Source organism: Streptomyces sp. SAJ15 (assembly GCF_007595705.1).
Classification (GTDB): domain Bacteria; phylum Actinomycetota; class Actinomycetes; order Streptomycetales; family Streptomycetaceae; genus Streptomyces.
On record NZ_NISY01000012.1, the window covers coordinates 57,672 to 110,704 of the forward strand.

Annotated in this window: 62 protein-coding genes and 1 pseudogene (1 of these 63 only partly in view); 14 read left to right on the forward strand and 49 right to left on the reverse strand. The window is 68.6% G+C overall.

The window, feature by feature from the left end; translation table 11 throughout:
- Nucleotides 1-38: 38 nt before the first annotated feature.
- On the reverse strand, nt 39-434 hold the full coding sequence (locus CD790_RS25420) for a DUF5997 family protein (protein ID WP_144385669.1): 396 nt from the start codon (nt 432-434) through the stop codon (nt 39-41).
- A gap of 57 nt (nt 435-491) precedes the next feature.
- On the opposite strand from CD790_RS25420, the gene CD790_RS25425 reads away from it, so the two are divergent.
- The gene (locus CD790_RS25425; RefSeq protein ID WP_144385670.1) at nt 492-1,328 is read left to right on the forward strand and encodes a LysR family substrate-binding domain-containing protein; all 837 of its coding nucleotides are present in this window, start codon (nt 492-494) and stop codon (nt 1,326-1,328) included.
- A 110-nt stretch (nt 1,329-1,438) separates the two neighbouring features.
- Here the strand turns inward: CD790_RS25425 and CD790_RS25430 are convergent, their stop codons facing one another.
- Complete coding sequence (locus CD790_RS25430) at nt 1,439-1,891, reverse strand: DUF4442 domain-containing protein (RefSeq protein ID WP_144385671.1); 453 nt, start codon at nt 1,889-1,891, stop codon at nt 1,439-1,441.
- 150 nt (nt 1,892-2,041) lie between these two features.
- Between CD790_RS25430 and CD790_RS25435 the strand changes: the two genes are divergently transcribed.
- Nucleotides 2,042-3,268 carry a hypothetical protein gene (locus CD790_RS25435; RefSeq protein WP_144385672.1) on the forward strand — a complete coding sequence of 409 codons (1,227 nt, stop codon included), beginning with the start codon at nt 2,042-2,044 and terminating at the stop codon, nt 3,266-3,268.
- A 10-nt stretch (nt 3,269-3,278) separates the two neighbouring features.
- Nucleotides 3,279-4,760: an MFS transporter gene (locus CD790_RS25440; protein ID WP_260867874.1), complete on the forward strand. Its 1,482-nt coding sequence runs from the start codon at nt 3,279-3,281 to the stop codon at nt 4,758-4,760.
- A 49-nt stretch (nt 4,761-4,809) separates the two neighbouring features.
- Here the strand turns inward: CD790_RS25440 and CD790_RS25445 are convergent, their stop codons facing one another.
- Together CD790_RS25445 and tuf are read right to left on the reverse strand one after the other, a co-directional pair.
- Nucleotides 4,810-5,655 (reverse strand): spermidine synthase, encoded by an 846-nt coding sequence (locus tag CD790_RS25445; RefSeq protein WP_144385673.1) that lies wholly within the window; start codon nt 5,653-5,655, stop codon nt 4,810-4,812.
- A gap of 90 nt (nt 5,656-5,745) precedes the next feature.
- Nucleotides 5,746-6,921 carry an elongation factor Tu gene (gene tuf / locus CD790_RS25450; RefSeq protein WP_144385674.1) on the reverse strand — a complete coding sequence of 392 codons (1,176 nt, stop codon included), beginning with the start codon at nt 6,919-6,921 and terminating at the stop codon, nt 5,746-5,748.
- A gap of 406 nt (nt 6,922-7,327) precedes the next feature.
- On the opposite strand from tuf, the gene CD790_RS25460 reads away from it, so the two are divergent.
- Entirely contained in the window at nt 7,328-8,032 is a 705-nt protein-coding gene (locus CD790_RS25460; protein WP_144385676.1) for a TVP38/TMEM64 family protein, read from the forward strand.
- Nucleotides 8,033-8,103: 71 nt separating this feature from the next.
- Here CD790_RS25460 and CD790_RS25465 read toward each other — a convergent pair whose 3' ends face one another.
- Nucleotides 8,104-8,625 carry a helix-turn-helix domain-containing protein gene (locus tag CD790_RS25465; RefSeq protein ID WP_144385677.1) on the reverse strand — a complete coding sequence of 174 codons (522 nt, stop codon included), beginning with the start codon at nt 8,623-8,625 and terminating at the stop codon, nt 8,104-8,106.
- A 92-nt stretch (nt 8,626-8,717) separates the two neighbouring features.
- Between CD790_RS25465 and CD790_RS25470 the strand changes: the two genes are divergently transcribed.
- The 5 genes from CD790_RS25470 to CD790_RS25490 all read left to right on the forward strand — a co-directional run bounded on the left by CD790_RS25470 (nt 8,718) and on the right by CD790_RS25490 (nt 12,149).
- Entirely contained in the window at nt 8,718-9,491 is a 774-nt protein-coding gene (locus CD790_RS25470; protein ID WP_144385678.1) for a methyltransferase domain-containing protein, read from the forward strand.
- Nucleotides 9,492-9,683: 192 nt separating this feature from the next.
- Complete coding sequence (locus tag CD790_RS25475) at nt 9,684-10,559, forward strand: undecaprenyl-diphosphate phosphatase (RefSeq protein ID WP_144385679.1); 876 nt, start codon at nt 9,684-9,686, stop codon at nt 10,557-10,559.
- A 365-nt stretch (nt 10,560-10,924) separates the two neighbouring features.
- Nucleotides 10,925-11,566, forward strand: coding sequence for a GntR family transcriptional regulator (locus CD790_RS25480; protein ID WP_144385680.1), 642 nt, complete (start codon nt 10,925-10,927; stop codon nt 11,564-11,566).
- A 163-nt stretch (nt 11,567-11,729) separates the two neighbouring features.
- A complete protein-coding gene (locus CD790_RS25485; protein ID WP_144385681.1) occupies nt 11,730-11,912 on the forward strand; it encodes a hypothetical protein in 183 nt (60 codons plus the stop codon).
- Between the two features lie 9 nt (nt 11,913-11,921).
- Nucleotides 11,922-12,149: a hypothetical protein gene (locus CD790_RS25490; RefSeq protein WP_260867875.1), complete on the forward strand. Its 228-nt coding sequence runs from the start codon at nt 11,922-11,924 to the stop codon at nt 12,147-12,149.
- A 517-nt stretch (nt 12,150-12,666) separates the two neighbouring features.
- Here CD790_RS25490 and CD790_RS25495 read toward each other — a convergent pair.
- Complete coding sequence (locus CD790_RS25495) at nt 12,667-12,975, reverse strand: hypothetical protein (RefSeq protein WP_186319226.1); 309 nt, start codon at nt 12,973-12,975, stop codon at nt 12,667-12,669.
- Nucleotides 12,976-13,217: 242 nt separating this feature from the next.
- Nucleotides 13,218-13,547 (reverse strand): DUF6233 domain-containing protein, encoded by a 330-nt coding sequence (locus tag CD790_RS25500; protein ID WP_260867876.1) that lies wholly within the window; start codon nt 13,545-13,547, stop codon nt 13,218-13,220.
- Nucleotides 13,548-13,819: 272 nt separating this feature from the next.
- On the opposite strand from CD790_RS25500, the gene CD790_RS25505 reads away from it, so the two are divergent.
- Nucleotides 13,820-14,743: a Ku protein gene (locus CD790_RS25505; RefSeq protein ID WP_144385683.1), complete on the forward strand. Its 924-nt coding sequence runs from the start codon at nt 13,820-13,822 to the stop codon at nt 14,741-14,743.
- 350 nt (nt 14,744-15,093) lie between these two features.
- Here the strand turns inward: CD790_RS25505 and CD790_RS25510 are convergent, their stop codons facing one another.
- The 3 genes from CD790_RS25510 to CD790_RS25520 all read right to left on the reverse strand — a co-directional run bounded on the left by CD790_RS25510 (nt 15,094) and on the right by CD790_RS25520 (nt 17,884).
- Nucleotides 15,094-16,116: a tyrosine-type recombinase/integrase gene (locus tag CD790_RS25510; RefSeq protein ID WP_144385684.1), complete on the reverse strand. Its 1,023-nt coding sequence runs from the start codon at nt 16,114-16,116 to the stop codon at nt 15,094-15,096.
- Between the two features lie 332 nt (nt 16,117-16,448).
- On the reverse strand, nt 16,449-17,252 hold the full coding sequence (locus CD790_RS25515) for a hypothetical protein (RefSeq protein WP_260867877.1): 804 nt from the start codon (nt 17,250-17,252) through the stop codon (nt 16,449-16,451).
- Nucleotides 17,249-17,884 carry a hypothetical protein gene (locus tag CD790_RS25520; RefSeq protein ID WP_144385685.1) on the reverse strand — a complete coding sequence of 212 codons (636 nt, stop codon included), beginning with the start codon at nt 17,882-17,884 and terminating at the stop codon, nt 17,249-17,251. Before CD790_RS25520 ends, CD790_RS25515 begins: the two co-directional genes overlap by 4 nt.
- 82 nt (nt 17,885-17,966) lie before the next feature.
- Here CD790_RS25520 and CD790_RS25525 point away from each other — a divergent pair, with 82 nt between their 5' ends.
- A complete protein-coding gene (locus tag CD790_RS25525) occupies nt 17,967-18,191 on the forward strand; it encodes a prevent-host-death family protein (RefSeq protein WP_144385686.1) in 225 nt (74 codons plus the stop codon).
- 166 nt (nt 18,192-18,357) lie between these two features.
- On the opposite strand, the gene CD790_RS25530 is transcribed toward CD790_RS25525, so the two are convergent.
- Together CD790_RS25530 and CD790_RS25535 are read right to left on the reverse strand one after the other, a co-directional pair.
- Nucleotides 18,358-18,774: a DUF6292 family protein gene (locus CD790_RS25530; RefSeq protein ID WP_144385687.1), complete on the reverse strand. Its 417-nt coding sequence runs from the start codon at nt 18,772-18,774 to the stop codon at nt 18,358-18,360.
- A 73-nt stretch (nt 18,775-18,847) separates the two neighbouring features.
- Nucleotides 18,848-19,357, reverse strand: a complete 510-nt coding sequence (locus tag CD790_RS25535) for a hypothetical protein (RefSeq protein WP_144385688.1) — start codon at nt 19,355-19,357, stop codon at nt 18,848-18,850.
- An 84-nt stretch (nt 19,358-19,441) separates the two neighbouring features.
- Between CD790_RS25535 and CD790_RS25540 the strand changes: the two genes are divergently transcribed.
- From CD790_RS25540 to CD790_RS25550, 3 genes are all read left to right on the forward strand, one after another.
- Entirely contained in the window at nt 19,442-19,741 is a 300-nt protein-coding gene (locus CD790_RS25540) for a sigma-70 family RNA polymerase sigma factor (RefSeq protein WP_186319227.1), read from the forward strand.
- A gap of 131 nt (nt 19,742-19,872) precedes the next feature.
- Entirely contained in the window at nt 19,873-20,496 is a 624-nt protein-coding gene (locus tag CD790_RS25545) for a hypothetical protein (protein ID WP_144385689.1), read from the forward strand.
- 133 nt (nt 20,497-20,629) lie between these two features.
- Nucleotides 20,630-21,226 carry a hypothetical protein gene (locus CD790_RS25550; protein WP_144385690.1) on the forward strand — a complete coding sequence of 199 codons (597 nt, stop codon included), beginning with the start codon at nt 20,630-20,632 and terminating at the stop codon, nt 21,224-21,226.
- Nucleotides 21,227-21,785: 559 nt separating this feature from the next.
- Here the strand turns inward: CD790_RS25550 and CD790_RS25555 are convergent.
- From CD790_RS25555 to CD790_RS25740, 37 genes and pseudogenes are all read right to left on the reverse strand, one after another.
- Entirely contained in the window at nt 21,786-22,145 is a 360-nt protein-coding gene (locus tag CD790_RS25555) for a hypothetical protein (RefSeq protein ID WP_144385691.1), read from the reverse strand.
- Nucleotides 22,142-22,588: a hypothetical protein gene (locus CD790_RS25560; RefSeq protein WP_144385692.1), complete on the reverse strand. Its 447-nt coding sequence runs from the start codon at nt 22,586-22,588 to the stop codon at nt 22,142-22,144. The genes CD790_RS25555 and CD790_RS25560 overlap by 4 nt, the downstream gene beginning before the upstream one ends.
- Nucleotides 22,588-22,953 (reverse strand): hypothetical protein, encoded by a 366-nt coding sequence (locus CD790_RS25565; protein WP_144385693.1) that lies wholly within the window; start codon nt 22,951-22,953, stop codon nt 22,588-22,590. The genes CD790_RS25560 and CD790_RS25565 overlap by 1 nt, the downstream gene beginning before the upstream one ends.
- 8 nt (nt 22,954-22,961) lie before the next feature.
- The gene (locus tag CD790_RS25570; protein ID WP_144385694.1) at nt 22,962-23,909 is read right to left on the reverse strand and encodes an N-acetylmuramoyl-L-alanine amidase; all 948 of its coding nucleotides are present in this window, start codon (nt 23,907-23,909) and stop codon (nt 22,962-22,964) included.
- Between the two features lie 59 nt (nt 23,910-23,968).
- Nucleotides 23,969-24,601 (reverse strand): hypothetical protein, encoded by a 633-nt coding sequence (locus CD790_RS25575; protein ID WP_144385695.1) that lies wholly within the window; start codon nt 24,599-24,601, stop codon nt 23,969-23,971.
- Nucleotides 24,601-24,810 carry a hypothetical protein gene (locus tag CD790_RS25580; protein WP_144385696.1) on the reverse strand — a complete coding sequence of 70 codons (210 nt, stop codon included), beginning with the start codon at nt 24,808-24,810 and terminating at the stop codon, nt 24,601-24,603. The genes CD790_RS25575 and CD790_RS25580 overlap by 1 nt, the downstream gene beginning before the upstream one ends.
- Before the next feature lie 8 nt (nt 24,811-24,818).
- Entirely contained in the window at nt 24,819-25,499 is a 681-nt protein-coding gene (locus CD790_RS25585; protein ID WP_144385697.1) for a hypothetical protein, read from the reverse strand.
- Nucleotides 25,496-26,587 carry a DUF5047 domain-containing protein gene (locus CD790_RS25590; RefSeq protein ID WP_144385698.1) on the reverse strand — a complete coding sequence of 364 codons (1,092 nt, stop codon included), beginning with the start codon at nt 26,585-26,587 and terminating at the stop codon, nt 25,496-25,498. The genes CD790_RS25585 and CD790_RS25590 overlap by 4 nt, the downstream gene beginning before the upstream one ends.
- Nucleotides 26,588-26,590: 3 nt before the next feature.
- Nucleotides 26,591-28,828 (reverse strand): hypothetical protein, encoded by a 2,238-nt coding sequence (locus tag CD790_RS25595; RefSeq protein WP_144385699.1) that lies wholly within the window; start codon nt 28,826-28,828, stop codon nt 26,591-26,593.
- Complete coding sequence (locus CD790_RS25600) at nt 28,828-34,098, reverse strand: hypothetical protein (protein ID WP_144385700.1); 5,271 nt, start codon at nt 34,096-34,098, stop codon at nt 28,828-28,830. The genes CD790_RS25595 and CD790_RS25600 overlap by 1 nt, the downstream gene beginning before the upstream one ends.
- A 21-nt stretch (nt 34,099-34,119) precedes the next feature.
- Nucleotides 34,120-34,449, reverse strand: a complete 330-nt coding sequence (locus CD790_RS25605) for a hypothetical protein (RefSeq protein WP_260867878.1) — start codon at nt 34,447-34,449, stop codon at nt 34,120-34,122.
- Nucleotides 34,450-34,523: 74 nt separating this feature from the next.
- Nucleotides 34,524-34,874, reverse strand: a complete 351-nt coding sequence (locus CD790_RS25610) for a hypothetical protein (protein ID WP_144385701.1) — start codon at nt 34,872-34,874, stop codon at nt 34,524-34,526.
- A gap of 92 nt (nt 34,875-34,966) precedes the next feature.
- Nucleotides 34,967-35,551, reverse strand: coding sequence for a phage tail protein (locus CD790_RS25615; protein WP_144385702.1), 585 nt, complete (start codon nt 35,549-35,551; stop codon nt 34,967-34,969).
- An 80-nt stretch (nt 35,552-35,631) separates the two neighbouring features.
- Nucleotides 35,632-36,012: a hypothetical protein gene (locus tag CD790_RS25620; RefSeq protein WP_260867879.1), complete on the reverse strand. Its 381-nt coding sequence runs from the start codon at nt 36,010-36,012 to the stop codon at nt 35,632-35,634.
- Between the two features lie 17 nt (nt 36,013-36,029).
- Complete coding sequence (locus tag CD790_RS25625) at nt 36,030-36,287, reverse strand: HK97 gp10 family phage protein (protein ID WP_260867880.1); 258 nt, start codon at nt 36,285-36,287, stop codon at nt 36,030-36,032.
- 442 nt (nt 36,288-36,729) lie between these two features.
- Entirely contained in the window at nt 36,730-37,146 is a 417-nt protein-coding gene (locus CD790_RS25635; RefSeq protein ID WP_144385705.1) for a hypothetical protein, read from the reverse strand.
- Between the two features lie 8 nt (nt 37,147-37,154).
- On the reverse strand, nt 37,155-38,075 hold the full coding sequence (locus tag CD790_RS25640) for a glycosyltransferase family 4 protein (RefSeq protein WP_313956535.1): 921 nt from the start codon (nt 38,073-38,075) through the stop codon (nt 37,155-37,157).
- Between the two features lie 119 nt (nt 38,076-38,194).
- Nucleotides 38,195-39,151: a phage major capsid protein gene (locus CD790_RS25645; protein WP_144385707.1), complete on the reverse strand. Its 957-nt coding sequence runs from the start codon at nt 39,149-39,151 to the stop codon at nt 38,195-38,197.
- 21 nt (nt 39,152-39,172) lie between these two features.
- Complete coding sequence (locus CD790_RS25650) at nt 39,173-39,829, reverse strand: hypothetical protein (RefSeq protein WP_144385708.1); 657 nt, start codon at nt 39,827-39,829, stop codon at nt 39,173-39,175.
- A 70-nt stretch (nt 39,830-39,899) separates the two neighbouring features.
- Nucleotides 39,900-40,721, reverse strand: a complete 822-nt coding sequence (locus CD790_RS25655; RefSeq protein WP_144385709.1) for a hypothetical protein — start codon at nt 40,719-40,721, stop codon at nt 39,900-39,902.
- Entirely contained in the window at nt 40,702-42,171 is a 1,470-nt protein-coding gene (locus tag CD790_RS25660) for a phage portal protein (RefSeq protein WP_144385710.1), read from the reverse strand. The genes CD790_RS25655 and CD790_RS25660 overlap by 20 nt, the downstream gene beginning before the upstream one ends.
- Nucleotides 42,168-44,483 carry a hypothetical protein gene (locus CD790_RS25665; protein WP_186319229.1) on the reverse strand — a complete coding sequence of 772 codons (2,316 nt, stop codon included), beginning with the start codon at nt 44,481-44,483 and terminating at the stop codon, nt 42,168-42,170. The genes CD790_RS25660 and CD790_RS25665 overlap by 4 nt, the downstream gene beginning before the upstream one ends.
- A 123-nt stretch (nt 44,484-44,606) precedes the next feature.
- Nucleotides 44,607-44,831 (reverse strand): hypothetical protein, encoded by a 225-nt coding sequence (locus CD790_RS25670; protein ID WP_144385712.1) that lies wholly within the window; start codon nt 44,829-44,831, stop codon nt 44,607-44,609.
- 2 nt (nt 44,832-44,833) lie between these two features.
- Nucleotides 44,834-45,187: a hypothetical protein gene (locus tag CD790_RS25675; protein ID WP_260867881.1), complete on the reverse strand. Its 354-nt coding sequence runs from the start codon at nt 45,185-45,187 to the stop codon at nt 44,834-44,836.
- 147 nt (nt 45,188-45,334) lie between these two features.
- Nucleotides 45,335-45,970, reverse strand: a complete 636-nt coding sequence (locus CD790_RS25680; RefSeq protein WP_144385714.1) for a bifunctional DNA primase/polymerase — start codon at nt 45,968-45,970, stop codon at nt 45,335-45,337.
- 219 nt (nt 45,971-46,189) lie between these two features.
- Nucleotides 46,190-46,537 (reverse strand): hypothetical protein, encoded by a 348-nt coding sequence (locus tag CD790_RS25685; RefSeq protein WP_144385715.1) that lies wholly within the window; start codon nt 46,535-46,537, stop codon nt 46,190-46,192.
- A pseudogene (locus CD790_RS36995) lies at nt 46,513-46,635 on the reverse strand (HNH endonuclease); the annotation flags it as partial. The gene CD790_RS25685 and the pseudogene CD790_RS36995, both read right to left, overlap by 25 nt.
- A gap of 366 nt (nt 46,636-47,001) precedes the next feature.
- Nucleotides 47,002-47,286 (reverse strand): CGNR zinc finger domain-containing protein, encoded by a 285-nt coding sequence (locus tag CD790_RS37000; RefSeq protein WP_144385716.1) that lies wholly within the window; start codon nt 47,284-47,286, stop codon nt 47,002-47,004.
- Nucleotides 47,287-47,623: 337 nt separating this feature from the next.
- The gene (locus CD790_RS25705) at nt 47,624-47,824 is read right to left on the reverse strand and encodes a hypothetical protein (RefSeq protein WP_144385718.1); all 201 of its coding nucleotides are present in this window, start codon (nt 47,822-47,824) and stop codon (nt 47,624-47,626) included.
- Between the two features lie 4 nt (nt 47,825-47,828).
- Nucleotides 47,829-48,140, reverse strand: coding sequence for an HNH endonuclease (locus CD790_RS25710; RefSeq protein WP_144385719.1), 312 nt, complete (start codon nt 48,138-48,140; stop codon nt 47,829-47,831).
- Entirely contained in the window at nt 48,137-48,373 is a 237-nt protein-coding gene (locus CD790_RS25715; RefSeq protein WP_144385720.1) for a hypothetical protein, read from the reverse strand. The genes CD790_RS25710 and CD790_RS25715 overlap by 4 nt, the downstream gene beginning before the upstream one ends.
- Nucleotides 48,366-48,728: a hypothetical protein gene (locus tag CD790_RS25720; protein WP_144385721.1), complete on the reverse strand. Its 363-nt coding sequence runs from the start codon at nt 48,726-48,728 to the stop codon at nt 48,366-48,368. The genes CD790_RS25715 and CD790_RS25720 overlap by 8 nt, the downstream gene beginning before the upstream one ends.
- Before the next feature lie 26 nt (nt 48,729-48,754).
- On the reverse strand, nt 48,755-49,621 hold the full coding sequence (locus CD790_RS25725; protein WP_186319230.1) for an NAD-dependent epimerase/dehydratase family protein: 867 nt from the start codon (nt 49,619-49,621) through the stop codon (nt 48,755-48,757).
- Complete coding sequence (locus CD790_RS34830) at nt 49,621-50,328, reverse strand: glycosyltransferase family A protein (protein WP_186319231.1); 708 nt, start codon at nt 50,326-50,328, stop codon at nt 49,621-49,623. The genes CD790_RS25725 and CD790_RS34830 overlap by 1 nt, the downstream gene beginning before the upstream one ends.
- Before the next feature lie 117 nt (nt 50,329-50,445).
- Nucleotides 50,446-50,739, reverse strand: coding sequence for a hypothetical protein (locus tag CD790_RS25730; protein ID WP_144385723.1), 294 nt, complete (start codon nt 50,737-50,739; stop codon nt 50,446-50,448).
- Nucleotides 50,730-52,646 (reverse strand): hypothetical protein, encoded by a 1,917-nt coding sequence (locus CD790_RS25735; protein WP_144385724.1) that lies wholly within the window; start codon nt 52,644-52,646, stop codon nt 50,730-50,732. Before CD790_RS25735 ends, CD790_RS25730 begins: the two co-directional genes overlap by 10 nt.
- A gap of 14 nt (nt 52,647-52,660) precedes the next feature.
- A protein-coding gene (locus CD790_RS25740) for a hypothetical protein (RefSeq protein WP_144385725.1) crosses the window boundary here: on the reverse strand, nt 52,661-53,033 show its 3' portion. 128 nt of this gene lie beyond the right edge of the window; the window shows 373 of its 501 coding nt (coding positions 129-501); its start codon lies off the right edge, out of view; it ends in the stop codon at nt 52,661-52,663.

Below are 53,033 nucleotides of genomic sequence, written 5' to 3' on the forward strand. Positions count from 1 at the left end.
CCCACCCTCGGTGCCTCCCCAGCCCGGGGCCTTCTCGCCTAGCCCTGGGCCTTCTCGTCGGCCTCGGCGTGCTTGGCCTTGATGCGGGCGGCTTCCTTGCGCACCTCCGCCTGGGTGGCGCGCTCCTTCTGCAGCCACTCGGGGCTCTCGCTCTTCAGCGCCTCGATCTGGTCCGTGGTGAGGGCCTCGGTGATCCCGCCCCGGGCGAGGCCCGAGATGGAGACGCCGAGCTTCGCGGCGACCACGGGTCGGGGGTGCGGGCCGTTGCGCCGCAGCTCGCGCAGCCACTCCGGCGGGTCGGCCTGGAGCCTGTTCAGCTCGTCGCGCGAGACGACACCCTCACGGAACTCGGCGGGGGTGGCCTCGAGGTACACACCCAGCTTCTTGGCCGCGGTCGCGGGCTTCATGGTCTGGGCGTTCTGGTGCGACGTCATGGTTCAAGGATATCGAGCATGTGCGCGCCCCCCGACCACGCCCGGTAGCCTGGCCTGGTGACAGGCTCGGAAGCATCCCCTTCGTTCCGGCTCGCATACGTCCCGGGCGCGACCCCCGCCAAGTGGGTGCGGATCTGGAACGAGCGACTGCCCGACGTCCCGCTGCAACTCGTCTCGGCGCCCGCCGCCGAGGCGCCCGGCATGCTCCGCCGCGGCGAAGCCGACGCGGGCCTCGTGCGGCTTCCCATGGACCGCACCGGCCTGCACGCGATCCCCCTCTACACCGAGACCACGGTGGTCGTGATCCCCAAGGACCACCTGGTGGCGGCGGTCGACGAGGTGTCCATCGCGGATCTCGCCGACGACGTCGTGTTCCACCCCCTGGACGACACCCTCGACTGGGAGCACCCGCCGGGACGGCCCGCGATCGAGCGTCCCGCCACGACGGCGGACGCCATCGAGCTGGTGGCGGCGGGGGTGGGGCTGCTCCTCGTGCCGCAGTCGCTGGCCCGCCTGCACCACCGCAGGGACCTCACCTACCGCCCGGTCACGGACGCCCCCCAATCGCGCGTCGCCCTGTCGTGGATCGAGGACGAGACGACCGACTTGGTCGAGGAGTTCATCGGCATCGTCCGCGGGCGCACCGTCAACAGTTCGCGAGGCCGCCGTCCCGCCCCGGCGCAGCCGAAGGAGAAGCGCCCCGAGGCCGGCGGCTCGCGGGGGAAGGGCGCGGCGGGCAAGACCGCGTCCGGTCGGGCGACGGGCGCTCGGACGGCGGGCAGGCCGGCGCGGAGTGGCTCCGGCGCCGCCGGCAAGGGCGGCGGCTCGGGCAAGGGCAGCGGCTCGGGACGTGCCCAGGCCGCCCGGCGCGGCAAGCCCCGCCGCCGGTCGTAGTCCGGGCGGCGGGGGCGGCCGATCGGCGCCGCTCAGAGGCGGAACGCCGAGAACGCGGAACGCTGGGAACGCCGAGCGTCCGGAAGGCCAGAAGGGCGAAACGTCGGGAATCAGGCGTTCGGGCGCAGCGTCCAGATAATGGACATCTCGCCGGTCACGGCACCGTCCTCGCGGGTGATGGCGATGTTGACCGGGAACTCCGGGCGCTCGCCCGCGTCGAGCTCGGCGACGACCTCGGCGGCCGGGCGCCCCAGCTCGGCGGTGGCGGTGACCGGCCCCTTGGCGAGCTTCTTGTAGCCGATCTCGGCGCGCACGGCCAGCGGCACGGCGCGCGAGAGCTGGTCGCTGAAGGCGGCGAGCACGATCGCGCCGCTCGCGGACTCGGCCAGGGTGAACATGGCGCCGGCGTGCGGCCCGGCCACGTGGTTGTGGAAGTCCGGCTGGTCCGGCAGGCGCAGCACGGCGCGCTCGGACGAGGTCTCCAGGAACTCCAGGTTCAGGGTGCGCACCATGGGCACCGTGGCGGCGAGCAGCTCGCCGATCTGCGGCTGAGTCGTAGTCATGCAGGAAAGTTACCAGCGGGTAGCACCGTGCGGAAGAGTCGGCTCCCACGCCGGCTCCGCGGTGCGCCCGCGCCAGCTCCACGGTGGGAGGGGCTCGGAGACGGGCCCGGCCGTAGCAGCGGCCGACCGCCCCCTCTAAGGTGGACGCCCATGTGGCCAGGACAGCAGCCGACCGGCGGCGAGCAGAACCCACAGGACCAGAACCCCCCACAACAGCCGGGCTACCCACAGCCCGGCGCGTACCAGCAGCCGGGCTACCAACAACCGGGCTACGCCCAGCCGAACCCCTACGCGCACACCGGACAGCAGCCCACGGGCTACCCGCAGACCGGACAGCAGCCGGGATACCCGCAGTCCGGACAGCAGCAGCCCCAGCCGTACCCGACGCAGCCGAACCCGTACCAGCAACCGAACCCGTACCAGCAGCCGAACCCCTATCAGCAGCCGGGCCACACGCCGCCGCTGGGGCAGCAGCCGGTGACCCCGCCGCCGGGCTGGCACACACCCACCGGGCCGAACGGCGCCCCGGAGCCGTCGGGCGACGCGAAGAAGAAGCGCACGGCCACCATCGCGATCGTGACGGCGGTCGCCGTGGTCGCGGCAGCCGTGGTCACCGCCGTCGCCGTGCTGGGCAAGGACGGCGACGGTTCGAAGACCGAGGCGCGGGACGGCGAGAAGACCAGCGCCTCACCGTCCTCGCAGCCGGAGAAGACGCCGGCCCCCGGCGGGGGCGGCGGAGAGGACGCGGAGGACCTCCCCGAGGACAATCCGCGGCGCGGCGGAACCTCGGTCAAGCCGGTGGTCCCCGGCTGGCAGACCGTCGTGAACACCAAGCGGCGCAACGCCTTCGACGTACCCGCCGGCTGGAAGGTCATGGGCTCCGGCTGGTCCACCGGGTTCGAGACCGACGACGGCAAGGCGCTGGTCGCCATGTCCTCGCCCGCCAAGTTCTCCCCCGAGTGGTGCACGGTCACCAAGGAGGGCGGCTACAAGGACACCACCGCGCTGGCGGGCACGGGCACCAAGGGCGCCCAGGGCGCCAAGAGCGAGGCCGAGGCCGCCGAGAACGAGGCCGAGAACTGGGTCTACGCCGCGTACGACCAGAAGCAGACCGGCAAACGCACGGTGACCGACGCCAAGCCGTTCACCAGCGACCACGGGCTCAAGGGCTACACCTCGTCGGCCACCGTCACCGGCGTGAAGAAGAAGACCAAGTGCGACAGCGACGGCAAGGCGTTCACCGTCACCTACACCGACAGCAACGGCGACTTCGCGACCTGGGTGCTGTATGCCGCCAAGGGCGTCAAGGGCGAGCTGCCGGACGCCACCATCAAGAAGATCATGAGCTCCCTGCGTCCCCTGAAGTCCACCGACTGAGCCCTCGCCGTTGACATCCGCCACCCCGCCTCGCCCGTGCCCCTCCCGCCCACCGCGCCTGCCGTCCTGGGCCGGCCGCAACTACACCCTGCTGACGGCGGCCGCCGTGGTCACCGGGCTCGGCAACGCCGGTGCCTTGGTCGCGGCCGCGTTCGCGGTGCTGGAGGCGGGCGGTGACGGCGGCGACGTCGGGATCGTCGCCGCGGCCCGCACCGCCCCGCTGCTGGTCTTCCTCCTGATAGGCGGGGCGCTGGCGGACCGGCTGCCACGGCACCGGGTGATGGTCGCGGCGAACGTGCTCAGCTGTGTGTCCCAGGCGGCCTTCGCCGTCCTGGTGCTGGCCGGCGAGGCGCGGCTGTGGCACATGGTGCTGCTCTCCGCGCTCGGCGGCACCGGCCAGGCGTTCTTCTCGCCCGCGGCCGAGGGGATGCTGTACGCCAGCGTCACCGGTGAGCAGGCCGGACGGGCCTTCGCCTACTTCCGGATGGGCGTGCACGGCTCGCAGATCGGGGGCGCGGCACTGGGCGGGGCGCTCATCGCGGCCTTCGGGCCGGGCTGGGTGCTGGCGCTGGACGCGGTCGCCTTCGCCGCCGCGGCCGGGCTGCGCGCCTTCCTCGACGTCTCGGGGTCGGCCCGCCGCGAGGCGGGCGGCCCGGGGCTGCTGCGGGACCTGCGCGAGGGGTGGCGGGAGTTCACCGGGCGGCCCTGGCTGTGGGGCATCGTGGTGCAGTTCTCGGTGGTGAACGCCGTGGTGGCCGCGGCCGACGCGGTGTACGGCCCGCTGGTCGCCGAGGAACGGTTGGGCGGGGCCCGCCCCTGGGGCCTGGCGCTGGCCGCGTTCGGCGCGGGCACCGTGCTCGGCGGGCTGCTGATGACCCGTTGGAAGCCCCGTCGGATGCTGCTCGCCGGCACGCTGTGCGTCTTCCCCTTCGCGCTCCCCTCGGCGGCGCTCGCCGTCCCGGTGCCGGTGCCGGTCCTGGTCGCGGCGATGTTCGTCGCCGGCGTCTCGATCGAGGTCTTCGGCGTCTCCTGGATGACCGCCATGCACCAGGAGATCCCGGAGGACAAGCTCTCCCGGCTGTCCGCCTACGACTGGTTCGGCTCGGTCGCCCTGGTCCCGCTCGCCACCGCGCTGGCCGGCCCGGCCGAGAGCGCCTTCGGACGCACCACGGCCCTGTGGGGCTGTGCCGGTCTGATCGTCGCGCTCACCGCCGCGGTCCTCGCGGTGCCGGACGTACGACGGCTGACGCGCCGTGACACCCCGGGGGACGAGCCTCCGAAGGCCGCCGGCACCGACGGCCCCCCGGACGCCCTGGGCGAGCTCCCGGAGCCCGGCGAGTCCCCCGCCGCCCCGCCCGGCCGCGCCGGTCAGCCCCCGGCCGGCCCGCCCGATCTTTCCCCGGCCGGCCCCGCTGATGTGCCCCCGCCCGGCCGCGCTGACATCCCCCCGCCCGGCCACCCTGGTCTTCCCCCGGTCGCCGACCCGGCCTGAGCCACCCGTCCACGCCCCCGGTGCCCGGGGCGCCCCGTAGACGGTTCCCTCAGCCGATGCCGAACGCCCCGCCCGGGGGTTCTGGCGAGGGCACCGCGTCGGCGTCCCGGACCACGGCCGCGCCTCGGGCGAAGCGGGTCAGCGACGGGCCGTGCTCGACGCGGGCGGGGAAGGCGTCGGCCGCGGACCTGCGGGCGAGGACGTCGACGGGCAGCTCGGCGGCGGAGGCGACCAGCACGGCGTTGCCGAAGCGACGCCCCCGCAACATGCCCGGCTCGGCGATCAGACAGACCTGGGGGAAGACGGCCGCGAAGGTGGCCACCTGGGAGCGGAGGAAGGCGAACGGGGCGCTGTCGGCGAGGTTGGCGGCGTAGTGGCCGCCCGGCCGCAGCACCCGCGCCACCGCGCGCCCGTACTCCACGGAGGTCAGGTGCGCGGGCACCCGCGAGCCGCCGAAGACATCGCCGACGACCACGTCGACGGAGGCGGCCGGCGCCGCCTCCAGGGCGGCCCGCGCGTCCGCCGTGCGCAGCGCGATCCCGGAGTCCGGCGGCAGCGGCAGATGCTCCGCGACCAGCCCCAGCAGCGCGCCGTCGTACTCGACCACCTCCTGCCGCGAACCCGGTCGGGTGGCCGCGACGTAGCGCGGCAGGGTGAGCGCACCGCCGCCGAGGTGCAGCACGTCCAGCGGCGCCCCGGGGTCGGCGACGGCGTCCAGCAGGTACGCCAGCCGGCGCGCGTACTCGAACTCCAGGTGGGTGGGGTCGTCCAGGTCCACGTACGACTGCGGGGCGCCCTCCACGGTGAGCAGCCAGGCCCGCTCGCGGTCCACGTCGGGCATCAACTTGGCGGTGCCGCCGGCCACGGCGCGGCTCACGGGTATCGACTCGTCCACGCCCACCATTGTGACGCCGGACGGACGGGCCGTAACCGCCCGTCCGTCCGGCGTCTCCAGGCCGCGCCCGCGCGGGGCGCGGCACGGTGCCTAGTCGACGACGGTCATCACCGTTCCGGCACCCACGGTGCGACCGCCTTCGCGGATGGCGAAGCCGAGGCCGGGCTCCAAGGGGAGCTCGCGGCCGAGCTCCACGGTCATGGAGACCGTGTCGCCGGGCGCGGCCACGGCCGTCCCCCCGAGGTCGACGTCGCCGACGACATCGGCCGTGCGGATGTAGAACTGCGGTCGGTAGCCGGTGGACAGCGGCGTCCGGCGACCGCCTTCCGCCGTGGACAGGACGTAGACCCGGGCCGTGAAGCGGCGGCGCGGCACCACGCTGCCGGGCGCCGCCACGACGTGGCCGCGGCGCACCGCGTCCCGCTGCACCCCGCGCAGCAGCAGCGCCACGTTGTCGCCCGCCTCGGCGAGCTCCATCGGCTTGCCGAAGGTCTCCACGCCGGTGACGACGCTGGCGAGGCCGGCCCCCAGCACCTCGACCCGGTCGCCGACCCGCACCGTGCCGCGCTCGACGGCGCCGGTGACGACCGTGCCGCGGCCGCTGATGGTGAGGACGTTCTCCACCGGCATCAGGAACGGCGCGTCGGTGTAGCGCACCGGCGTCGGCACATAGGTGTCGACGGCGTCGAGGAGCGCCTCGATGGCCCCGGTCCAGCGCGGGTCCCCGTCGAGCGCGCGCAGCCCGGAGACCCGGACCACCGGCGCGTGGTCACCGTCGTAGCCGTGGGCGGTCAGCAGCTCGCGCACCTCCAGCTCCACGAGGTCGGTGAGCTCGGCGTCGCCCGCGTCCGCCTTGTTGAGCGCGACGACGACGTGGTCGACGCCGACCTGGCGGGCGAGCAGTACGTGCTCGGCGGTCTGCGGCATGACGCCGTCGAGGGCGGAGACGACGAGGATGGCCCCGTCGAGTTGGGCGGCCCCGGTCACCATGTTCTTGATGAAGTCGGCGTGGCCGGGCATGTCGACGTGCGCGTAGTGCCGGGTGTCGGTCTCGTACTCGACGTGCGAGAGGTTGATGGTGATACCGCGGGCGGCCTCCTCGGGCGCCCGGTCGATGCGGTCGAAGGGGACGTAGGTGCCGCCCGTGCCGCGCTCGCTGAGGACCTTGGTGATGGCGGCGGTCAGCGTGGTCTTGCCGTGGTCGACATGGCCCATGGTGCCGATGTTCAGGTGCGGCTTGGTGCGCACGTAACCCTGCTTGGACATGGTGGGACGTTCCTTCCTCGGAACGGAGGTTTCTCAGCGCGGACCCCAGGGCCTGACCGACCCTCCCCCTGTGGGGTCCGTCGGGACTGTCCGAGGAGGGTCAGCTTCGGGCGCCGTTATCGGTGCAAACCGAAAGAAGGAGGGCAGCCTTCGGCGCGCCCGCGACCGCGGACGTCTGCGCAAGGAAGGCATACCGGAACATGTCGACGATCATCTCGTGCCCCGGAGTCGCCGTCGAATGGTTTTCGCGCGGTGAACGGCCGCCCCGCCGACGGCTCTTGGCCACGCCTCGGACGTCTCGGACCACCCTCCGACGCGGACGGGAAGGGGCGTGGGATGTCCGCGTTCTGTCCCAGCCCGCGGCCGGCGGGGCCGGCACCCCCAACACAGGGGTTACGCTCCCCCGGTGTTCGAATCCGCGTCGCCGCATCCAGCCCTACGGTGCGCCCGGGCCCTGCTGTCGCCCTGGGCGCGGCTCGGCCTGCTCATCGCGCTGCTGGTGACGGCCGGTGCCGCGGTGCTGGTGTGGGAGCCGCAGCGGCTGATCGCCGACGGCTGGCCGGAGCGCCTCTCGGGCGGCACGGCGGTGGCGCTGTTCGCCCTCGCGTACGGGGTCTGCACGGCGGCCCTGGTGCCGCGGCCGCTGCTGAACCTGGCGGCCGGCGCGCTCTTCGGCACCCAGGCGGGGCTGCCGGGCGCCGTGGTCGGCACCGTCCTGGGAGCCGGCATCGCCTTCGGCCTCGGCCGGCTGCTGGGGCAGGACGCGCTGCGCCCGCTGCTGCGCGGCCGCTGGCTGACCGCGGCCGATCGCCAGCTGTCCCGACACGGCTTCCGCTCGATGCTGGCGCTGCGCCTCTTCCCCGGGGTGCCCTTCGCGGCCGCCAACTACTGCGCCGCGGTGTCCCGGATGGGCTGGTTGCCGTTTCTCCTGGCGACGGGGTTGGGCAGCGTGCCCAACACCGCCGCGTACGTGATAGCCGGAAGCCGCGCCGCCACCCCCACCTCGCCGGTCTTCCTGGCCGCGCTCGCCTTCATCGCCCTGACCGGCGCGGGCGCGCTGGCGGTGGCCTGGCGCAAGCGGGAGCGCCTCCGGCGCGGGCACCAGCCGTAACGGACCGAGCCCGTCCGAGCGGGGGCTGCGCACATTGCGGCGAGCCGCTCACGCAAACCGCCGGACAGGCCCTATCCGCGCGCCGGCGTGGTCTCCGCGCGGGCCTCCAGCAGCGGCCCCAGCACCGCAGTGCCCGGGCCGGTGCGGCCGCCGGGGCCCGGCAACTGGGTGGTGTCGGCCAGGGTGAGCGGCTCGCCGCAGTGCGCGCAGGCGGGAACCATCGCGGTGTCGCGACCGCAGCCGTGGTGGTGGATCCGGGCCGGCGGGCCGGCCTCGCCCGCGTACCAGCGGTCGCCCCAGTTCATGAGCGCCAGCAGCACGGGGTAGAGCTCCTCACCCTTGGCGGTCGCGCGGTAGTGCTCGCGCGGCGGCCGCTCCTGGTAGCGCTCGCGCACCAGCACCCCTTCCTCCACCAGCCTGGAGAGCCTGGCCGACAGCACCTTGCGGGAGATCCCCAGGTCGCGGGCGAGGTCGTCGAAGCGGCCGACTCCCAGCAGCACGTCGCGCATGATCAGCGCCGTCCAGGCGTCGCCGAAGAGATCGGTGGCGCGGGCGATGGAGCAGGCCACGTCGGCGAGCGGGGTGCGGGTCATGCCCCGACCGTACCCGAGTTCCCCGAGGGAACCCAGGGTGTTAGGTTTCCTCAGGGAACCCATGCCCCAGCCCCGGCACGAGGGAGAAGACGATGGCCACCGCTCCGCACATCGAGCTCGACTCACGCTCGCCCGAGGCGGTCGACGGGCGCCAGATCAGGGCGGTCAGCTTCCAGGACGTGCGGCTGGAGTACGTGGGCCGCACCCTCAGGGCCCTGGACGTGGCGGCGGCCGGCCGCCGCGCCATCGTGGTGGGCGGCGGGCGCGGCCTGCTCCCGGCCGGCCTGGCGCGACTCGGCTTCGAGGTGCTCTCCATCGACCCCTCCGCCACCGCGACCGCGATGGCACGGGAGGCGAGCGAGCGCGAGGGCCTGGGAGTGGCCACGCGGACCGCGCCGGCGGAGGAGCTGGGCGACGTCCCGGACGCGGGCTTCGACCTGGCGTACTACGCCGACACCTTCGAGATCACCGCCGATCTCGACCGGGTGGTCGCGGAGGCCGCACGCGTGCTGAAGCCCGGCGGGGTGCTCGTCTACGACACCGTCAACCGGACCCCGCTGTCACGGCTGGTCTACCTCGGCGCCTTCCAGTCGCTGCCGATGACCCGGATCATGCCGCCCGGGCGCTACGCGGCGGCGCGGCTGCGGCCGCCGGCCGAGGTGGCGGCGACGCTGGAGCGCCACGGCCTGCGCAACGAGGACGTCTGCGACTTCAAGCCGAAGAACCCGCCGAGCCTGGTGAAGGCCGTGCTGGCTCGACGGCGCGGTCGGATCACCGACGAGGAGATCCCCCCGATCGTCGACTTCGTCCTGGCCCCCGGTGCCCGCCCCCTGGTGACCTACCTCGGCTACGCGCGCAGGGTGTGACCGCTCCATCACGCTCCGCCCACCATCCGCGCGCGGTGCCCGTCCCCGCGATCGGGACCTTCTGACAGACGCGTAATCCAAGGACGCTACGCTGCCTCCGACCGGTTGATGATCCCGTCGCCGGCCCGCCGACGGCGGAGCCTATAGCTGACGCAGCGTCAGCGCGATCACCCTTGGATAGCGTAGAACTCGATGTCTTGGTTCGAATCATTCATCCTCGGACTCGTCCAGGGGTTGACCGAATTCCTGCCGATCTCCTCCAGCGCCCATCTGCGGCTCACCGCGGCCTTCTCGGGCTGGGAGGACCCGGGTGCCGCCTTCACCGCGATCACGCAGATCGGCACCGAGGCCGCGGTGTTGATCTACTTCCGCAAGGACATCGCGCGCATCGTCTCGGCGTGGTTCCGCTCGTTGGTCGACAAGCGGATGCGCCAGAACCAGGACGCCAAGATGGGCTGGTTGGTGATCGTCGGCTCGATACCGATCGGTGTGCTCGGCGTCACCCTGAAGGACCAGATCGAGGGCCCGTTCCGCAATCTCAACCTGACCGCGACCATGCTGGTCGTCATGGGTCTGGTGCTGGGCTTCGCGGACCGGATGGCCGCCCGCGACGAGACCGGTGGCCGGCACCGCGCCCCCAAGCAGCGCAAGACGCTCAACGAGCTGAGCGTCAAGGACGGCCTGACGTACGGCATCTGCCAGGCGATGGCGCTGATCCCCGGCGTCTCCCGGTCCGGCGCGACGATCAGCGGCGGTCTGCTCATGGGCTACACCCGCGAGGCGGCGGCCCGTTACTCCTTCCTCCTCGCCATCCCGGCGGTGCTGGCCTCGGGCCTGTTCGAGCTGAAGGACGCGTCCGAGGGCGGCCATGTCTCCTGGGGTCCGACCATCTTCGCGACGATCATCGCGTTCTTCGTCGGATACGCGGTGATCGCCTGGTTCATGAAGTTCATCACCACCAAGAGCTTCATGCCGTTCGTCATCTACCGCGTGGCGCTCGGCCTGCTGATCTTCGCCCTGGTCGGCTTCGGTGTGCTGAGCCCGCACGCCGGCGAGTCGGGAGGATAATTGGCCCTAGTTGACCTGAGATGGCCCTAGCTGACACACGTTAACCATGATCGTCTCCCATTTCTCTCCCAGATTCCCCTGGGGCAGAAAGGGAAAGCCGGGCCCGGATCGTCATCACCTTGGGGGGTGGGACTCGATCCGGGCCCGGCGCTTATCTCAACGATGAACCGCCCCCGCGAGACTGCGGAAACGATTCACTCGATTGAGTGATCTACTTCGGCGCGATGACAATCGAAGCATGGTGAAAAACACACGGACCCCCACACGGGGCGCTTCGGAGTCGCCCGAAGGCCATCTTGATATATCAAGATTCCGACAGACGCCTACCGTGACGTCCCCAGATGCAAGATCATTGAGGGGTCGGGATGGCCAAGAGCCGCGCGGTGTACCGTCGCGTGGCCGCCGACTTGGAACGCCGCATCACCGGAGGTGAGTGGCGCCCCGGCGAACAGATCCCCTCCCGCACCGCCCTAGCCGACCAGTACCACGTCCATGAGCAGACCATGCGCCTAGCCGTCACGCTGCTGCGACGTCAAGGCGTCCTCGAGGGCGAGCAGCGGCGGCGACTGTTTGTGGCCTACCCTCCGGCCGTGCGAGCACTCGCCAACCCCAACGCCCCCTGGCCATTCGGCTCCGAGACATCCGGAATCCACTCCTGCCGCGCCACCACGGACCTGGCCGCACGCCTGGACGTACCCGTCGGCACCATCTTGCGCCGCGAGACACAGGAGTGCTGGGATCCAGGCGGCCGGAGTGCGATGCTCATCACCAGCTGGTGGCGAGGACTTCGGCGCAGGCACCTGAGATTCGTCGCGGAGGTGGCCACGGCCGGCCTGGATGAGGCCCAGGCGCACGCCCTGCGGATGCCGCAGGACTCGCTGGTGTACCGGTTGACGCGGACTCGTCTGGACGCTGAGGGGCGCCCTGTGGAGACGGCGGATCTGATCCTCCCCATGGATCGCTGGACGATCCGCATCGGCCCTCATGACGGCGACGCGGCTGGTTGACCCGCAGTCAACAACACGGGATGCCCCCGATGGAAGGCTTCACCGGTAGTTAAATGCGCGCCACATTCATGCCCTCTCGCGGATGCCCGCGTGATCCCGACTTGTCCAGGCCACTCCGACCTGGAAGAGGCCAATGTCGCTACCTAGTCGTAATCTTGTTCGCATGCCTGCATCGCCTGGACCCACGCCTCCGCCACCCACCATCGACCAGGCGAACGCGGCAATTCGTGACTTCATGCGCGCCAGATCAGGTCGAGCGCTACGGCCGGCCGAGCGCGTGGAGTATGAGCGGCTGCTCCGCCTGTGGGCCGAGGCGATGCGCGCCGAGCTGACGACCGCGGCTTAGGATCCGGCCGTGAGTGAGATTGACAGACTGGTGGACCTACAGAAGACCGCAAACGCGGAGCACGCGAAGCTCGCCGGACTCGATGGCGAGGAGCACGCCGCGCAGTGGGAGCGGTGGCGTGCGGCCGCAGAGGCTGTTCAGGCCGCGGTGACCGAGGCCGCGGCCGGCGGCAACAGGTACGAGCTCGAAGCGAAGGTCAAGCAGGCCGCCCGGCACCCCAAGGAAGACGGGGGCTGACGCCCCGCCCCGCCGCGGGCGCTGTTCCGCGGCGGGGCCCGAGTAGCTGCCGCAGCCAGCAAGCAGCTGATGGGACGCAATCCAGCGTAGGCGGATGCACGACAAGATGACGGTCAAGGGCCCGGCGAGGCCCCTACAGGTTGCGTCGCCAGTCAGCTGGGTAGTGCGGGTGCTCCCTGCGGATCTCCTGCCACATCTCGTCCAATTCGGCGGCACTTTGCTGCGCCGCTGCCCGTGCCTCGCGTTGGGCCTCTTCCAGGGCGCTTCGCTCCTCCGGCGCCAGGGTGGCGACTCGGAACTGGTAGAGGTAGGCGCCGTCGTCTCCACAGCGCGGTTCCCGATCCTCCGTGTACAGCGGGCCCGTACTCGGCCTTCTGGATGGGCTTGGCCTCAAGAGGGCTGGTCCACAGTTCGGCGAGCGCCGGGACGATCGGGATCAGGTAAATCGGCGGTGGCACGTCGTCAGGGATCGCGAGGGTGCAGCCGTCGTCGGGGCCTCCCCTCAACCTGACCTCGATCACGGATGGCTCCCCCTGCTAACTCCGGACATAGCCTCACGGACATGCTGTGGGATCTTCATCTCACCGAGGCTGTCACTTTCGCCGCTGAGATCGTCGACGGTGAAGAGGCCGACAGTGAGGGCGATCGCGAGCGCGTGGATCGGCTCGGTGGCCCCCAACGCCTTGCATGCGGCCTTTATGACCTGCCGGGTCCTGTCAGGCCCTAGACCATACTCCCTGCTGATCTCTGCGATGGTGAACCCTCGCGCCCGCATGATCAGCATGCCCTCCTCGCGTGGACGCAACAGCTCAGGCTCTTGATACATGAGTCCTCCCTCTCCTGTGCGGTCGGTTCATCGTTACGGTGGGCGCAGAGGCTGTACAGGATCCCGCATTTCTGCGATTCAGTGGACAGATCCTGCGCCTACAGCCCGATGTCCAAGCCGCTACCTGGCACCCGGAAGCGGAGACTGAGGACGATGCGGCTCCGCCCCCGGCCGGGCGCTGTTCGGTCGACGGGGCGGCCCGAGTAGCTGCCGCACGACGCCACAGCCAGCGTGGCACGCGGTCAGCGCCGGAGTGCGCGATCCGGCCGACAGACGTCACAGATGTCGACGGCAGGGTTCCCGATCATCTCCGCCGCCTCGGCCGTGGCGACAAGAGTGTGCCCATCTCGGGCCTGCCAGCAGTCGCGGCGGTGGAGCCGGCGAGCAGGCCCGTCCCCGTACTGGTGGAGGTTCTCCAGGACCCATTGCCGGCCTGCGGCCGCGCCGTCCGTCGGAACGGCGGTGTAGTCCTCGCCGGGGATGGGGGTGATGTCGTCGGCCAGGACGCTGATCGGAGTCGGGGCGGCCGTGGTCTTGGTGTGGCCGTCGGGGCCTTCATGACGTGCGGGCATGATCGCTTCGCATTCGTACCACCACCGCCCATCCTGTGACCGGTGCCGGGAGGTCACGACGACGTCGAGCTGCTGGCCGTCGGGCAGCACGGCGCGCGCCCAGGGCCCTGCCTTCGATCGCCATTCTTCTACATTCAGACCCACCGTTCGATTCTAGTTCGATTCATAGTGTGTGCCGCGATCAGGCCCTTGACCTGCGCAAAGAGCCGTCATTCCGGGGCGCACCTACGCTGGAGGCGACCCAGGGGGGCTCCTGGGAGGTAGGTAGCTATATGCGGCCGGTCTGGTCTGGTGCCGTCTCGTTCGGCCTCGTGACGATCCCGATCAAGGTGTTCCCCGCGACCGAGGACCACTCAATCTCCTTCCGACAGATCCACCTCCCAGACAACGGGCGGATCCGATACCGCAAGGTCTGCGAGGTCGAGGACAAGGAGCTCGACGCGGAGGAGATCGGCCGCGCTTACGAGGTCTCCAAAGATCAACTGGTTCAGGTCACCGACGCCGACCTCGATGAGCTGCCGCTACCCACCGCCAAAGCCATCGAAGTCGACGCTTTCGTCGCAGCCGAGCGTCTCGACCCGATCCGGTTCGGGCGGCCCTACTACCTACAGGCGGACGGAGCTGTCGCCGCCAAGCCCTACGTCCTCCTCCGTGAGGCCCTCAAGCGCACCGACAAGCTGGCCGTCGCCAAGTTCGCTTGGCACAATCGCGAGCGGCTCGGCGTCCTCCGGGTAGTCGGCGACGCCCTGGTCCTACAAGCGATGCACTGGCCGGACGAGATCCGCAGTACCGAGGGCCTGGCTCCCAGCACAGTGGAGATCAGCGACGCTGAGGTCGACGAGGCCATGGCCCTCATGGACGCCATCGGCGGCACCGATCTGACCCAGTACCGCGACCGCTACCGCGAGGCTGTCGAGGAGATCATCGAAGCCAAGGCGCAGGGGCGGAAGCCGCCCGAGCTCAAGGTCGAAGAGGCCCCTGCCGGGAAGGTCGTCGACCTGATGGCAGCCCTCAAGGACTCCGTCCGCGCCGCCAAGGAGAGCCGCGGCGAAGGCAAAGCCGAGGTGCACGAACTCGCCGACAGGAAGCGCCCCGCGAAGAAGTCGGCAGCCAAGAAGGCCACCACAGGTAAGAGGACCGCAGCGAAGAAGGCTCCCGCGAAGAGGACGGCGGCCCGGAAGCGGCCAGCGTCGTGAGGAGTAAAGCGCCCCGCCGGGGAGGGCGGGGCGCAGGGGGCACAGCGCCGCCTGGGGGTTAGGGAGCGGATGCCCGTGTGATCAGGATGCGCCGAAGTGGCTGGCGAGGGAAGAGGTCGGACGCAGATCTTCCGATCTCGGGCTGCCTGGCATGATGCGTCAAGCAGCACGCTCCGTCCAGGCGCTCCAGACTGGGCGGGGCGGGCGTCGTTTTGCCCCCGAGGATTGGCCAACTGCTTTCCGGCATGCCCGTGGGCCGCGCCGGTTCGGCGAGAGTCCACGTCGTAGCCGGCGGCGCGCGCGGTCTCCCGAATACGGTGCCGCGAACTGCTCTCGGTTGTTCGTCGCTGTCACAGCCCGATGTCCTCGGATGCGGCATCGGTCCACTTGTCGGCTTCGCGGATGTAGCCCCAGAAGGCGGGGCTGTTCTCGGCGTGCCCGGACTGGGCGCGGATCTTCTCCTCGCGCTTCCCGGCCCGGCGGCTGGTGGTGATGAACCCAGCCCGCATGCTGTGGCCGGTGAGGCGGACGGTGAGGCCGGCGCGTTCGGCGTTGCGGGCGATGATCTCGCGGACGGCTTCGGGGCTGAGGGCGCGGTCGCCGAGCTGGCCCCAGACGGTGATGGGCAGGAAGGCGGGGCCGCTGGTGATGCCTGCTGCGGCGCGCCAGGTGAGCCAGGCGCGGACGGGGCAGGTGTCGGGGTTGCGGCCGTAGCCGACGACGACGTCCCGCGGCGGTCGGCCTTTGACGGCGGGGACGTGGACTTCGAGTCCCTGGCTGACGTGCACGATCGCCTCGGCGCGGAGGGCGGCGACTTCGGCGGAGCGGCCGGCGATGGCGAAGGCCATGAGCCAGAGGGCTCGGTCGCGGAGCCCGGTGAGTCCATCGGCGACGGCTGCGTTCATCTGGCGGAGTTGTTCGGGGGTGACGGCGGCGGCCTTCCCCCGACCGCGGGCCTGCCGTTCGGGGTCGTTCTTCAGTGGCTTAAGGGCTTGCCGGGCGGCGACGGTGGCGGCCTTGGGCACCTCGATGCCGTGTTCGTTCCGGGCGGTGACGGTGACGCCGGTGATGCGGCGGTCGATCGAGTTGGGTGCGGCGAGCTTGATGGTGTCGAGCCAGATGACGAACCCGACGAGGGTGCCCCTGGTGACGGCGGTCGACTTGAGGCGGTGCCCGGTGCGCTCCCCCAGCCAGTCGTGGAACTCCTCCCACAGCGCCCAGTCGTTGGCGTAGCCGCGCTTCGTGTTGTGGGGGCGGATGGCGTCGAGGTGCTTCTCGGCTGCCTCTTCCATGGCGTGCAGGACGGCGAGCGTCGCAGCGTCGTAGGCGGCGGGGGTGGCGTCCGGCTGGCGGGGGGCGAGGTCGGCGCTCATCGCTCGCACTCCGTCCCGTGCTCGCCGGGGCACTGAAAGAGAACTTCCAGGCGCATGAAGGTGTGCGAGGGGTGCCGCTTCGTGTAGTCGCAGTGCCGCTGCTCTCCCTCCTGCCGGGCAGAGACGGCCTCGTCGGGCTGCACCCAAAGCGCCTCGGTTGCGAGGCCCTCCAAGTACTCGGTGCACGCGCAGTCGCAGGTGTGGGAGCGCCCGCAGGGGCACTGCTCGATGCAGTAATGGGTGTCGCAGTCGCGGCAGAGGGTGCGTCCGCAGTCCTCGCAGTCGTCCATCAGGGTCTCCGTTCAAGTACGGTACGGGCGATGTTCCGGCTGCTAGCCGAGTAGGTCGAATTGCAGTTGCCGTTCGGGGGCAGGCGCGGACAGGACGCGGGACCGCCAAGCCAGGGCGTAGGTGGGGCAGTTCGCGCAGTTCTTCGCGCGATGCGTGCACCCGGCCAGCTTCGAGTCTCGGCGGGCACCGAACGACCAGGCCATCGAGTCGGCCGACATGAGCAGATCGCCGTACTCGGCAACCCCCGCGCTCTTCACACCGAAGCCGTGCAGCTTGAGGCCAAGGGCGGCAAGGGCGGTGACGATCTCCCCTATCTCTGCGGTGCCCTGACGGCGGCAGACGGACCCAAGACCGACCACGGGCTGCGCCTCAAGATCCACCCCTGCCTCCTCGTACATCTCCACGCAGCGGAGGTAGTCGGCCAGCTGCCAGCCCTGAAGCACAGGGGCGAACGGGAGATCGGGGGCGATGCGGCGCAGATCGAGGTAGTTGTCGACGGTGAGGCGCTGATGCTCCTCAACACTGAGGCCGGTACCGACAAAGTGCTGCCCGGCGTGGGGGCCGCCCGCGATGACGAACGGCTCGCACATCCAGTCCATGGGCGCGACCCAGTCGAGCTTGCCGATCTCCTCTGCGTAGCGCCGGACTTCGGCGGCGTACTGCTCGGCAGTGATGCGCCACCCGCCGTGGTCGCGGAGTTCGGTGAACCCCCCGGAGTCCAGGGCCCACGGTGCGCGGGCTCGGGGGAAGGTCTTCCGCTTTTTCAGACGGTTGCGGGAGATGAACAGCGACACGTCCATCTCCCCGAGCCAGTTGACCATGTGGGTGCCGAGGTAGAACCTCACGCCGACTCCTTGACGGCGTGTGCATTGCGGTAAGCGATGAGCATGTCGATGACGTCGTCGACCCGTCCGACCTCAAGGGACCGGAACAGGGCCGGGAGGCGGTGCGGCTCGTTCTGCTCCAGTAGCCCGAACCCCTGGTGCGACTCGAACTCGATCCGTCCGTTGCGGCGGCCGTCGCGCTCCTCGGCCCGCGTGCGCATCGCCTTGATGAGCCGGTAGATGCTCTGGTCGGCCTCGCGGATGCGGCGGCGGTCGCGGGCCGAAGGAACCTTGCCCGTGCCGGAGCAGTTGCGGCAGGCCACCGGACCACTCCAGATGTGAAAGGTCCCCGTCCCCTTGCAGCGGCGGCAGGGCCGCAGCGGGTCGAGCAGTTCGACCGCCGTGCTCTTCTTCTGCGGCTCCGGGTGGGTGTCCGCGACGACGGTGGGGACGCTGGTCCAGTTCTTGCCGGTGGTGGCGAAGTCGGATGCGTAGTGGTCGAAGCGCACCAGCTGCACGCGGGTCGTGGGGTGCAGCTCGGCCAGAGTCTCGTACATGCCTCGGGCGTAGTCCTCGGTGTACGTGCCCATCACCTCGCCGTTGACCTTGTACGTCCAGACGGTGCGGATCGGGGCGGTGGGCTGGTCGGTCATCTCGGGCTCCTCGTCTCCCTGACTACCTCAACTGTACATGACGTCTTTATGTACATCAAGACGGCATGGTAATCTCGCCCTCATGGACACGAGCAAGGAAGACCAGCCAATCGCCGAGGCTCGCGCCAACATCAGCAAGCTGCACAACGCCGTGCAGCTACTCAGGCGCGTCTACTTCCTCACCAGCAGGGGCACCCGCGAAGCCGCCGTTGTCCCCGTCGACCTGGGCGAGTTGATTCAGCAAGTCGGCGGGCCGGACAACGCGGTTGCGATCCTCAAGGCGCACCTGGACGACGTCACCCCGTAGGGTTCGGAGCGCTGGCTGGAGTAGGACAATCGCCCCAAATAACGCCCGTGATATGGCATGTTATCGAGGGTGGTGACGACTGAGACGGCCCGTCGGGTACGGTACGGGCGATGCCCCGGCTGCTTTCCTCAGCCGGGGCATCGCCGCGCTGGGGCGGTCTGTGCAGTCAGGACTCGCCCTTCTCCCAGGCGGCGACGGCCGCCTCCAACGGTCGGGGGTCCCACGTCCAGGTGCCGTCGTTGGTGCTCGGCCCGGATGCCATGCGCCCACGAAGCGCGTTCGCTACGGGGAAGGCGACCTGCTGCGGGCTGGTGAACGTGCACACGGCCGTTGGGTCGAGGGGATCGACATTGCGTCCACCTCCCTGCTCGATCAGAGTCCAGCCGTTGCGCTGGTCCCATCCCAGGATGACGCCGTGCGGCCACGCGTCCGCGTTGACGCTGGACGGGGCAAAGGTGATCCAGCCGTCGAGGAGGTCGTCATTCTCGCTGGTGCCGCCGTCGGCGACGGTGATGCCGTACCCGTCGAGGGCATCGGCGACGGCTGTGATGTAGTCGTCGTGGGGCAGGGTCTGGTCGTTCATCGTTCTCCTGGCGGGTGTGAGTACGGGCAGTGCCCCGGCCGCTTTTCTCGCCCGGGGCACTGCTGTGTCCAGATCAGGGGATGAGTTCGGCGTCCGGAATGGCCTGCATGAGGGGCAGGTTGCGGCCGCCACTCTCCTCGTCCCAGTCGGTGGAGACCATGACCGGGCCGATGCCGGACACCTCGATGGTCAGGGTGATCTCGGTGGCCGTCCAGGTCGACCCGGTGGAGCAGGTGCGCTCCACGATGCGGGTGGTGACCGTCCCCCCGACGCGCTCGTAGACGGTGTTCAGCTCGTGCTGGGACCACACGCTGAGGCTGGTGGCGGTGTCACCGAGGAAGGGCTGCGGCATCGAGTACTCGGGGAATCCGAGGGCCTTGTTGACCTTGGCGACGCGCTCGGCCTCGGCGCGGGCGACGAGTTCGGCCTCACGGCGGCGGAGCAGGCCCAGCTGGCTCTCGATGCTGCGCCGAGTCTCCAACGGGAGGGTCTCGTAGGCCACCTTCGACATGTCGGTCGTGAGGCGGCGGACCTTGGTGTGGACGGTGGTCAGGTCGTCGTTGAGGTCGAATGCGACGTTCACGCGAGCTCCTTAGTTGCGCTGTCCCGACACCCCAAGCGTAAGGGCACCCCTTACAGATGTCAACCCACCCCTTACACTGACTTCATGACAACCCCGCCGAGCCCCTTCGAAAACCTCAAGCGCCTCGCCGAGTCCAGCGACCCGACCTCGCGCGCCAAGGATGCAGGCGCCGCGCTCCAGGCCATCCCCGACCTGCAGAAGTGGCTGCGGGAGATCCGGCAGGGTGCCGTCCGGGAGATGCGCGACGAGGGGATGAGCCACGCCCAGGTGGCTGCCGAGCTTGGCATCAGCCGGGCGCGCGCCCAGCAGATCGCCGAAGGCAGGACCACGGGTCGGCGAGCGGCGGCGGAGGCCCCCGAAGAGGGGTCAAATGGTGGCACTTAAGGGAACGTTATGCGCTACTGCCGTGATCACCTTTCGCAGGTGGGGCTATGGAAGGTGAGTCACCTGCTCCCACACTGGGGAAGCACGCGCGGCTAGCCCGTCAGCCAAGCTCAAGGGCTATCGTTCGGCGCATGAGCGACTTGTGGTCCGACATAGCCGGGCTCTGCGCCGCCAGCCTGAGCGCCGCTGCCGCGGCTGGCTCTTGGGTTGCGGCGCACAAGGCCAACAAGACCGCTGAGGTGGTTGCGAGCATCGAGCAGTCGCGGTGGCATGCGGATCTAACCCCCCAGTTCGCCATCACGATCGAGCACGACGAGGATGGCCGGGCCGCACTGAATGTGCAGCTCGTCGGCCCACTTGCCTTGCGACACCTGAACGAGATCAACGTCAGGATCACATCCAGCGATGATCTCGAACGGACTGACCGGCTGACAGGTTCAGTCCCGCAGGAGGAGCTGGATGCACAAGTGTGGGGCCCGTACCGCTTCACTCACGGAGCGGACGGCGCCGACATCAACGGGCACACCGTGAGGCCGGTGCCGATGGAGGTCGGCCGCGGGCGGCCATTCAGCATCGAGCGGACCCGGCCGCCGCACTGGATGGAAGGCGGCGATGTGAATCAGCGGTGGCGGGACCAGTGGCTCGGCCAGCCGATGCGCCTGGTACTGACATGCCGGCAGGCAGGAGTTGAGAAGCCGTGGATCGTGCCTGCCGAGATCGACGTCCCGGAGTCGCCCCGCATGCGGTGGCTCTGAGCGTCACCGGGCCGAACGCACCGGGCGCGTGTTCGACGGCGACCTCCCCCAGCGTCTCCTTTCGGTAGACCTCTCCCCCGCCGGCCCCTCGCGGCGCTACGGTCGCAGCGTTTCGTCACGTCAGGGGAAGCTGATGCGCACATCCACGATCACCGCGGCGATCCTTCTCGCCGTCTTACTGCCTGTTTCCGCGTGCAGCAGCGGGGGCGACGAGGACGACAAGCCGCGTGCCAAGTCGTCCGTGGACTGCACCGACCAGCAGCTGTCTCAAGAGGAGTGGATCGATAACTGCAGAGCCGCCTCGTCAGCCGCTCAGTCCAGCACGGGCCTGAGGTTCGGCCGGTCCTACCGGTGGCCGGACGGGCTCGAGGTGTCCGTCGTCGGCGCCCGGCGGGTCACGGACTTCGGCGAGTACGACCGGAAGCCCAACGCGGACGAGATCGGTTTCAGAGTCGAACTGAAGATCGCAAACAAGGGCAAGGCGCCAGCAGGCCTGGACGACCTGTCCCTGATCGTCGAAGGCGCCACACACGGCGGCCAAGCTGCCAGCACCACCTACGACGCCGGATCCGAGCCGCTCGAGGGACGTATCGCGCCGGGGGTCACCGTGGTCAAGAACGACGACAGCGTGCTCGAGAAGCGCTACGGACCCAAGATCGTCGTCACCGTGCAGCGGATGAGCGAGAACTTCGACCTTGAATTCCCCGAGTTCACCGGCAGCATCGAGTAGCCCGGAAGCGCGAAAGCGCCCGCCTCCGAAGAGACGGGGCGGCAGCGGGACGGCTCAGGCTTCCCAGGGCCAGCGAGCGTCGCGGCCACACTCAAGAAGCGGGATCACACGGAAGGCGTGGTCGCCCCTCACATGGAGGGGAGGTCCAGCATGGGGGTGCCCGAGATCAAAGTCGGAGACGGAACATAGCGTGCTGCCGTTACACCACAGTCGGGATCACCCGACCACCAGGACTCGAACCTGGACTACTCGAACCAGAATCGAAGTATCCGTCGCCTGCGCACCGGGCCCCCCGATGCTGTGCTTTGAGCCTACAGGTTGATCCGTCAAGTGGCAGTCAGTTTTTCGTTCACCCACTGGCACGCCAAAAGGCCCCTCCCGATAGGGAGGGGCCTGGCTCACAGTTCATACACGAGCGGCGGGGGCGGATCCGGCGACGGCACGGGCGGCGCCTCAATGAGACCCATCGCGACAAGCGTGCCCGTGTCGGCCGCGGTGGGATCCACTGGGCGCATCACAGGCCGGGGTGCCGGCTGCTCCTCGGTTGGATCAGGCATCATCACACTCCCGTTCGGTTGTACTCGTCGACGAGAGGATGCGGTTCCGGCGGCACGCCGGGCTGGCTGCGCGCCCACCGGTACAACTCGTCCACCGTTGACGAGAAGGCTCTCAGCAGAGATTCCAGCCGTGACTGCCGTTGCCGGAGCTGGCCGTTCTCCGTGTCGACTCTCTCCACCGTGGCTTGGAGTACGGCGAGGCTGGCCTGCTGCGCGGCCGGCTCGGCTGCCGCCCGTGCCGCGGCTTCATTCGCCCTCGCGGTCGCCGCCGCTGCCCTTGTCGTTGCCCGGGCCGTGAACAGCCCCCCGACGACCATTCCCACGGTGCCGAATACGGCGACGATCCCTGCCCAGATAGTCATGCGCCCTTGCCTCTCCGGGCGCGCCGCGGCACTGGGGGGACCGAGTACTCGGGCACCGTCGCCGCCCACAAGATCACCCCGACGTGTGAGGTGAGATACCAAGCTGCGACGAATCCGCCGCGGGGGAAGTCGCCGGTGACGACGGCAGCCGCGTAGGCAGTTGCCCACACGGTGGGGGGAATGAGCGCCGATACGAAGCCGATCCAGTCGCGGCCGATCTGGAGGAAGGCGCTGGCGACGGTGATGAGGCCGCACAGGATCCACAGCCAAGCCCAGCAGTTCAGGGGCATGACGTCGGTCAGCAGCTGCAGACCTTGAGGGTTCGTGGCGGGGACGGCGATGAATCCGACTCCCCAGCAGGTCTTTCCGGTGCCGAGGATGAGGAGGAAAGCGCCGCGGCGGCCCAGGTGCTGCTTCAGCCGTCGGGCAGCGCGGCACGGCATCAGACCGCCGTGGGTCCGGGCGGTCGCCGTAGGGCGACTGCCGGGACGGGCGCGGTGACCTGGGTCCTCACGAACGCCTGGGCGACCACGGTAATGAAGGCCATCCACGCGGCCTGCTTCTCCGTCGACCAGTCCAGGCCGAGGTTCATGCCGAGGGCGAGGGCTGCCTGGGCGAAGCCCGTGAGGGCGGCGACCACTCCGTCGTGGACCATGAACGCGATGATCAGGCCCATCGCGGCCGCGGCAACCGCGTTGATCGCTGTCTGCGTGTCGGCGCTGACCTCGATCCAGAACGCGGAGACGAACTGCACGACGACTGCGACGAGGCCGAGCCACACGGCTGGCTCCCTGTTGAAGATCTTCATCGGGGGTGTCACTTCCAGTAGAGACCGCGGGCGCGGCTGGTGGTGATGGTGAGCGGTGTCGTATCGGCCTTGTCAGCAGGCCAGTAGGCGACTTCGAAGCGGAGCTTCTCCTCAGGCCGGATCGAGCCGGCATGGGCGAAATCAGGGAAGGAGTCGCCGGCTGTGGTGAGCCGTTCCACGACCCCGGACGTCCATCGGGTGCCGTCCCTGCGCAGGTGATAGAACCGCCCCTGCACTGTGCCTCCGGCCGGTGCCCGCAAGGTGAGGAGCACGGCTGCGGTGTAGGCGCGGGCCCCGGTGAGCAGGTCGATGCCTTCGACGTCGAGGGTCTTCCAGGCGCCGGGGGCGAGAGGCCGGTCGGTGGCGTCGTAGCGGCCGAGAGTGTTGGGCACGTCGTTCTCCTCGCTGCCGTTGTCGGGGTTGGGCTCGCCGTTAGCGCGGGCGACGATCCCGGGGAAGACCACCTCGTGGAACTGCACGATTCGGGCCGCGCCGGGGCAGGCTGTTCCGCCCATTGACCAGTCGGGATGCAGGCGGTGGTACCCGTAGCCGGGGTCGGACGCGGTGCGGCAGATCCGGAGAGGAAGGCCGTGCCTCTCGTGCAGCCAAACGCCGAGCTTGATCAGCTCCTCGATCTGCTCGGCCGTCCACGCATCGGAGTTCTGGGTGTTGGCCGCGGTCTCGACCGATACCGCGCCGGTGCCGTCTGGGCGCCGGTTTGCCAGGTAGTTGGCGTCGGCCCGGGTCTGGGTGCCGATGAACTGCGCGATGGAGCCGTCGTAGCCGATGGCGAAGTGCGACTCGAGATTCGTGCTGTCGCGCCAGTACTCATAGGTGCGGCGCGGGGTCCACGGGGCGGCGATGCTGTGCATGATGAACTGCGTCGGCTGGATAGCTTCCTGCGCGTCCGATTCCGGCTGCAGTTCCATCTTGGTGGCGCCCGGGTACCAGGCCATGTGATTCCCCCTATTCAGGGCATAAGAAAAGCCCCTCTGCCGGGGCTGATTGATGGGGCTCAGAGGCTGTAGAAGAGCCCGTTGAAGCTGACCCACGGGGGCTGGATCTTGGGGTTGGCGGAGGCGGATGTGGTGCCGACGATCTCGATGTGCCCATCGCTCCGGCAGTCGATCTTGACGCTGAGGACGTCCGAGTTCGTAGTCGAGCAGGCCCCGGTCAGCGAGCGGAGAGCGCCGGGGCGCGCCGCTGCCGGCAGCGCGGTGCCGGTGACCACTCCCCCGTTAGCGATCAGCCCCGGCGTACCGGGGTAGGTCACGTTGATGCCCCCCTTGAGCATCACAGTCTGCTCACCGAACAAGTTGACCACGCGGTACTGGAGGTTGCCGTTGCTGTTTCCGTTGTGGCCGTAGCCGGCAGCGAGAGAGATGGTGGTCCAGGCGGCCGCGCCGAAGCCCATCGTCACCCAGCCGCTGCCGTCGTACCAGGTGATCAACTTCTCGGTTGTGAGAACGGCGACCATGCCCGGCGCCGGGCTCGGCAAGGCCGCGTTGCGGGCAGAGGCCGAGGCAAACCGCATGTTCGCCCTGCCAGTGAGCGCGTCGACGATGTTGAACGCGAGTGTCGCCGCGTTCGGGGCATCCGTAAGCGCGGCGATCTGGATGCCCTGGCCATAGGAGTCAGTGGTGGGCATCAGGCCTCCGAGATCGATTCCGGCATGACCGAGTAGCGCGTCGCCGAGGTCGTCGTGACCCCAGGCATGCCCGCCAGGTAGGTGCGGATCAGGCCGACGAGGGCGCCCTCGTCAATGTCGACACCGCTTTCCGAGGTCTGCACTGTGACAGTGGCCTGTCCCTCGCCGTCGCCGGTGCGGCAGGAGATGGTGGTGTACGGGTAGTCCATGGCGCCTCCTAGGCAGCCTCGTACTGGAAAGTCACGCGCACCTGGTCGCCGGACGCGAAGGCCCCGTTAGGGCTGGCCTTCGTGGCGGAGACGCGGATGAGCTCGCCGTTACCGGCGGCCGACGGCATATAGACGCCGATCCGATTGGTGTCTGTGCTGGAGACGATCCCCTGGCCTGCCCATCGCTGGCTGGAGGTAAGGATCTGTGCCGGACACACCGCGATCAGGCCGGCCACGCTGGTCGGCAGCTGCCAGAAGTAGTTGCCTGACCCCAAGGACGTCGTAGACCCGATCGTGAGGTTGATCGTCCCGACGACATTCGAACCGTGGCGCCAGTAGCGGCCGCTGAGCGTGCCATTCCCCAGTGTCGGATTCGTCCCCGAGGTCACCGTCCATGTCGGCGTGAACGTCGAGAACGCCGCCTCGGCTGACCCCGAAAGGCGGCCGAGAGCAGCCCAGTTGCCGTTGCCGGACTGGGTGAGGACGATCCGGTCGCCGATGGCCGGGTTCTGGTAGGAGTCCATGCGGCGGGCGGTGACGGTGCCGCAGTCGACCGTGCCGGCGCCGACCGCGGTCACGGTCGCGGTCTGCCAGTCCGCCCCACGCACCGTCGGCGTGGATGCTCCGGCGGCCACGGCCTGGAAACGGATAGCGTCCGCCAGGTCCGCAGGCGTGATCCTGCTGCTCACGCGTCCTCCCGGGCAGAGATCGTCGCCAAGGTGAAGGTGCCGCCGGGTTCCAGCGGCACGGTGAAGCTCTGCACTTGGTGCAGCTCGCCGGTCCGGTCCGGGTAGACGACGCGGATGACGTCGCCAGGCTCCAAGGCTGGGTTGGGAAGGCTGGTGATGTCCGCGGACGCGTTCGGCGCCCTCGCGGCCCGAAGCTTGAGTGTGGCTGCGGAAGTGCAGGCGTTGACCGTGGTCAGCGTCGCTGAGCTGTAGAACATCGCCCGATGCCCGAACGGCCCAGACCAGTAGGTGGGGCTGGTCGGGTCGTCGTCGATCACCAATGCCGCGACGGGTGGGGCGTCGGTCTCGGTGTTCTCGCCACGCGCCAGCACAGCGTTGTACACGCCATCCAAAGACATGCCGCGGTTGGCGGAGATATAGGCGCCGCCCTCCCCCGCTGTGATCGACCACGCCGGCGCTACGGACAGCAGGTCCGGCAGCTCGGAGATGATGAACACGCCGTCGGCATCCGTGTAGACCTCGGCGCCCATGGCGGCCGCGATCTCCACTACCGCGGCCCACCGGTCGCCCTCGATGTCGTAAACGCGGGGGCCGATCGCGACGTCCGTGCCTCGGTTGACGACCGTGGCGGACGGGAGGGTGCCCTGGATCAGGCTGGTGATCGCCGCGACGGCCATCCCGCTCACCTTGGTGACCGCGGTGAACTTGTCGTCGGCAACCATGGCCTCCAGGGACTTGCCACTGACCGTCACCGGCCCCTCGTCCCGGTCGCCGGAGACTTCGTCGATCCTGAACAAGCCGACGGGGACCATCTCGGTGCTGCCGTCTGCATACCGGATGCCGCGGCTGATCCGCAGCTGAGCCCCGTAGACGCTGAGCTTGTCGATGGCGGTCAGGGGGATCAGGCTGGTGTCAGCCAGCGTGACTGAGCAGGTGCGGCGGGTCGCCTGCCCGCGGTCCACCGTCACGCTGCCGCCCGTGTGGTCCAGTCTCTCCACCCGCCCGTCCGTCCGGAAGAGAACGACTTCAGTGGCGACCTGGTGGGATTCACACAGCGCGTCCAGGAAGCGATCAGAGACGGTGTACACAGGTCAGCCCCCGATCCGCTCATCGAAGACCACGTCCTCCCAGGTCTCGTAGGCGTCCAGGACGGCCTGCCATGAGGCATGGCCAGTGAGGGCGTCCTGCCAAGTCCTGCCAGCAGAGCCTGCGACCCCCGTGGATACCGGCATGTCGACTTGCCGCAGAGGCAGCGTCCAAGACCGCAGCGTCTCGGGCCCGAAGCTACTGACGCGTGCCTCTGTGATCTGCCCGACTGCGACGTACACGTCGGCAACACCCATGCCGGGTACGGCCTGAAAGAGGAGTACGTTGCCGGAGTCCAGCAGCCAGTGCAGCCCGGTCCGCTCGTCGTCACTTCGAGTCCAGATGACGAGGTCACCCTCGAGCCCGCCCCGAACGTCCGACAGGACGACCGAGTTACGCCGGCCCCGGATCCGGTGCTCTGTCTGCTCCACGGACCGCTGCCAGTCCGGCCCCCGCTGCACCATCACCTTGAGGTTCCGCTGCGGCTGCCCAGGATCCTTCAGCCACGCCTCGTTCCGGTCGCCCGGGTCGAGTGTCACCGCACCCGAGGTCTGGTAGCCAGGCGTGGACGCGCCGACCTCCAAGGTCTCGACGTAGTAGAAGACCGCGACACCGAGGGGGGCCTCGTAATCCTCAATGATCACAGTGTCTGCGGTGATCGGTTCCTGGAAGATCAGCCCACTCGGGCCGCGGACGAGAGTGCGAGTGCCGTCCGGCGTCACCCGGTACACAGTCAGCAGCTCGCCGACCGCGAGCTCCCGAAGCGTCAGAGTGACGCTCGCCGTGTCGTCGTGCCCCTCGACCTCTACGGCTGGCTCGACCTGCCACAGCGCCACGCGGTCGAACCGCCAGGTCGACGACGTCGAGGTTGCGGTGACCGTGTACTCCAGTGCCGCCTGGGTCGCAGAGGCGGGAGCCGTGAAGTCGTTCGCCAGCACCCACCACCCGGGGCTGGGAATCGGGATCGCCGTGGCGGCGGTCGTCCCCAAGTCGGTGTTGGCAGCGTCGTACCAGCGCACCGCGTGTGTCCAGTTGAAGCCGCCGGCGCCTAGATTGGACAGCACCTCAGCACGGAAGTTCAGTCCGCCCGAGCCTGCTGGCAGCGCAAACTTCGCTGAGCGGATCACAGAGGTGCTGGCCGTCGCGGACGACAGCACAGCCGCGTAGGCGGCATCGTAGAAAACGGCGCCCCAGGGCGACGAGCGGGCGATCGTCGCCACACCGGAGATCACACTCCAGCCAGCCACACCCTGCTCGAAGCTCGCGTCAGCGTAGGGCAGGACGCTGCCCGTCCGCAGCGCAGGCGCGACCGTCACGACCGCCCCGTCGACCTTCAGGATCTGTCCCGCCGTGGCTCCGTCGAGGCCGGCCGCGATGGAGCAGCTCGCCGTGTTCGTGGGCGCTACCGCGGAAGCGAACTGACGGTAGTAGGCCGTCCCCGGCGCGGCGAGCGTGCTGCGCGTGGCCGCGATCTGGCTGCCGCCAGCGTCGTAGAACCGCAGCTCAACCCACGCCGTAGAGCCAGATGTGGGCGGGTTCAGATAGCAGCTAGCTACGTACTCAGTGCCCGGAGTGGCAGCCGGCCGATCGGTTGACCGCATGCTCGCATTCCCGTTGGCGGTCACGGTCATCGCGACGAGGTGGCCACCAGCCAGGTAGAAGTCAACTGGCCAAGTCACGACCGGCACGGAACGCCCGAGCGTGCAGTTGACCTCGTTGAGCCAACCCGCGGCGCTGATCTCCCCCGTCTCTGTATTGAAGGCGAAGAGATTGCCGACCGTGGTTTTCGGAAACCCGAAGTAGAAGTTCTCGTAGAAGCTGAACACGTTGCTGGCAGCCGGGGTGGATGAGACGACGACCTGCGCCCGGGCAGCATTCGCCGGCGCCTCCCCGCCCACCGCGATTCGGTGCCAGCTAGCTGACGCACTCGCGGTCGTCATCGACCACGTGATGGAGATCTCGGCGCTGCTGGAGTTCAGCCAGCGGATACCGATCCGCTCCGGGACCGTCGCCCCGGACGCATCACAGAAAGCGTGGTACTCGGTCCACGGCGTCACCTGATAGCTGGAGACCGTGACAGCCTGCATCTCCCCTGCCGCAGCGGATTTCACAGCGAGTACGCCGTCGCCGTTACGTCCGCCGCTGCCGAGAGAGATCGTGCAGTTCAACTTCGGCTTCCAGCCCGAAGTGTTCGGGTCGACTGCCTCCGTCGTTGTGGACAAGAAATTGCCAGGGATCGCCATCAGCCCCCCCGCCGGTTAGCTCGGAGCGCCGTGACCAGCTCCCCGTTGGAGCGGCGCACCTCAGCGCGGGCGATGTCCGTGATCTCCCGGTCGCCGACGTACACCTGCACATGCAGGTCACCGAGGCTGGCACCCGGATCGGCGGCGAGCCGCATCAGCGCGTTGGCCTGCTGCGAAGTGAACACCGGTTCCGGCCGCCCCGTCCCGTTGTAGGCCAAGTTGAGGCCGGGCTGGAGGTAGCCGCCCTGGTCGTACCAGTGCGGGAACTGCTTGTTCCAGAACTCCCACGCCGCGGCCGGACTCCCGTAGCGGTCCCTGATGTAGCCCAGGCCCCACTTGATCTGGGTGCCCGCATTCGTTCGCCAGTCCGGGCCCGCAGACCGCATCTTGCTGGCAGGGAGAGCCTGCGGAATGCCATATGCACCGGAGAACTTGTTGAGCGCGTTCCAGCGCCAACCCGACTCGTGATCCCACAGCTTCTTCAGCGGCGGCCACTGCTTCTGGGAGAACCCGAATTCGCCCATCATCTGCCGCGCAGCCGCCTGCGCAGCCTGCGGCCCCGACGAGCCACCAATCGGGCTGATGCTCGGCTCGAAACCGTAGACCGCATCGAACAGCGGGTCGCGAGCTCCTCGAGCGCGTGACCCGACGAGCACGCCATCGCCGCCGCGGGATTCCACGTTGACGCCGGCCAGGGTGCCGGCCGTGTGGCCGACGCCTCGGTTCGTGATGCCAATCATGAATGGTGCGACGAGGTTACGCTTCCAGCCTTTCGGGGCTGTGTTCCCCTGGAACGCGTGCGTCGACCACAGACGTCCCTTAGGGTTCTGGCCCAGAATCTTCTTCTGGATGGCCGCCATGAATCCCGAGCAGTCCCAGCTGGGATTGCCGGCCCCGCCCCACTGGTAGGGCTTACCGGTCTGGGTTCGGGCCCACTTGAGGGCATCGACAACGCGCTCAGTGCCCGATCCGAAGACCTTGTCGATGACGGAGCTGACGAGATCCTTCAGGCTGGTGATGGCCATCCGGGGCAGACCGAGTGCCACCTTGCCGAAGCTGGTCTTCTTGAGGTGCTGCCCCTTCTTGAGCAGCGGGTCGAGCAGGCCCGTGACCTTCTTCATCGGGTTAGAGAAGAACCCTCCGAGCTTTGCCCCGGCGTCGCCGATGCCGTCCCAAACATCGCCGAGGACGCCGCCCTTAGCGAGTAGCTGTGTACCAGCAGCCTTGTGAAGCGACACGGCCCGACTCCGATACTTCGGGTCGGTCGGAATGACGTACTCAGGGTAGCGAGGGTTTCCCTCCCCCACGATAGCTGTCGGGCGATTGAAGACACCCGGCTGCGCGGGAACCGTACCACCCTGTGCGAGGTATTCGACTTTACCGAGGCTCGGCACACCGGGAATCCACCCAGTAATCTTCTGCCAGACCTTGACGACACCCTCGTTCCAGACGTGCTTGAGGACCCAGTTGATCGGCGCCTTGGTGTACTGCTTGATCTTGTCCCAAGCCGTCTTGATAGCCTTCGCAGCCTCGTCAAACGCGTCAGCAACCTTGCCCACGGCCTCCTTGATGGCGTTGAAAACCGGCTTGATTGCCGTGCGCCACACAAACCCGATAACGGTTCCTATCGAGCTGAACACCGGCGCGATCGCCTTCTCATAAAGCCAGCGGGTCACCGTAGCAATGCCACGCCAAGCCGGCGCGAGAGCCTTCGTCCACAGCCAGCTCCCCACCCGCGCCACACCACGGAACGCGCCCTCGATAGCGGCGAACACCGGCTTGACCACGTTGTTGTACAGCCAGCGCGTCACCTTCGCGACACCGTCGAACGCGGGGCTAATTCCCTGTGTCCACAGCCATCCGGCCAAGGAGGCGATGCCCTCGAACGCCGGCTTGATGGCCTCCTTCCACAGCCAGGTGGCGACAGCAGCCACGCCCTGGAACGCCAGGTACAACGGAGCGATCAGCACCGTCAAAATCACGCCGATCAGGATGCCCGCTGCCAGAGCGATGCCGTCGAACGCCGGCCCGATGGCATGCTTCCACAGCCACACGGCCTTGTCGCCAACCCACTGCAGCCCATCACGAATCGCGGCGAAGGTCGGCTTCAGAGCACTGTTCCAGACTGTCAGCGTCGCAGACTTGATCCCGTCCCAGACCGCATCCACAATGTCCCGGAACCACTCAAAGTTCTGATACGCGTACACCACAGCAGCGACCAAAGCCAGAATCGCCACCGCGATCAGCACAATCGGGTTGGCACTCAGCACGAGATTCAGCGCGGCCACCGCCAGCGTCCACAGCCTCGTCCCGATCCACAACAGGTACAGGCCCTGGATAAGCCATGGCGCATCACGGGCAATCGAAGCGATCCCCTCTGCAAGGATGCCGATAACCTCAAGGACCGGCCCAGAGAGCGGCCGCAGAGCACGTCCGACCTCCATGAACGCCGAGCCAATACTCCCCAACGTCTCGGCGACGAGCGGTCCCATCTCCGCAGAGTAGGCCAGGAACCGCTCAAACTCCGGAGACCCCTTAAGGCTCGTTCCCCAGTTAGCGAAGCGGCCGGTGATGCGCTCCATGCGCCCATTGATCGAGTCCATGTGCGGCAAGAACGCCTGAATGATCCCCGCCATGCCCTTGAACACGTTACCGAAGGCCACGCCCACGCCGACAATTGCGGGCCCGACAGAGCCCGCCAAATCCTTCTTGAACTCCTTCCACCACGGCTTCTTAAACCCAGCCGACACCCGGTCCTGCAGCTTCTTCACCCCGTCCGCCGCACCGAGAACGATCGGCGTCAGGCCCGGCAAGCTGTTCTTGATCCCGTTCAGTGCGCGAGTAAAGATCGGCATCACGGCCGGTTGGAGCGACTTCGACCAGTCAGAGAAAGCCCCCTTCAGCGACACGAAGGAGTCGAAAGTGTCCCGGGCCGACGGCGTCATCTTCGCCAGCTCGTCCCGGTATTTCGCCTGCGCGGCAGCAGCCTGATCCACGCCCCCGGCCGTGTCCAACGCCGCCGACTCAACCTGGCGCTGGGCCGAAGCGATCGAATCCGCCGCTGAGACATGCGCGTGCGCGAGCGACTCCTGCGCCCGCCCAACCGACCGCGCCCCGTCCTCCTGCACCCGGGTCGCATTCCGCTGCGCCTCGGCGACCTTCTCCTGAGCAGCAGCGATGGCCTCCGCGGAGTCCCTCTGCACGCGTGCGGCATCACGCTGGGAATCCGCCACCCGCTCCTGAGCTGCCGCAATCGCGAGCGCGTTCACCTGCTGCTGACGAGCAGCCTCCCGCTGCGCCTTAGCCAGATCAGCGGTCTGCTCACGGACCTGCCGCTCAGCCTCCTTCAACCGCTCCTGAGCATCCTTGACTCTGTCCGAGCCCTCCACCCCGGCCTTGTCAGCCTTCTTCTTTTGCTTCTCCAGGCGCTTGGTCTGCAGCCGCTGCTCCTCCAAGCGCTGCACCGCCTGGTCGTAAGCCAACTGCGCGCGCTCCCGCTCCAGAGCTGTAGCCGTCGAGCCGGCCGCCTGGGTCGCGCGGAGCCGAAGTTCCGCCTCCTGGACCGACAGCACAGCGTCCCGCTCAGACAGCTGAGCAGACGCGAGGCGATGCCCCAGATCCTCCAGCTCCATGGCCGCGTCACGGCGCGCCTGCGTCAGATCCAACTGAGCCTGCTTGGCCGAGCGCTGGGCGTCCTCCAGGGACTGCTCCGCCGCCACGACCCGCTCATCCGCAGCTCGCTGCTGGTCCGCAGCCTGCTGTATCGCGGATGCCAGACCCTGCCGGGCGTCCTTGACCTGCTGGGCGGCATCCCGCTGCCGGTCTGCGGCCTGCTGCGCAGCGTCGGCAGCACCCTCCTCGGCCTGCTTGACCTGCTGAGCCGCCCGCCTGTTCGCCTCCGCCGCGCTGCGCTTGGCGTCCGCCACACCCTGCTCGGCCTGCTGGATCTGTCGGGCCGCATTCCGGTATGCCGACGCCAACGACTGCTGTACACCTGCCATCTGCAGCGCCCGGGCCGCACTCTGAGACGCGACCTGACCGCTCTTGAGCGATGCGGTCGCCGCCGCGTCCTCCGCCGCCTTCCTCGCCTGCAGCGCCCGCCCGATAGCCAAAAACGCTGGCACAGCCACCGCGGCAAGCGCGCCCACGCCAACCGCCGCCGTGACAGCCGCAGCCGTCACGGCACCCAGCCCCGCAGCCAGCACCGGCAGAGCAGGCAGTGTCGCGAGAGTGCCGACAGCGATCGCCAGCTGCAGGATCGCGGACGCCGCCCCGCGGGTCTGCACCCGCACCTCAGCCTCACGGCCATCCAAGGCAGACACCATCGCCTGCACCGCGGCCAGCTCCGCCAGGGCCGCAGCCGAGTCGATGCGGACATCGATATCCGCATCGTCTGCCTGCAGTGCACGCAACCGAGCCTGAATCGCCTCGATCCTCGCCAAGGCCGCCGCCGCGTCCAGGTCGACCCCGACCCGCACGTCTGCAAGCTGCCCCAGACTCGACCTCAACCGAGCGATCTCCAGCTGCGCCGCGGTCGAATCCGCACCCAGATTGATATTGGGCAGAGCGGCCTGCGCCGCCTGCACCTGAGCCCTCAGCCGAGTAGCGAAGGTCCCGTCGGTCTCCACACGGATCCGCGCCGGATCCCGGCTGAGCCGCTCAACCTCCTCACGGATCGACAACAGCGCTGCCCGGGCGGCCGCCGTATCCGCACGCACATCCACGTCCGGGTGCGCCGCCCCCAGCGCTGCCAGCCGAGCCTCGATCTCGTTGACCTCGGCTAGCGCTGCGGCAGTGTCGACATCGATACCGATCTGCTTGTTGCTGAGGGTCTCCATGCGGGCCCGCAGCCGCGCCAGATCCGCGTCGACACCCGTGTCGTCCAGCCGCACATCCAGCCGCGGCATGGAGCGGAAGGCTTCTTGCAGCTTGGCCCGCAGCGACCGGGCGAACGCGCCGCCCGTGTCCTGCCCCTGCCGCACCGCCGCCGGCCGCGCCGCCCGACCGCCTGTCGTAACACCGTCACGGACCGCGTCGCGCAGCGACGCGGTAACCCGGGTCGCGATCTGCTGGCCAATCTGCTGCCCGATCCGCAGACCGATGTCCCCCACCTGGCGCTGCATGGCTGGGCCGAACGCCCGCCCAGCCGCATCGCCGGCCTCCTCGCCAGCACGCGTAGCCGCCGGCACCAAACCAGCCCGCAGATGCCGGTGAATCCCGCGCGTGTTGGGGACAACGTCGACCTCGACAGAGCCGATCTGGATCGCCACGGGAGCCACCTCCCGTCTGCGCTACGCAGCTCCACCATTGATCAACTGGAACAGCCGCTCGGCGCCCCGCTCGGACAGCTGCGCCTTCTTCCGCCGCGGCGCGGCGCCAGGCCGGCGAATCGGCACCGGCGGATCAGGGCGCTTGCTCTTCTTCGCCGTGTTCGCGCAGACCAGCACATACTCGATGCGCGCCAAGCGATCAGCAGTAAGGGCCAGCAGCTGCTCGACCTGCGACCATCTCGCCCGCTCCGGCTCACCCTCCTCCGCCTGCTCCGCCAACTCTTCCCCGTCCATGGCGTTACGCAGAGCGGTCATGGTGGCGGACTCAGGAGGAAGATGCTGGATGATCACACGCAAGCGGCGCCACGACATACGCCCCCTATACACATCCAGCAGGTCGATGCCGCGCTCCAGCAGATCGACCTCTACCGCCTCCGCGTGCCCCTCGACGACGGACGCGGTCCACTGGATTTCCCCAGCGACTCACCAGCCGCCTCCGCCGCCCTCTCGGCAAAGTGGCCGATGGCCTCCTGGTCGGGGTCGAGATCCACGTAGACGTCGTAGTCGTCCCCGTGCAGAACCAACATCATGAACGTATCGACATCCCCCATTCGGAGGGCACGCAGCGCGGACGCCCGCCAACGCGTAGCCGGCAGGGCGCGGACATCCTTGCTGACACCGTCGTAGCCGGCGAGCGGCACGGTGACGTACTCGTCGCCCTCCGCCTCGGCCTCCTGGGCCTTCGCGGCGTCCAGGGCTTCCTTGGTTGTGGGCATAGCGCGGGCCTCTCTGTCGTAGCGCGGGCGGAACGGGAGGTGGGTGGGCCGCGCCCGCGCCAGGGCAACCCACCCACCAGCTCATGGGCCGGTCACGAACCGGTGTAGGCGGGTGTCTCCGGCACGCTGTCGACGTGGTAGACCGTGTTGCCGGCGGCGTCCGGATAGGCGGTGATCGTGACTTCGTAGCCGGACATCTCGTCCTGCTTGAAGGTGACATCCGAGCGGTCGGAGATCTCGCCCTGCGGGACATAGAAACCGCGCGCGGTGTCCCCATCGAACACCGCAAACCAAAAGGCCCTGCGATCCGGAATCGGGGATGCAGTCTCGGCAAAGGAGGTGAGCCCGCTCACGGGGGCTAGTTCGGCGGCGTCGATCCGGAACATCAGCGACTGCACCGCGACCCGGGCCGTCTCCCATAGGGTGAGCTGGAAGGTCCGCACCGACTGAGTGATCGTCGTGCGGAACGGGCTGGTGAGTCCCCACGGAGTGAACTGCTGGCTGTCTTCGTCGAAGCCGAACACAAGACCGTCGTCGCTGATAGCGCCGAGCGGTTCCCAGGGGCTGACCGGCTGAACCAGCGGGCTGGCCGGCGCGGCTGTGCCGGTAGCGGCTACCCACCCTCCGCCGTTCGCCCCGATGACGGTCAGATCCGCAGCACGGGTGATGTTGACCATGAATGGGTCTCCAGACATGCGAAGACCCCGTCAACAACGCGGACGGGGTCGATTACAGGTGGCGGCGCGGGCCAAGCCGGTCAGGAGACCGGATGTAGGTAGATCGAATAGGTTGCGCCGACACGGCGCAGACCGGTGTTCTCATAGGGCCGCCGGGCAGGGAGGGTCTCGGCTTGAATGCGCCCGATGACCGCGGTGGGCGTAGCGGATCCCCGCAGCTCCGTCATCAGGAGACCGTGGATCTGCTGGGCAATCGCCATAGCCCCTGCGCGGGTCTCCGTGTACACGTCCACGTCCACCAGGGCTCGTGTCAGTCGGAACCCGTCGTCACTCCCCGCAGGGACCTGCTCGACCTGGATGGTCGGAAGCTCCTCAAGGAGGTTGGTGTCGAGTTCGTCACGGACGACGGCATCCGGAAAGCGCGCCTGGAGCCAGCCGATCAGGAGCTCCTCCACATCCACGCTGCCGACGGCAGCCATCAACGACCGCCCGCCACAGCAGCCCGCAGCAGCACGTGGTGCGCCCGCACGCGGTCCGTGCCGTACTCGACCCAGCGTGCATACGGCGCCGAATTCCACACCACGGCCACGGCCCGGTCCCTGCGTCGGCCGCCTCGCTTGTGGCTGGTCGTGTGCCAGGACTCCTTGTACAGCCCCGGGTGAGGATCCCAGGCGGCCGTACCCACTGGTGAGATCGACTCCGCGACGCCCTTGATCACGTTGGCGCGACGAAGCATCTCCGCCTCCACCATGGGAGAGCGCAGCAATTGCCCAACGCCCTTGTGGGAGGTTTTCACTCGCGCGGCCATCCCGCCCCCTAACCTGTGACGCGATCTGCGGCGAACTGAACGGGACCACGGGTACCGGTGAAAGGGGACCGGCTCCAGTCGCCGGGCTCCCCCGTGATGTCGCAGACCTGGCCGCGGATGCGGACCTGGTCCGTGGTGCGCCAGTCCGTCGCAGACGGCGCGTAGACGGTGTATCCAACGATGACGGTGTCCCTGGCCTGCTGCAGCTCGCCGCCGACCGCAGGCGTCTCTGCTCGCGGTGTGACCACGCAGCCGCTGACCGGTGTTTCGACGAGAGGGCCGGGGATCGGCTGCCCGCGGGCGTCCCTTCCCGGAGAAGGTCCTCGTCGAAGCCGCACCACCGTCTCCCCATACGGGTATGGGGCCGGCATCACGGCCACCCCCAGCCTGGCTCCCACTCCTCACCAGGCCCGAGCAGGGTGTCGAGCGGCCATGTCGGTGACGGGTCGGCGCTCGCCGGTGTCGGGTCCACGGTGAAAGCCCCGCCCCGCCCGGCGAGGGCCTTCAGGGCCGCCTTGTCCGCCTTCGTCAGGTACAGCCCGCCGGATCCCTGCGGGCGCTGCACCGACATGGGGCCTATCGTCTCGTAGGAGACCTGCTGTGGGTTGACATACGCCCGGCCGGCTACCGACAGCACGACCGCTGTCGCCGGCTCGGGCAAGGGCTTGACCATCGTCAGGCACAGGTTGATCGCCTGCTGGATCAGCAGGTCCGCCCGAGCTCCGTTGATCTCCCCGAGCTCCAGATAGAGGGCCAAGTCCTCGGCAGTCGGGGACTCGAATGCCATGGCTCCTCCTATCGAGGTCGAGTCAGGGCCTCCACGGCGGTGCACCACGCCGCCAGGTCAGCGGACGGGTCGAGCTCGGTCGATCGGGCCCGCGCCCGCTTGGCCGCGAGCCGGTACTCGGCCGCGGTCCCCAGCTTGCGCAGCACAGCCTCGTAGCCGTCCACGTCATTGCGGTCCACGAAGATCCCGGCCTCGCTGAGCGACTCACACAGGCCCGGCGTCGGGTGAGCGACGACGGGGATGCCGCTAGCCAGCGCCTCGCAGCCCACGCGGCCCCAGGACTCGTAGGAGGACGGCATCAGGAGCACCCGGGTGCGGGCATACACCCGCTCCCGCATGTCCTGGCCGTCTACGTGGTCGACGATCTCGACATTGGGTAGGTCGGGAAGGATCTGCTGGCCATAGGCGCCGCGCACCGCGAGGAACTGGGTCTTGGGCATGCGGCGCGCGAGGGCCTCGAGGACCTTCCCGCCCTTCTCCGCGTTGCAGTTGATCAGCGTGATGGCCTTGCCGGGCTTCGTCGCATACTCCTCAGCGAACACCGGCGGCCGCACGATCAGCGTCTGCGCGGGGCGGGTGGACTTCGGGTACTCGGCGAAGAAGACCTCCGCCTCCGCCTCCATCCACCGGCTGTTGTACACCGCCAGACTGGTGCCGCCCGCCGCCATGTCCCGGAAAGTTGGCCTGTGCGTGTTGTGGCAGACCACCACCAGCGACTTGCCGTAGCCGCGAGCCAGGGACGCCGTCGACGGCACCGTCTCCAGATGCGCCAGCAGCACATCCGCCCGCCGCACTGCCGTCGGGAAGTCGAGCCGGCTCTCCAGCGGCACCACCCGGATGCCCCGGTACTCGTACTCCTCGTGGGCCTTGCCATAACGGGACAGCCACACCGACACGTCATGCCCACGTTCCACCAGAGGCCGAAGCATGCTGACGAGCATGTGCTCGGCGCCCGCATTGTGCTCCGGTGGAAACGCGTGGAACCTGGCCACGATACGGAGCGGCTTGGCCGTCCCGCCCGGCGCGGAAGCCGGAACAGCGCCCGCCATCAGGACCCCGAGGGTTCGCCAGTGAACTTCACGAAAGCCTGGGCGTCGCCCTGCACGTAGCCGTAGAAGGCTTCCGCCAGGATGAGCACCAGGTTCTCCTGGAACGCCGAGTGGACCCCGCCGTCCTCATCCACATACGTGGCCTCCTTGCTGATGCGCACGGTGATATCCATGCCCACACCAAAAGCCGCCTGCGACCAGTCGCCGCCGATCGCCCGCAGACCGGAATCCACCGACGCCGACTGGCGCCGCTGCTTGCCCGACACGCTGCGCGAGTAGGCCAGCGGCTCACCGATCAGCGTGCCTGCCGACGCCATGTTCGTACCCGGCGTGGTTGTGTCGACCAGGATGGGACGCCCCGTGGTGTCGGTCGCCAGAAGCAGCTTCGGCTTCAGCCGGTGGTCGGCGACGGTACCGGTGTAGTCCCAGTCCTCGTCGATGACCATCTCCATGCCCGTCACGAGATCGGCCCAGATGCCACCGTTCGCCTGCGTAGCGGTGCCAAGCTCCACCGAGTTGGTGGTCTCAGCGAGATAGTCGTCGAAGGGCCCCGCAGCGCCCTTCATCGTCTTGCCGTGGATCGCCGCGTGGTCGAAGGCCCGCGCGAACGCCGTCGGCAGGTCCCGTTGCAACTGCTCGTACAGGCCCCCGGCGTTGGTCATCGCGACCTCTTCAGCTACCGGGATGAGCACCGCGAGCTTCTTCGCGGTCATCTGCTTCACGCCGACGCTGGAGGTCGACAGCGGCTTCTTCGCCGCCTGGCCGACCCAGTCAGCGGTCGGCACATCCATCGGGATCGGCACGCTCGTAGTCGCGTCGATCGCCAGCGGAGCACGCCGCGCCAGAGCCATCACAGCAGACTGCTCCACCGACTTCTCGAAAATCGGAGCCGTGATGACTCGGGGCAGCAGCGCCGCATTGACGCTGGACAGGGTGATCGGGGCCGTAGCCACCATGGTGTCCTACTCTCTGCGCCGCTACTGCTTGAGCTGCGCCTTTAGCCACCCGGCGAACTCATCCGCCGGTGCGAGGGTCCTGGTCTGCTTAGCGCCGGACGCCTGTGTGCGGTCCGGTGCGGGGCGCCGCGGGCCCTCCTGGGGCTGGGCCTTCGCCCAGTGCGGCTTGCGCTCCAAGAGCGCCTGGAGGTCGGCCTCGATGGCCGCCTCGTCGATGTCGCCGTCGGGGTCGATGTACGAGTCGAGATCCAGAGCACCGACCGCGTCAGCCGGATCAGCGAACGCCGCGCGGGCGTCGGAAGCAGAGCCAGCAAGGGCCTGCACGTGGCTGCGCACCAGTCGCTGACGCGTCTGAGTAATCTGCTCCTGCGCGGCGGCCAGCTGGTCGGTGAGCCGGTCGGACTCCGACCTCTCGGCGTCCTGGCGGCGCTTCAGCTCCGCCAGCAGCGGCTCAGCTTCCTTCAGGCGCTTGCGAAGGTTCGCCGCCTCGCTGTTCTTCTTGCGCAGCTCGGCCTCGAAGCGCTTGCGGTCGAACGGCTTCTCCTCAGGCTCGGCGGCCGCCTCCTGGGCGACCTCCGGCTGCTCTTCGGTGCCGCCGTCCTCAGTCGCCGTCTCGTCGACGGTCGCCTCGCTCTCAGAAGTCTGCTCGTTCTCGATGGTCTCGGTCTCTTCGGGCATGACGACGTGGCCCTCCAGGGGCTCGGGAATGACGAAGGCTGCCTCCAGGGCGGCCAGGGAGATCAGGGGCTTAGGAGGTACCGGGCAGCGGGTACTGGTCGTGCTCCGCCAGCGCCCGCCGGAACCGGGCCAGCTGCTCCCCTGGGAATGGGGCGGCGTACTGCCGATAGATCCGATCCCACTCGCTCGCCTGCGGCGACAACTGGAACCGCTGCCCCCGAAAGACAGGAATGGGTTGGCACCGGCAGGAATTATGGAACTTGATCACGCTGTCTTCACCGACGAACCTCTCGTTCGCCTCACGGCCCACCGAGTCGAGGCTCTTATAGGTAGCCCCGCGGGCCGCCATGAGCTTGCAGAAACTGCAAGCACCCAGCGCGGCAGCACGGGCGTAGGCCACGGCCTCGCGGTCGCGCTGCACAGCCTCGCGCACCGTCTGCCGGCCCTGTCCCAGAACCAGGCGCGTCACGACCGCCTCAGCTTTCTTCTCCGCCTGCTCCAGCCGTACCTTCAGCGGCTGGAGCTGCGCCACCGTGGTCGTGGGGTCTTCCGGGTCCCTGGGCCACACGTCCTTCGTGGCCCACCGCAGCGATGCCTCGATCTGCTCGTCGGGAGGAGCGCCGGGGACGGGAGCGCTGAACACGCCCCCCACGCCAGCAGCCGCGCGCTGCGCCTCGTAGAAGTCCGCGCCGAGTGCTGCCGAGGCGCCCCCGTACTGGCCTGTCAGGTCCTGCACCGCCGCGATCCAGTCCGGCAGTGTGGCCTGCAGTCGCGAGGGCACGATCAGCCGACGGAGCCGCCGCATGTCCCGAAGCAGCGCGCGGATCACGCGACCTTGGGCAGATCGATAGCGGCCGACGGAGCCGTCACCGTCAGAAACCGTCGTCGCCACCGGCCGGCTCCACCATCTCGACGTCGGACACGACCGGCTCGGGCTGGGGCGGCTCGGACCCCATCTGCGCCAGCCGGTCCAGGATCGACGCGCCGGCAGCTCGTCGCCGCTCGGCAGCGACCCGCTGCCGCTGCCCCTCGGTCAGCCCCGCCATCTCCAAGACCACATCCGAGTCCGCCCGAAGGATCCCCGCCTGGACCATCTTCACCGCGGCATCAGTCTGGGCGGCGATCGTCGGCGTCGCAGGGTTCCGCCACACGCACTCGATCCGACGCGACTTATCCGGCGGCTCCCCGTCCCGCACCCACAACGCCAGCCGCATCGCCTGCCGCCAAGCAGCCCCGAAGCGGCGCGTGCGGCGCTCGGCCTTCTTCACCAGCATCGCCTCGGCCGACCGGATCGCGTCCGCCGAAGCCGGGTTGTCCGAGGTGTAGCCGAGCATGTGCGGCGGAAGGCCGAGCTGGGTTGCCATGATCCGCGCGTACAGGTCGATGATGCGGGTCATGCCCGTCGGATCATGGGCGGCGAACTGGCCGACGGACGGTATCTGACCGTCCTCGTCCCGCTCCAACGCCAGCACACGGCCGATGTACGTCTCCCAGGCCGACTTCGCATTCCCTTCGGCATCCTGGAACGCCGACTCGGAAGCCCCCAGGATGTAGCGCTGAGGGGCGCCGAAGAACTCGGCAGCCACCTCGATGCCCATCAGCCGGCGGCATGCCGCGTCGGTGATCGACATGACCTCGGGGGTGATCTCCGACTTACCGACTCTGTCCGCGGTGCGCTGTCTGTTCGCCATCCGCACTACCGGCACAACCCCGAGATTGTGGATATCCCGGTCGATGACCTCCCAGCCCCCAGACGGCGACGGCATCGCTTGGACCGTCTGGCCCGGCAGATACAGCACGATCATCCGGTCCTCGACACCGGATTCCACCAGCCCGTCCTGCTGGCACTCCCGCAACGCCGCCACTGCCATACGCACTCGGGCATCCCACAGCAGCGTCATGTCCAGCGGCGACTCCACGCTAATCAGCGGCGGACAATCAGGTGACCCGCAGTCCCCGGAGCCAGCCACCAGATACCCGCGGCCATACGTCAGCGCATCGAGATGCGCCAGCGACGACTCATCGAACAGGTCATTCGCCTCGGCGATCTCCGCCAGATCCCCCGCGTCCCCGCCATCAGCCCACCGGAACGCCTCCAGATCCAGACGCTGCTCCAGCGCCTCCACCCCAATCCGAGGCCAACCAATCACCGTATGCAAGCCCTTGAGCTGCGGCGGGATACTGATGCCCAGATCCCGGATCAGCTGCTCCCCGTTGAAGTAGGCGTCCCGCAGCAGCAGCTGCCAGCGGTCCCGCAACATCTCCGCCCGCAGAACGCCAATCAGAGCAAGCTCCTCATCCGACAGCGTCACCAGCGGCAGCTCCGGAATCGAGACGGTCATCGCAACACCACCACCCGTCCCTTGCCGGCCTTCTTCTTACCCAGGCCCTTCGCCATGGCGTCCACGCGGCACTGCCACGCCAGGACAGCAGCGACAGCGGCATCGATCTTCTTCGGGCTGTCCGGGTGCTCCTTCATGATCTGGATTCCGCTACGCGACTCCCGGCGCCGGGCATTCAAGATGTGCCGCGTCAATACGCTCGACCCGTCATGCGTCAGCTCGCCGTCCACCACCGAGGACCGGAACTTCTCCAGCGCCCGCACGATGAACGTCGACCGTCCGCCCGTCATCCACCACTCGATCGGATGCTGCACACTCGCCTTGACCTTCAAGCGCCGTCCATGCTTGGCCTCCCACGTCGCCACGTGGGACTCCCACTTCGCCGGGTCCGCATACATGCCGACCACCCGGTACTCGCGGAACACATCCTCGACTGTGGCCAGCACCTCCACTGTCGGCACCTGCCAATCGGCACCGAACGGCCCGTCGGGCTGCTCCCAGCAGCCCAACAGAAACAAATGCCCGTCCGAGACACGGCAGCCGACCAGCGCCGTCGCATCTGTCACACCGCGGCTGCGCCTGCGTGACCCGTCGAAACCCAGCACGATCTCCTCGCCCCGGCCGATGACCTTCTCCGGGGCAGCCACTCCGGCCCACTCAGGCTGCGAGATCCACGAGTCCGAGGCGTGCGTGATCTGATTCAGAAAGTCAGCCCGGGCCGTCTGCGGATCCGTACTCGGATCCCAGATCGTCGCCACGATGACGTCCAAGTCAACGTGCCCGCCATTCCGGTCCGCCGAGTCGCCGTAGGTGTAGGCGAGCCCCGCAAGCAAAGAGTGTCGGTCGGTCATGTCGGTTTCCGGAGGCGCCTCACGATGGTCGTAGTACAGACCGTCATCCCGCGCCCGCCCCTCGCGAATCTTCGCCCAGAACGCAGCCGACTCCTCGGCCACCGAACCCTCGCCCGGGATGAAGGCGTTCGGCGACTCGATCGTCGTGCCGCCCACCTTCGCCGCGTTGATCCGCATCGTCTCCGCCAAACGGTTCCCGCGGTTGGACCGCACCCACTCCTCTGTGTTGTGGGTCAGGTGTCCACCCACGCCAGCCGCGAACAGGTGGTCCTCCGAATCCACCGCAATGCAGCGGACAGGCACTCGGGGCACAGGCCGGATCGACGTGATCGTGATCCATTCAGGAGACCGATTGTGCTGCCGTACTCGACGCGCCTTGCGCGGAAGCAGGAACGGCTGGAAGCCTCCCCGCGGAGTGAAGTCCACACGGAACTTGCCACCACCCGTGTACCTTTCGTCCGCCACCCACTTGGCGCCGGACGTGACTTGCCCCAACGACCGCAGCAGTTGAACCAGCGCCTCAGCTAGGCAACGATTTGTATTGATGAACGTGCAAGTTCCCGAAGTCGTACAGCAGCCATCACTGTCCATCAGCCCCTGCATCAGGGCTGTTCGCTGAGCGATCGAACCCATCAGGTACTCGGCCGGCACGTGCTTGTCCCGATAGCAAGGCAACCTGGACAGGGCCTGGGCAACCGCTGGCCTGCCCTTCATAGCGAAGCCCTTGGCCCGCGTGAAGGAAAGATTGATCTGGTCCCCACCTGCGGAGTAGGCGTTCAGAGACGGCTCATACCGCCGCGGCCACGACTCGACACCACATGCGGCTAGGTTGGCTTGCGTTGCTTCAAGGTCGCTGCCGTGCACGGATATCTCACACTTGCCACGCGTACCGTCGCCCAGCCAGAGACCCAGCAGATACGGAGGCACCGAAAGGTCCGCCTCAGGGCAGTCGAACGGCTTAGCCACAGGGATCCGAAACGCTCGCCCGTCAGCGAACATCTCTCCGGTCGTGCGCACCTTCGCCTGTGCAGCCGAACCACGTACCTTCGTCCACCACAGATGCCCCGCGGACGAGACCATGGAGGTGCCGTCCGCGAAAGTCACCTCGAAGCAGTCGTGCTCCGTGGACACCGGCTTGGCGTCCGTCACCTTCACCGGCAGGCCGCCTGATCCGAAGATCAGATCACCCGCCTGCAAGGAGCCCATCGTCAACCAACCTGCCGGCGCCGGGATAGGTGTATCCAGGGCGAGCGCCTGATCGAGCACAGCAAAGACCGGCTTGTTGCCCTTCACTGTTCGAGCCGAAGACGTGATCGGCTCGATTCGGCCCCGCGGCAAACTCACGAACGTGTCCATCGGCTCCAAGCCGGGGTGGGCATCCAAAACGGGCCCCTGGAGCATCTCCAGCAGAGGAACCCACGTGTTCTTTGTCTGCGTCTCGCTGACCGCCGCGATCTGCACGAGCGGCGTCCGCACCTCGGACCAGGGCTTGCCGACAGGCTGCCCGTCGGCTGTCCACCCGTCCGGCACCACCGGGCCGAGCGCCTCGACGATCGCCAGGGCGGCCAGGAAAGGGGACTTGCCTCAACCCCAGCCGCGAGGCCGGGAGATCACCCCCCGTCGGAACCGGCGCTTACCGGTTCGAGGGTTGATCTCGTAGAAGCGAAGGACGAAGTCCTCCTGCTCTGGGTACAGCAGGAACGGCTCGTAGTACCCCCGATCCGGCGCCGCCAGATACTCGGTGATCCAGTCGATCACATCGAACCCCAACGTCGGCACAGCGCCGGGTTCCGGAGGCTTCCACGGCATGCTCAGCCTCCCTCCACTTCATCAGGCGGAGGCAAGGCACGCAGGACACCGCGGCGCTCCCGGGCCGACCGGCCAGCCTCCGGCCGCTTCGAATCCGCTTCGTCCGCCTGCGCGAACTGCATCCGCAAGCGCGCCCGGTCCTCCGGCGTCGCCCCGAACTTCGCCACCCTCAGCCGCAACTCGGCTGCAGCAGACATCTCCCCCGACCAGAGCCGGGCGTGAACCACAGCCGTGTCCAGCAGAAAGTCCCAGTCCGTGGAGGAGAAGTGCTCCGCCTGCGGAGATGCCTTCCACATCTCCCACCAGTCCAACGTCCGCGCCGGCCACTCGTACTCGACGAGTTCGCCATCCTTCATCACCGACAACGTCGGCAACTCCGGAGGCTCCGCATGCTCGAAACGCAGAACAGTCTGAGGAATCGGATCCCTATTCGCCCGAGCTCGACGTGACGGGTCCTTCGGCTGAGGGCCTCGGCCAGCCACGGCCACCACCCCCAACCGCCTCTAGACCAGGGCCTCCAGGGCACCCTCAGGAAGATCCGAGAGCTCGAGCGGGGTACCAGGCACCCGATCGCCGACGATGATGTACCGCCGGTCGCAGTACACCTCGACCTTCACCTCGCCGCGGCGAACACGGCGCCCATGAGGCACTCGGCCCCGGAACCACAAGTGCAGCCCGCGCCCAGACCTGCCCCGCTCCGTGTACGTCGCCGGCAAGGCACCCACGATGCGCTGCGCCCACGGCAACACGCGGCCGTTCTCCACCGCATCATCCAGGTCAATCACCGTCACATCGTCGCCCGCAGCCAGCACGTAGCCGAACCCCTGGCCGCACGTGGCCGCGGCCGCAGCAGCGAAGTCCGACCAGGTCGCCGGGTTGTTGACCGCAGCGAAACGGCCGTCGACCCGCAGCGGAACCTTCCGCGACGAGTACCGCACCCATCGAGCGCGCGACCGCAACTCCGCCGGGATGCGCGCAACCTGCTCAGCCTCAACACGCCGCCGCTCAGCCGCCAGCCGAGCGCGGCTCGCGCGCTTCCGGCAAGTCGCACCGCAGAATCGCGCGTCGGCCCGAGCCAGCAGCGGCAGTGGCCCCGAGCACTGCTCGCACCGGGTGCGGCAGGCGGCGGTGGAGGTCATGCCCTGAGTCTAGCCGAGGGGATGTCACGGCTACAGCGCTCTGAACTGCACAGTTACCCAACTGAGACAACGAGCGCTCGGAGACCGCCCGTCACCCCGTCGACATCGCCGCAGGTCACGAGACCCCCAGACCCGTAGCCACTGGCAGCGTGAACACGGCCCCGATGGTGCTGATCAGGGGGAGCAAGATCACCCCCCAGGTGATCTTGAAGTGGTGGATCACTGATCCGGCCGATCACGGGTCTCGCGGGTCCAGGCGTGCGTGATCACGTCGGCCAGACCGGGTTGATGATCAGCTTGTCGCGTTCGCGAATCGGCGACTTGGCAACCATCGCGATCGGCAGCGCGACGTCGCACTCTGGACAGCGGACCTGACCGCACCGACCAAAGCCAGCCGATCGACCCGTCATCGCCGGTGACTGGCCTGACCTCGGGGTCGCACACGCAGTCGGGTTCGGTGGTGCTGGTGTCGTGGTCGCCCAGGTCACCGACCGGCGTGACGTGCAGCTTCCTGATCCCCGGTGTGCGACTCCGATATCGGGTCAGTTGCGCTTCATGATCAGCCACTCGATGAGCAGCTTGTCGGACTTACTGCTGTTGCAGGGCTTGCATGCCGGAGCAAGATTGCCTTCCGCGTGGCGACCGCCCCGACTCAGTGGGACAACGTGATCGACGGTTCCGCCTGGGCCGCCACACTAGGTGCACGGCGCCGTTCGAATGCGGGCCAGCACCCGCTTCGGGAGCGGGTTGGCTGTGGCCCCAACGAGCTTGGCGCGTCGCGCGTGCACGTACTGGAAGACGACTTCCGGCGACCGTTGCCTCCGGTTCGTGCACTCCTGTGTGCAGTACTTCCGCCGAAGGTTCACGGAGGGCGGTATGTCCTCCGCGCAGACCAGGCATCGACGCAGCAGAACTGGGCGGCTCTTGGCCGTGAACCTGCGTGTATAGAAGCGCTCACAGCAGCGCTTCGAGCAGAAGCGACGCCGCTTCGTGGCGACCCGCGGGACGCTTCCGCCGCACAGTGGGCACGGTTAGGTCGAGTCCTGAGTAGGAGCTCCGCGTTTTTCTCGATCCCTCCAGCGACGCCAGCAGGCTTCGTTGCAGTACCGCGTGCTGGAGCACCGGCCAATGAGTAGTTCGGCGCAGGTGAGGCAGCTGGTGACCTTCGGGCGGTCTTGCGCCGTCGAGCCAGTACGACGGCGGGCGGCAGCGCGCCCCTTGCACCGCGGGCTACAGAAGCGTCGAATCTGCGCGCGGTGTCGGTCCTCGAAGGTCCCGCCGCACGTCTCGCACTGCTTGAGGGTAGGTTGTGTCACGTCGGCATGCCTTCGTCAGGTCGTCCATGGCCCCGGGACGGTTGCCGCCGTCGCCCGGGTTCATCATCCCAAGTGGGACGGCTTACCGCCGCCGCCTTCCGGGATTGAGTCGAGACCCAGTCGCCACCCCAGTCGACCGGATGTGCATGAGTTGGCAGTACCCCTTCGCCCTCGCGCCCATGTACCGGCTGAGCAGGCGGTTACACCTTGACCAGTCTCCTCGTGTGCCCCAGCGGATGCGTGCTCCGCCTGCGCCTCCCGTGCTCCAGTATCGACGTAGCGTCTCGGCGTTGCCGCGGTTGCGGCTGCCTGTGCTCCGCTTGCCGGCCATGACTTCTCATCCTTCCAGCGCGGGCCCCTCGCTATCGGGGTCGATGCGCTCGATGCTGGCGACTTGGTGGGCGGGGATGGCGAAGCTGGCGCCTTTGTCGTCGGTGAAGACGGCCCATTCTCCGGTGCAGGCGAGTGCGAGGTGGGGGTCTTCGATGAGCGCGTCTCCGCTTGGCCCGCCTTTGTGTCGGATCAGGTAGGCGGGCACGGGTTCACCTCAGTCCAGGGTGGGGCTCGTCGGGCCGCTTGCGTCCGGGCCGCGGCTTGGATTGCTGGGCGGCGTGGCCTTCGCGTGCTGACTTGTAGCGGTGGCAGTGGGGTGGGACGCGGTCGTGGGCCCAGTCGAGGTTGTCGAGGCTGTGGTCGTCGCCGGGCTTGATGTGGTCGAGGTAGTCGCCGCCGGGCTGGCCGCAGATGTGGCAGATGTGGTCGGGGTTGCGGGCGTGTGCGGCGGGGCGGATCTCGCTGCGCCAGTTCGAGGGGAGTCGTGATCGGCGCTGACTGCCTTTCCAGCCCCCGCTCATTCGTCGTCTCCGGTGCGGCTGTGGCGTCCTTCTGCGGCTTCGAGCGCGGCGTGGAGGAGGCCGGTTTGGGTGATCCAGTCGCGGGTGTCGGTGGTGCCGATGCTGAGGGCGATGGATCCGTCGGGCTGGAGGACTTTGAGGATGACGAGGGCGTCTGTGACGAGATCGCCCTGGTCGAGGTCTGCGGTGACGCCGATGGTGTCGATTAGCTGCCCGATGGGCTGGTCAGTCATTGGTGGTGCCGCCTGATCGGATGACCTCGGCTGCTCTCCGGTTGGCGTTGATTATGGCAGTCGCGACTTGATCTTCGAATCCGGCGAGGTCGGCGTCGACGCGGAGCTGGGCACTGCCGAGGTCGAGTCCGCCGTCGCTGCTGGTGGCGACCCAGTTGGCGGGGATATCGATGGTGTCTTCGAAGACGAGGACGGCGCGGGCGCCGATCCGTTCGGCGATGTCTCCGCCGTTGAGGTCGCGGCGGAGCGCTTCGAACGCAGCCTCCCCGGTCGGGACCTGGTCGATGACGAGTACGAAGGGTGGCCGTTCATCGTCGGCGCCTTCGAGGAGTTCGAGGATCTGGATGCGGGCCATGGCGCGGGCCTTCCCGGTGAGGTGGATCAGGTTGCCAGCGCCCGCGCGATGCCAGCTTCGAGGGTGACGCGGGGCTGGTAGTAGGCGAGCATGCGGCTGGGGTCGCAGACGCGGTGGTGGACGCCTTGGGGTGCGTCGGTTCGGTGTTTGAGCGCGGGCTGGTAGCCAGCTGCGGTGGTGACGAGCCGGGCGAGCTCGTCGAACGAGGTAGCCCGGCCGGTACCGAGGTTGACCGGCCCGGTGACGCCCTGATCGACGGCGGCGAGGGTGGCGCCGACCAGGTCGTCGATGTGGATCCAGTCGCGGGTTGAGCTGCCGTCGCCCCAGATCTCGAAGGGGTCGTCACGCCGTGCCGCTCGCTGTATGAACGCGGGGAACGGGTACACGTCGGCCTGGTCCTCGCCGTAGCCGCTGAACGGCCTGGGGATGAGAATGCGGCAGCCTTCGTCGGACGCGTAGGTGGCGAGCTTCTCCCCCGTCAGCTTCGCCCAGCCGTAGCTAGCGTCAGGCTCTTCCGGGTAGTCCAGGCTGATGTCTTCCTCGTACAGCCTGCGCACGAGCCCAGGGCCTTGAAGTCCAATGGGGTACGCAGCAGAGGAGCTGAAGTACACAGCCCTGGGCGTTCTCGTGCGGATCAGCCAACGCATGTACCAGGAATCGAGGGCCAGGTTCGTAGCCACACCCAGCGGGCTTCCGTCGATGGATGCCCTGCCTCCGACGATGGCGGCGCAGTGAATCGCGAGGTCCCACCGGCGGTCGTCGGTGCGGAAGAAGTCGAGGGCGTCGTGGCCGTCAGCGATGTCGATTCCGGTGACGTGCCAGCCGCGGCCATCCAGTGCCTGGTGCAAATGGCGCCCGACGAAGCCGCGGTGCCCGGTAAGGAGGACGTCCATCACGTCTCCGTGACGAGCTTGCGCAGTTTCGCCAGGTCGGCTTCGAGTCCGCCGCCGTCGCGGTACTCGTAGTAGGCGGCCGAGTCGGTGGTCACCTGCTCGGCGCTGTTGGCCTCCTGGTAGCCCTGGTCGACGGTCGCCTTCCCGGCGGCCGGGTGCAGGTGCTCGATGACGACGTCGGGCAGGTAGGTGATCCGCTGCATGCCCTTCCCCCAATCGAGCCAGCACAGGTCGAGGCATAGGTGCACAAGCTGCGGGGGCGCCATGTACGAGAGCGTCGTGACGATGTCCGAGGTCATGGCCACGGCGGTCGGCATGTTCTCGCCCTGGAGGAGGTCGTTGCCGTACACGATGCCGGGCCCGCCGGAGAGGCACTCACGGAAACGCTCGTCCCAGGGGCGGTCTGCGGGCCTCGGCCGGTGGTCGTCGCCCATGAACGCTAGGAATCGGTAGGAGTCGGCGTTCTTGATTGCGGCCTGGTTGAGGGTGCCGCAGAGCCGCTTGCGGGTCCAGAACACGAACCGGACTCGACTGTCAGACTCCATCGCCTTGGCCTGCTGCTTGTACGCAGCGAGCTCGGGATCGTCTTTGTCGACGCAGAAGAGTAGGTCGGCGGTGGCCCCGGTTTCGTCCCAGGCGGCCATGATCTGGGGGACGGCCTGTGGTCTGCCGCGGGTGGGGATGATGACGAGCAGGTCGTCGGTCATGGCGCGGGCCTCCGTTCTCAGATGATCTCGAAGAGGCGGAGGAGAAGCAGCATGGCTCCGATGACGAGGATGAAGGCGAGTGCTGATCGCCAGGGTTCCTGCATCGTGCCTCCTGTGTCAGTAGACGCGGATGCGGCCGGCCCTGTAGACGGGGGTTTCGGCGCCGGCTTCCCAGGTGGCCCAGGTCCAGTAGGTGCCGGGCGCGAGTTCGATGGCGCCGCCGTCTGGGCCGACGAGGAGTCGAGCGGCGCCGCTGCTCCATTCGCCGGTGCGCCAGTCTCCGTCTGCCGGGTTGCTGCGACTGGTGAGGAAGGCGAGTCGCGGCGGGGTGGTCAGGTTGACGGGGTCGCCGCCGCTGGTTGCGGTGACGCTGACGTGCACGTACTCGGTCGACGTGGTGGCTAGATCCACGGGTCGCTCACCTCCCAGCGTCCGCCCGGGCTCGTGGTCCAGCGGCCGGTGCTGAGGCTGGCAGCCCAGCCGAGTCTCGCTTCGCCGACGTGGTGGTCGAGGTCGTCGCCGCGCAGTGGTCGAGCGGCGCCGGTTTCGACGGCCGCGGTGAGCGCGAGGGTCTTCGCCCGGCCGAGCTGCCTGGGCTGCTCGATGACGACCGCGGGCAGCAGGGCTCCGGGGCCATGGCCGACAGGGATCGCCGTGCCGGCTTCGGCTGCCGGGGTCAGTGCGTGACGCTTGCCAGCGGCGAGGGGCTGCGCGAACTCGTGGGTGACTGCGGTCGCAAGGCCCGCGGCTCGAGCAAGGAAGCAGGCCTCGCCCTCCTCGACGGCGGTGCCGAGGATAACGACCTTGTGCTGCCCGACGGGCCTTGCCGTGTCGGTGGCGACCGCGGCCAGCAGGTGGAGGGCCTTGCTGCTGCCGACAGGCTGGGCGTTGTCGGTCTCGACGACGGTGGTGATGCCGCCGGCCAGGCTGAGGGTCTGGCTCTCAGTGGTCTCGCCCGCCGCGGTGAGCGATCGGGTCTTTGTCGTGGCTGGCGCCTGGGCTGTTCCGGTCTCGGTCGCGGTGCCGAGTGGATAGGTGCGGGTGCCGGTGAGCGCCTGCGCTGTGTCGGTCTGGGCCGCGGGCGTGACTGAGGCGGCCTTGACCGTGCTCAGGCTGAAGCCGGCACCGCTCTCGACTGCTGGGGCGAGGCTCGTCGTCTTGATGGTGCCGACGGCCCGGGCGGCACCGATTTCCGCGGCGGCAGTGGTGGCGGCCTGCTTCTGGAGTCCAAGCCCGGTGGCCGCGTCCGTTTCGCCCGCCGGGGAGGCAGCAGTCGACTTCGCTGCTTCGGTCGTCTGGGCGGCGCCGGATTCGACGGCTGGAGTGAGGGCGATCGTCTTCCGAGCCGTGATGCCCTGGGCGGCGTCGTCCTCGTCGGCGGTCCCGAGCGTCACGAGCTGGCCGACGGGGATGTTGACGTTGTCGAACTCGGTGAAGTCGTCGGTCCCGGCGGCGCGGTGGGTGATGAGCTGGTACTCGAGGATGGTCCAGGCGAGCCAGTCCGGGGAGGTGTCTGAGCGGCCGACGGTCCAGGTCGAGCCGTCGGGTGAGGTCTCCCAGTAGACGGTGCCGGCGTTCTCGCGAAGCCGCAGCCACGCGTGGTCGGTGGCGTTGAACACGATGTAGACGGCATCTGGGTCGCCCCAGCCGACGCGGCTGAACATCGCCAAGACGCCGATGTCCGTGTTGATCTCGAAGCCAATGTCGGTCCCGACGATGCCGGACATGACGAGGACCTGGGCAGCCGCGGTGGCGCCGATCGCGGGATACACGCGAACGTGGACCTTCGAGTTGGCGAGGGTCCAGGAGCGGCTGCTGCTGTAGGCGTTGAAGCCGGAGTCGCAGGCGACCCGGGCCCGTCCGCCAGCCTCGGTCACGGTGCCGAAGTTGTGGGCCCACAACTCGGTGTCGATCACGTTGTCGTCGAAGTCGTCGACCAGCTGGCCGATCGGGCGGCCGAGGTCCTGAGCGGCCCCGACCTCCTCAGCGATATCGGCCGAGAGGCTCTTGACCGCGGTGAGCGGGAGGGCTGTTTCGGTTGCCTGCGCACCGGTCAGGCTGACGGTCTTGCCCGTGGCGAGCGGCTGGGCGGTGCTGTCCTCAGTCGCGGCGCTGGCTTGGGTCCTCTTGCTCCACGCGAGTGCCTGCCCTGCCTCGTTGTCGTTTGCGATGCCGAGCTGGGCGGTCTTGGTCCGGGACAGGGGCTGGGCGCTGTTGGTCTCGCTACCGGTGCTGAGGGCGACCGTGGCGGCAGCGATCCTGGGCCGGTTGGTGATCAGGTATGCGCGTGCGGGGCGTCCTCGCCCAAGTCGGGCCATCAGTCACCCCTGGCTCAGCACTCCTCGAACACGATGTAGGCCAGGGCGTTGACCGTGGCGCTGGTGTTGATCCGCAGCTGGCAGAACGACGACGCGGGAAGCACGGGCTCCCTGCCGAGCGGCCATTGCTTCACGAACTGGGCGGTCGGCGAGATGAACTGGGCGTCGAACTCCTTCGAGGTGGTGTTCGTGGTTATGGAGCCGTTGCCGTAGCCCGTCGCGGTCGTCCCCATGGTCAGACTCGACGTCTTGCTGCTGTCGCCGATCGCGACGACTGTGCTGGTCGTGTGGGCGGTGCTCATCGTGGATGCGGCGCCGGCCTGGACAAGCGTGACGGTGGCTGGGGTGGCGGCGGCAGAGCCGTTGAAGCTGACGCTGTATTCGACG

What these genes read in the sequence shown, in the direction of transcription:
- CD790_RS25520 (WP_144385685.1), bottom strand. Translation starts at nt 17,884, where the DNA reads ATGACCGACCAGCCCACCGCCCCGATCCGCACCGTCTGGACGTACAAG.
- CD790_RS25580 (WP_144385696.1), bottom strand. Translation starts at nt 24,810, where the DNA reads ATGGACTACCCGTACACCACCATCTCCTGCCGCACCGGCGACGGCGAG.
- CD790_RS25725 (WP_186319230.1), bottom strand. Translation starts at nt 49,621, where the DNA reads ATGGACGTCCTCCTTACCGGGCACCGCGGCTTCGTCGGGCGCCATTTG.
- CD790_RS25420 (WP_144385669.1), bottom strand. Translation starts at nt 434, where the DNA reads ATGACGTCGCACCAGAACGCCCAGACCATGAAGCCCGCGACCGCGGCC.
- CD790_RS25430 (WP_144385671.1), bottom strand. Translation starts at nt 1,891, where the DNA reads ATGACTACGACTCAGCCGCAGATCGGCGAGCTGCTCGCCGCCACGGTG.
- CD790_RS25715 (WP_144385720.1), bottom strand. Translation starts at nt 48,373, where the DNA reads ATGACTGACCAGCCCATCGGGCAGCTAATCGACACCATCGGCGTCACC.
- CD790_RS25615 (WP_144385702.1), bottom strand. Translation starts at nt 35,551, where the DNA reads ATGGTCAACATCACCCGTGCTGCGGATCTGACCGTCATCGGGGCGAAC.
- CD790_RS25470 (WP_144385678.1), top strand. Translation starts at nt 8,718, where the DNA reads ATGGCCACCGCTCCGCACATCGAGCTCGACTCACGCTCGCCCGAGGCG.
- CD790_RS25625 (WP_260867880.1), bottom strand. Translation starts at nt 36,287, where the DNA reads ATGCTTCGTCGCGCCAACGTGATCAAGGGCGTCGCGGAGTCGATCTCA.
- CD790_RS25545 (WP_144385689.1), top strand. Translation starts at nt 19,873, where the DNA reads ATGAGCGACTTGTGGTCCGACATAGCCGGGCTCTGCGCCGCCAGCCTG.
- CD790_RS34830 (WP_186319231.1), bottom strand. Translation starts at nt 50,328, where the DNA reads ATGACCGACGACCTGCTCGTCATCATCCCCACCCGCGGCAGACCACAG.
- CD790_RS25525 (WP_144385686.1), top strand. Translation starts at nt 17,967, where the DNA reads ATGGACACGAGCAAGGAAGACCAGCCAATCGCCGAGGCTCGCGCCAAC.
- CD790_RS25530 (WP_144385687.1), bottom strand. Translation starts at nt 18,774, where the DNA reads ATGAACGACCAGACCCTGCCCCACGACGACTACATCACAGCCGTCGCC.
- CD790_RS25710 (WP_144385719.1), bottom strand. Translation starts at nt 48,140, where the DNA reads ATGAGCGGGGGCTGGAAAGGCAGTCAGCGCCGATCACGACTCCCCTCG.
- CD790_RS25435 (WP_144385672.1), top strand. Translation starts at nt 2,042, where the DNA reads ATGTGGCCAGGACAGCAGCCGACCGGCGGCGAGCAGAACCCACAGGAC.
- CD790_RS25495 (WP_186319226.1), bottom strand. Translation starts at nt 12,975, where the DNA reads ATGTATCAAGAGCCTGAGCTGTTGCGTCCACGCGAGGAGGGCATGCTG.
- CD790_RS25675 (WP_260867881.1), bottom strand. Translation starts at nt 45,187, where the DNA reads ATGAAGGATGGCGAACTCGTCGAGTACGAGTGGCCGGCGCGGACGTTG.
- CD790_RS25485 (WP_144385681.1), top strand. Translation starts at nt 11,730, where the DNA reads ATGCCTGCATCGCCTGGACCCACGCCTCCGCCACCCACCATCGACCAG.
- CD790_RS25575 (WP_144385695.1), bottom strand. Translation starts at nt 24,601, where the DNA reads ATGCCCACCACTGACTCCTATGGCCAGGGCATCCAGATCGCCGCGCTT.
- CD790_RS25500 (WP_260867876.1), bottom strand. Translation starts at nt 13,547, where the DNA reads ATGCCCGCACGTCATGAAGGCCCCGACGGCCACACCAAGACCACGGCC.
- CD790_RS25610 (WP_144385701.1), bottom strand. Translation starts at nt 34,874, where the DNA reads ATGCCCACAACCAAGGAAGCCCTGGACGCCGCGAAGGCCCAGGAGGCC.
- CD790_RS25555 (WP_144385691.1), bottom strand. Translation starts at nt 22,145, where the DNA reads ATGACTATCTGGGCAGGGATCGTCGCCGTATTCGGCACCGTGGGAATG.
- CD790_RS25650 (WP_144385708.1), bottom strand. Translation starts at nt 39,829, where the DNA reads ATGCCCGAAGAGACCGAGACCATCGAGAACGAGCAGACTTCTGAGAGC.
- CD790_RS25640 (WP_313956535.1), bottom strand. Translation starts at nt 38,075, where the DNA reads ATGCTTCGGCCTCTGGTGGAACGTGGGCATGACGTGTCGGTGTGGCTG.
- CD790_RS25465 (WP_144385677.1), bottom strand. Translation starts at nt 8,625, where the DNA reads ATGACCCGCACCCCGCTCGCCGACGTGGCCTGCTCCATCGCCCGCGCC.
- CD790_RS25720 (WP_144385721.1), bottom strand. Translation starts at nt 48,728, where the DNA reads ATGGCCCGCATCCAGATCCTCGAACTCCTCGAAGGCGCCGACGATGAA.
- CD790_RS25570 (WP_144385694.1), bottom strand. Translation starts at nt 23,909, where the DNA reads ATGGCCTGGTACCCGGGCGCCACCAAGATGGAACTGCAGCCGGAATCG.
- CD790_RS25670 (WP_144385712.1), bottom strand. Translation starts at nt 44,831, where the DNA reads ATGCCGTGGAAGCCTCCGGAACCCGGCGCTGTGCCGACGTTGGGGTTC.
- CD790_RS25635 (WP_144385705.1), bottom strand. Translation starts at nt 37,146, where the DNA reads ATGGCATTCGAGTCCCCGACTGCCGAGGACTTGGCCCTCTATCTGGAG.
- CD790_RS25565 (WP_144385693.1), bottom strand. Translation starts at nt 22,953, where the DNA reads ATGAAGATCTTCAACAGGGAGCCAGCCGTGTGGCTCGGCCTCGTCGCA.
- CD790_RS25510 (WP_144385684.1), bottom strand. Translation starts at nt 16,116, where the DNA reads ATGAGCGCCGACCTCGCCCCCCGCCAGCCGGACGCCACCCCCGCCGCC.
- CD790_RS25550 (WP_144385690.1), top strand. Translation starts at nt 20,630, where the DNA reads ATGCGCACATCCACGATCACCGCGGCGATCCTTCTCGCCGTCTTACTG.
- CD790_RS25475 (WP_144385679.1), top strand. Translation starts at nt 9,684, where the DNA reads ATGTCTTGGTTCGAATCATTCATCCTCGGACTCGTCCAGGGGTTGACC.
- CD790_RS25505 (WP_144385683.1), top strand. Translation starts at nt 13,820, where the DNA reads ATGCGGCCGGTCTGGTCTGGTGCCGTCTCGTTCGGCCTCGTGACGATC.
- CD790_RS25480 (WP_144385680.1), top strand. Translation starts at nt 10,925, where the DNA reads ATGGCCAAGAGCCGCGCGGTGTACCGTCGCGTGGCCGCCGACTTGGAA.
- CD790_RS25560 (WP_144385692.1), bottom strand. Translation starts at nt 22,588, where the DNA reads ATGCCGTGCCGCGCTGCCCGACGGCTGAAGCAGCACCTGGGCCGCCGC.
- tuf (WP_144385674.1), bottom strand. Translation starts at nt 6,921, where the DNA reads ATGTCCAAGCAGGGTTACGTGCGCACCAAGCCGCACCTGAACATCGGC.
- CD790_RS25660 (WP_144385710.1), bottom strand. Translation starts at nt 42,171, where the DNA reads ATGACCGTCTCGATTCCGGAGCTGCCGCTGGTGACGCTGTCGGATGAG.
- CD790_RS25540 (WP_186319227.1), top strand. Translation starts at nt 19,442, where the DNA reads ATGACAACCCCGCCGAGCCCCTTCGAAAACCTCAAGCGCCTCGCCGAG.
- CD790_RS25680 (WP_144385714.1), bottom strand. Translation starts at nt 45,970, where the DNA reads ATGACCTCCACCGCCGCCTGCCGCACCCGGTGCGAGCAGTGCTCGGGG.
- CD790_RS25595 (WP_144385699.1), bottom strand. Translation starts at nt 28,828, where the DNA reads ATGGCGATCCCTGGCAATTTCTTGTCCACAACGACGGAGGCAGTCGAC.
- CD790_RS25645 (WP_144385707.1), bottom strand. Translation starts at nt 39,151, where the DNA reads ATGGTGGCTACGGCCCCGATCACCCTGTCCAGCGTCAATGCGGCGCTG.
- CD790_RS25735 (WP_144385724.1), bottom strand. Translation starts at nt 52,646, where the DNA reads ATGGCCCGACTTGGGCGAGGACGCCCCGCACGCGCATACCTGATCACC.